Annotated in this window: 57 protein-coding genes and 5 pseudogenes; 44 read left to right on the top strand and 18 right to left on the bottom strand. The window is 45.6% G+C overall.

Going from position 1 to position 57182, the window contains the following annotated elements:
* The first annotated feature begins 461 nt into the window (after nucleotides 1-461).
* From H3001_RS08945 to H3001_RS08825, 25 genes and pseudogenes are all read left to right on the top strand, one after another.
* Nucleotides 462-1055: a putative polyvalent protein kinase domain-containing protein gene (locus H3001_RS08945; protein ID WP_117672350.1), complete on the top strand. Its 594-nt coding sequence runs from the start codon at nucleotides 462-464 to the stop codon at nucleotides 1053-1055.
* A 165-nt stretch (nucleotides 1056-1220) separates the two neighbouring features.
* Nucleotides 1221-1397: pseudogene (locus H3001_RS08940) on the top strand (GGGtGRT protein); the annotation flags it as partial.
* Between the two features lie 368 nt (nucleotides 1398-1765).
* Complete coding sequence (locus H3001_RS08935; protein WP_181214724.1) at nucleotides 1766-2083, top strand: Arm DNA-binding domain-containing protein; 318 nt, start codon at nucleotides 1766-1768, stop codon at nucleotides 2081-2083.
* 201 nt (nucleotides 2084-2284) lie between these two features.
* A complete protein-coding gene (locus tag H3001_RS08930; protein ID WP_005812876.1) occupies nucleotides 2285-2851 on the top strand; it encodes a hypothetical protein in 567 nt (188 codons plus the stop codon).
* Nucleotides 2848-4095, top strand: coding sequence for a site-specific integrase (locus H3001_RS08925; protein WP_181214723.1), 1248 nt, complete (start codon nucleotides 2848-2850; stop codon nucleotides 4093-4095). The genes H3001_RS08930 and H3001_RS08925 overlap by 4 nt, the downstream gene beginning before the upstream one ends.
* Nucleotides 4096-4505: 410 nt before the next feature.
* Nucleotides 4506-5060: a hypothetical protein gene (locus H3001_RS08920; protein WP_021935591.1), complete on the top strand. Its 555-nt coding sequence runs from the start codon at nucleotides 4506-4508 to the stop codon at nucleotides 5058-5060.
* A 133-nt stretch (nucleotides 5061-5193) separates the two neighbouring features.
* Nucleotides 5194-5562, top strand: a complete 369-nt coding sequence (locus H3001_RS08915) for a helix-turn-helix domain-containing protein (protein ID WP_004320284.1) — start codon at nucleotides 5194-5196, stop codon at nucleotides 5560-5562.
* A 43-nt stretch (nucleotides 5563-5605) separates the two neighbouring features.
* Nucleotides 5606-5947 carry a helix-turn-helix transcriptional regulator gene (locus H3001_RS08910; protein WP_005812869.1) on the top strand — a complete coding sequence of 114 codons (342 nt, stop codon included), beginning with the start codon at nucleotides 5606-5608 and terminating at the stop codon, nucleotides 5945-5947.
* A 2-nt stretch (nucleotides 5948-5949) separates the two neighbouring features.
* The gene (locus H3001_RS08905; protein ID WP_005812867.1) at nucleotides 5950-7056 is read left to right on the top strand and encodes an AAA family ATPase; all 1107 of its coding nucleotides are present in this window, start codon (nucleotides 5950-5952) and stop codon (nucleotides 7054-7056) included.
* Nucleotides 7057-7256: 200 nt separating this feature from the next.
* Nucleotides 7257-8156: a toprim domain-containing protein gene (locus H3001_RS08900; protein ID WP_005812865.1), complete on the top strand. Its 900-nt coding sequence runs from the start codon at nucleotides 7257-7259 to the stop codon at nucleotides 8154-8156.
* Between the two features lie 156 nt (nucleotides 8157-8312).
* Complete coding sequence (locus tag H3001_RS08895; protein WP_005812863.1) at nucleotides 8313-9284, top strand: hypothetical protein; 972 nt, start codon at nucleotides 8313-8315, stop codon at nucleotides 9282-9284.
* Nucleotides 9272-10051 carry a hypothetical protein gene (locus H3001_RS08890; protein ID WP_005812861.1) on the top strand — a complete coding sequence of 260 codons (780 nt, stop codon included), beginning with the start codon at nucleotides 9272-9274 and terminating at the stop codon, nucleotides 10049-10051. Before H3001_RS08895 ends, H3001_RS08890 begins: the two co-directional genes overlap by 13 nt.
* Nucleotides 10048-10818 (top strand): metallophosphoesterase, encoded by a 771-nt coding sequence (locus tag H3001_RS08885; protein WP_007837351.1) that lies wholly within the window; start codon nucleotides 10048-10050, stop codon nucleotides 10816-10818. Before H3001_RS08890 ends, H3001_RS08885 begins: the two co-directional genes overlap by 4 nt.
* Before the next feature lie 221 nt (nucleotides 10819-11039).
* Nucleotides 11040-11492: a hypothetical protein gene (locus H3001_RS08880; protein ID WP_005812857.1), complete on the top strand. Its 453-nt coding sequence runs from the start codon at nucleotides 11040-11042 to the stop codon at nucleotides 11490-11492.
* Nucleotides 11489-11821: a DUF4134 domain-containing protein gene (locus H3001_RS08875; RefSeq protein ID WP_005812854.1), complete on the top strand. Its 333-nt coding sequence runs from the start codon at nucleotides 11489-11491 to the stop codon at nucleotides 11819-11821. Before H3001_RS08880 ends, H3001_RS08875 begins: the two co-directional genes overlap by 4 nt.
* Before the next feature lie 58 nt (nucleotides 11822-11879).
* Nucleotides 11880-12245 carry a DUF4134 domain-containing protein gene (locus H3001_RS08870; RefSeq protein WP_007837354.1) on the top strand — a complete coding sequence of 122 codons (366 nt, stop codon included), beginning with the start codon at nucleotides 11880-11882 and terminating at the stop codon, nucleotides 12243-12245.
* Nucleotides 12246-12293: 48 nt separating this feature from the next.
* The gene (locus H3001_RS08865; RefSeq protein ID WP_005816074.1) at nucleotides 12294-12593 is read left to right on the top strand and encodes a DUF4133 domain-containing protein; all 300 of its coding nucleotides are present in this window, start codon (nucleotides 12294-12296) and stop codon (nucleotides 12591-12593) included.
* 122 nt (nucleotides 12594-12715) lie between these two features.
* Nucleotides 12716-15421 carry a TraG family conjugative transposon ATPase gene (locus H3001_RS08860; RefSeq protein WP_008021336.1) on the top strand — a complete coding sequence of 902 codons (2706 nt, stop codon included), beginning with the start codon at nucleotides 12716-12718 and terminating at the stop codon, nucleotides 15419-15421.
* Between the two features lie 220 nt (nucleotides 15422-15641).
* Nucleotides 15642-18182, top strand: coding sequence for a hypothetical protein (locus tag H3001_RS08855; protein ID WP_005816117.1), 2541 nt, complete (start codon nucleotides 15642-15644; stop codon nucleotides 18180-18182).
* Between the two features lie 14 nt (nucleotides 18183-18196).
* The gene (locus tag H3001_RS08850; RefSeq protein WP_005816118.1) at nucleotides 18197-18922 is read left to right on the top strand and encodes a hypothetical protein; all 726 of its coding nucleotides are present in this window, start codon (nucleotides 18197-18199) and stop codon (nucleotides 18920-18922) included.
* Between the two features lie 27 nt (nucleotides 18923-18949).
* On the top strand, nucleotides 18950-19714 hold the full coding sequence (locus H3001_RS08845) for a DUF5045 domain-containing protein (protein WP_005816119.1): 765 nt from the start codon (nucleotides 18950-18952) through the stop codon (nucleotides 19712-19714).
* Nucleotides 19715-19757: 43 nt separating this feature from the next.
* Nucleotides 19758-20588: a phage antirepressor gene (locus tag H3001_RS08840; RefSeq protein WP_005816120.1), complete on the top strand. Its 831-nt coding sequence runs from the start codon at nucleotides 19758-19760 to the stop codon at nucleotides 20586-20588.
* Between the two features lie 15 nt (nucleotides 20589-20603).
* The gene (locus tag H3001_RS08835; protein ID WP_005816121.1) at nucleotides 20604-21005 is read left to right on the top strand and encodes a hypothetical protein; all 402 of its coding nucleotides are present in this window, start codon (nucleotides 20604-20606) and stop codon (nucleotides 21003-21005) included.
* Nucleotides 21005-21691 (top strand): annotated as a pseudogene (locus tag H3001_RS08830) (hypothetical protein); the annotation flags it as partial. The gene H3001_RS08835 and the pseudogene H3001_RS08830, both read left to right, overlap by 1 nt.
* A gap of 320 nt (nucleotides 21692-22011) precedes the next feature.
* Nucleotides 22012-22917, top strand: a complete 906-nt coding sequence (locus H3001_RS08825) for an Abi family protein (protein ID WP_146348583.1) — start codon at nucleotides 22012-22014, stop codon at nucleotides 22915-22917.
* Nucleotides 22918-23028: 111 nt separating this feature from the next.
* Here the strand turns inward: H3001_RS08825 and H3001_RS08820 are convergent, their stop codons facing one another.
* From H3001_RS08820 to H3001_RS08770, 11 genes are all read right to left on the bottom strand, one after another.
* The gene (locus tag H3001_RS08820; RefSeq protein WP_181214722.1) at nucleotides 23029-23559 is read right to left on the bottom strand and encodes a DUF4948 family protein; all 531 of its coding nucleotides are present in this window, start codon (nucleotides 23557-23559) and stop codon (nucleotides 23029-23031) included.
* Nucleotides 23541-24311: a polymorphic toxin type 44 domain-containing protein gene (locus H3001_RS08815; RefSeq protein WP_181214721.1), complete on the bottom strand. Its 771-nt coding sequence runs from the start codon at nucleotides 24309-24311 to the stop codon at nucleotides 23541-23543. Before H3001_RS08815 ends, H3001_RS08820 begins: the two co-directional genes overlap by 19 nt.
* A gap of 34 nt (nucleotides 24312-24345) precedes the next feature.
* Complete coding sequence (locus H3001_RS08810; protein WP_246368536.1) at nucleotides 24346-24597, bottom strand: hypothetical protein; 252 nt, start codon at nucleotides 24595-24597, stop codon at nucleotides 24346-24348.
* 537 nt (nucleotides 24598-25134) lie between these two features.
* The gene (gene tssD / locus H3001_RS08805; protein WP_181214719.1) at nucleotides 25135-26547 is read right to left on the bottom strand and encodes a type VI secretion system tube protein TssD; all 1413 of its coding nucleotides are present in this window, start codon (nucleotides 26545-26547) and stop codon (nucleotides 25135-25137) included.
* A 317-nt stretch (nucleotides 26548-26864) separates the two neighbouring features.
* Nucleotides 26865-27626 (bottom strand): hypothetical protein, encoded by a 762-nt coding sequence (locus H3001_RS08800; RefSeq protein WP_181214718.1) that lies wholly within the window; start codon nucleotides 27624-27626, stop codon nucleotides 26865-26867.
* The gene (locus H3001_RS08795) at nucleotides 27623-28678 is read right to left on the bottom strand and encodes a relaxase/mobilization nuclease domain-containing protein (protein WP_146348578.1); all 1056 of its coding nucleotides are present in this window, start codon (nucleotides 28676-28678) and stop codon (nucleotides 27623-27625) included. The genes H3001_RS08800 and H3001_RS08795 overlap by 4 nt, the downstream gene beginning before the upstream one ends.
* Nucleotides 28675-29025, bottom strand: coding sequence for a plasmid mobilization protein (locus H3001_RS08790; protein WP_029428670.1), 351 nt, complete (start codon nucleotides 29023-29025; stop codon nucleotides 28675-28677). Before H3001_RS08790 ends, H3001_RS08795 begins: the two co-directional genes overlap by 4 nt.
* Nucleotides 29026-29197: 172 nt before the next feature.
* A complete protein-coding gene (locus H3001_RS08785) occupies nucleotides 29198-29884 on the bottom strand; it encodes a hypothetical protein (protein ID WP_181214717.1) in 687 nt (228 codons plus the stop codon).
* Nucleotides 29885-29917: 33 nt separating this feature from the next.
* Nucleotides 29918-30229, bottom strand: coding sequence for a helix-turn-helix domain-containing protein (locus H3001_RS08780; protein WP_029428668.1), 312 nt, complete (start codon nucleotides 30227-30229; stop codon nucleotides 29918-29920).
* A 173-nt stretch (nucleotides 30230-30402) separates the two neighbouring features.
* Complete coding sequence (locus tag H3001_RS08775) at nucleotides 30403-31557, bottom strand: hypothetical protein (RefSeq protein ID WP_181214716.1); 1155 nt, start codon at nucleotides 31555-31557, stop codon at nucleotides 30403-30405.
* Between the two features lie 10 nt (nucleotides 31558-31567).
* On the bottom strand, nucleotides 31568-32938 hold the full coding sequence (locus H3001_RS08770) for a site-specific integrase (protein ID WP_029428666.1): 1371 nt from the start codon (nucleotides 32936-32938) through the stop codon (nucleotides 31568-31570).
* A gap of 191 nt (nucleotides 32939-33129) precedes the next feature.
* Between H3001_RS08770 and H3001_RS19770 the strand changes: the two are divergent.
* From H3001_RS19770 to mobV, 5 genes and pseudogenes are all read left to right on the top strand, one after another.
* Nucleotides 33130-33321, top strand: a pseudogene (locus tag H3001_RS19770) (hypothetical protein); the annotation flags it as partial.
* Nucleotides 33322-33834: 513 nt separating this feature from the next.
* Nucleotides 33835-34164 (top strand): helix-turn-helix domain-containing protein, encoded by a 330-nt coding sequence (locus H3001_RS08765; protein WP_055203696.1) that lies wholly within the window; start codon nucleotides 33835-33837, stop codon nucleotides 34162-34164.
* 8 nt (nucleotides 34165-34172) lie between these two features.
* Complete coding sequence (locus H3001_RS08760) at nucleotides 34173-34469, top strand: hypothetical protein (protein ID WP_153151756.1); 297 nt, start codon at nucleotides 34173-34175, stop codon at nucleotides 34467-34469.
* A 309-nt stretch (nucleotides 34470-34778) separates the two neighbouring features.
* Nucleotides 34779-35501, top strand: coding sequence for a hypothetical protein (locus H3001_RS08755; protein WP_181214715.1), 723 nt, complete (start codon nucleotides 34779-34781; stop codon nucleotides 35499-35501).
* Nucleotides 35502-35774: 273 nt separating this feature from the next.
* Entirely contained in the window at nucleotides 35775-37241 is a 1467-nt protein-coding gene (mobV, locus tag H3001_RS08750) for a MobV family relaxase (protein ID WP_181214714.1), read from the top strand.
* On the opposite strand, the gene H3001_RS08745 is transcribed toward mobV, so the two are convergent.
* The 6 genes from H3001_RS08745 to H3001_RS08715 form a co-directional block, all read right to left on the bottom strand.
* A complete protein-coding gene (locus tag H3001_RS08745; RefSeq protein ID WP_153151746.1) occupies nucleotides 37219-38160 on the bottom strand; it encodes a hypothetical protein in 942 nt (313 codons plus the stop codon). The two genes, mobV and H3001_RS08745, sit on opposite strands and share 23 nt — an antisense overlap.
* Nucleotides 38161-38660: 500 nt before the next feature.
* On the bottom strand, nucleotides 38661-39200 hold the full coding sequence (locus H3001_RS08740) for a dihydrofolate reductase family protein (RefSeq protein ID WP_042519993.1): 540 nt from the start codon (nucleotides 39198-39200) through the stop codon (nucleotides 38661-38663).
* Nucleotides 39201-39277: 77 nt separating this feature from the next.
* Nucleotides 39278-40060: an aminoglycoside nucleotidyltransferase ANT(9) gene (gene ant(9) / locus H3001_RS08735; protein WP_197065809.1), complete on the bottom strand. Its 783-nt coding sequence runs from the start codon at nucleotides 40058-40060 to the stop codon at nucleotides 39278-39280.
* Between the two features lie 27 nt (nucleotides 40061-40087).
* Nucleotides 40088-41866 (bottom strand): phosphorylase family protein, encoded by a 1779-nt coding sequence (locus H3001_RS19430; protein WP_246368535.1) that lies wholly within the window; start codon nucleotides 41864-41866, stop codon nucleotides 40088-40090.
* Between the two features lie 204 nt (nucleotides 41867-42070).
* The gene (locus tag H3001_RS08720) at nucleotides 42071-43216 is read right to left on the bottom strand and encodes a site-specific integrase (protein WP_181214713.1); all 1146 of its coding nucleotides are present in this window, start codon (nucleotides 43214-43216) and stop codon (nucleotides 42071-42073) included.
* Nucleotides 43185-44405, bottom strand: a complete 1221-nt coding sequence (locus tag H3001_RS08715) for a site-specific integrase (RefSeq protein ID WP_117795745.1) — start codon at nucleotides 44403-44405, stop codon at nucleotides 43185-43187. The genes H3001_RS08720 and H3001_RS08715 overlap by 32 nt, the downstream gene beginning before the upstream one ends.
* Nucleotides 44406-44640: 235 nt before the next feature.
* Here H3001_RS08715 and H3001_RS08710 point away from each other — a divergent pair.
* From H3001_RS08710 to H3001_RS08645, 14 genes and pseudogenes are all read left to right on the top strand, one after another.
* Nucleotides 44641-44952: pseudogene (locus tag H3001_RS08710) on the top strand (hypothetical protein); the annotation flags it as partial.
* 65 nt (nucleotides 44953-45017) lie between these two features.
* Nucleotides 45018-45419, top strand: a complete 402-nt coding sequence (locus H3001_RS08705) for a hypothetical protein (RefSeq protein WP_005816123.1) — start codon at nucleotides 45018-45020, stop codon at nucleotides 45417-45419.
* A gap of 3 nt (nucleotides 45420-45422) precedes the next feature.
* The gene (gene traK / locus H3001_RS08700; RefSeq protein ID WP_005816126.1) at nucleotides 45423-46037 is read left to right on the top strand and encodes a conjugative transposon protein TraK; all 615 of its coding nucleotides are present in this window, start codon (nucleotides 45423-45425) and stop codon (nucleotides 46035-46037) included.
* Between the two features lie 12 nt (nucleotides 46038-46049).
* Nucleotides 46050-46469, top strand: coding sequence for a hypothetical protein (locus H3001_RS08695; RefSeq protein WP_005816127.1), 420 nt, complete (start codon nucleotides 46050-46052; stop codon nucleotides 46467-46469).
* Entirely contained in the window at nucleotides 46453-47595 is a 1143-nt protein-coding gene (gene traM, locus H3001_RS08690) for a conjugative transposon protein TraM (protein ID WP_005816128.1), read from the top strand. The genes H3001_RS08695 and traM overlap by 17 nt, the downstream gene beginning before the upstream one ends.
* A 69-nt stretch (nucleotides 47596-47664) precedes the next feature.
* A complete protein-coding gene (traN, locus tag H3001_RS08685; protein WP_005816133.1) occupies nucleotides 47665-48510 on the top strand; it encodes a conjugative transposon protein TraN in 846 nt (281 codons plus the stop codon).
* A gap of 71 nt (nucleotides 48511-48581) precedes the next feature.
* Complete coding sequence (locus tag H3001_RS08680; protein ID WP_425285375.1) at nucleotides 48582-49055, top strand: hypothetical protein; 474 nt, start codon at nucleotides 48582-48584, stop codon at nucleotides 49053-49055.
* 8 nt (nucleotides 49056-49063) lie between these two features.
* Nucleotides 49064-49717, top strand: a complete 654-nt coding sequence (locus H3001_RS08675; RefSeq protein ID WP_005816136.1) for a hypothetical protein — start codon at nucleotides 49064-49066, stop codon at nucleotides 49715-49717.
* Between the two features lie 66 nt (nucleotides 49718-49783).
* Complete coding sequence (locus H3001_RS08670) at nucleotides 49784-50692, top strand: fimbrillin family protein (protein ID WP_005816138.1); 909 nt, start codon at nucleotides 49784-49786, stop codon at nucleotides 50690-50692.
* An 80-nt stretch (nucleotides 50693-50772) separates the two neighbouring features.
* Nucleotides 50773-52962, top strand: a complete 2190-nt coding sequence (locus H3001_RS08665) for a type IV secretory system conjugative DNA transfer family protein (protein WP_005816140.1) — start codon at nucleotides 50773-50775, stop codon at nucleotides 52960-52962.
* A 53-nt stretch (nucleotides 52963-53015) separates the two neighbouring features.
* A complete protein-coding gene (locus tag H3001_RS08660) occupies nucleotides 53016-53513 on the top strand; it encodes a lysozyme family protein (RefSeq protein ID WP_005816141.1) in 498 nt (165 codons plus the stop codon).
* Between the two features lie 88 nt (nucleotides 53514-53601).
* The gene (locus H3001_RS08655; protein ID WP_005816149.1) at nucleotides 53602-54810 is read left to right on the top strand and encodes a putative resistance-associated DNA invertase; all 1209 of its coding nucleotides are present in this window, start codon (nucleotides 53602-53604) and stop codon (nucleotides 54808-54810) included.
* Nucleotides 54811-55315: 505 nt separating this feature from the next.
* On the top strand, nucleotides 55316-55888 hold the full coding sequence (locus tag H3001_RS08650) for a UpxY family transcription antiterminator (RefSeq protein WP_008021340.1): 573 nt from the start codon (nucleotides 55316-55318) through the stop codon (nucleotides 55886-55888).
* Between the two features lie 97 nt (nucleotides 55889-55985).
* Nucleotides 55986-56642, top strand: a pseudogene (locus tag H3001_RS08645) (MraY family glycosyltransferase); the annotation flags it as partial.
* A 169-nt stretch (nucleotides 56643-56811) separates the two neighbouring features.
* Here H3001_RS08645 and H3001_RS08640 read toward each other — a convergent pair.
* Nucleotides 56812-57182, bottom strand: a 371-nt coding sequence (locus H3001_RS08640) for a transposase (RefSeq protein WP_181214712.1), incomplete at its 5' end; no start/stop codon positions are given.

The following is a 57182-nucleotide window of genomic DNA, read 5'->3' as shown; positions in this document are numbered from 1 at the left end:
GTTTCAGAACTATTTTGAATCGATTTGATACAACGCTCAGAAACTGGGAATCATGGAACTACATCGCTTTTTCCGTTATGCTATTGAGAAAATGTGCAAGGAAAAGAAAAGTTTAAATCACTTCATTATTATAATGTGCTGTTTCAAAGATTAATATTGAATATATTATTTGTTTATAAGTTTTTTCTCATGCCAATTTCACTAAAAAGAGTGCAAAAAATACCCTATTAGAATAAAAAGCCTTATAAAGAAATCTTCATCGAATAAATAGCATTTGAGCCTAAAAACTCTTATGCTGTTTTTCTTTTATAGAGCTACTACATTTTAAGGAAATATCCAGATTATAAGCCCCAAGAAATAAAATGTCGTACCAATCATGGAAGTTAAAAAAGGAATAACTATCTTTGTTTTGAACTCATAAACATAAGATTTATGGAATATATAAATGAATTTCACAAAGAATGGATAGAACGCACTCGCCAATCAATAGCATCTTGGAGCAAGCAGCCTATATCGCTAGAAGAAAAAAGGAAACAGCAGGAACGCTTGAACCAACAGAGAGCTATAAGAGAGGGCAAACAAAAGAGCTGATTGACTTCGCCAAATCCAACAATTTATGGATTTCTCTTTCTGAACTAAATGTTGAATTTCTTAGTAAAGGTGGAGAAAACGAAGTCTATACAGGAAATAAAGATAATATCGTTATTAAACTGAATAATTTTGAATACGCAGGTGATGATTTGGAGAATTTCTTCATCCGCATAAATGCACACAACAAATTATTTGGTAACGTACCTTATCAGATGATAGGTTTCGCCTATAATAGCCAACAAGAATTCTGTGCAGTTCTTATACAACCTTACATTTTGGCTGAACGAGAAGCTACAGAAGATGAAATAGCTACCTATATGAAAGCATTAGGCTTTGAAATGGACTATTACGACGAATATCATAATTCAGAATATGAAGTGTTTGATGTAGTTCCTAACAATGTACTTTATGGCATTGACGGTGATTTATACTTTATCGACACTCAAATCAGAACACGGTCTTAATCCAAATATGGATTTCTCTTACAAACGGAATTGCATTGGGAATTTGACCATAATGCAGCCCATTTTTATAATTAGTTCTTTTATTTATTTACACGGAGTTTATCTATTGCCACTATAGATTTGATTTATAGTTAATTAAGCTGGTTACAGGGATGCTCGGTCGCTGCTTCTTACGGTATGACAGATACTATGGGTCGTATGCACTCAGATGCTCAGTTCGCTGGTTCTTCATCAGTTCCTGCTCACGTAGAAATGATGGGATTCCTGGGTATCGGTAACAACCCGATGGTAGGTTGTACAGTAGCTTGCGCAGTTGACGTTGCTACTGCTTTGAATAAGTAATCCATACTTAATCAAGATAATAAATCCCTGTAGCTCTATGAGTTATGGGGATTTTATTTTATCCCTACCTAATGGATAGACGATAATTCCCTATGACCTTTTGCTTGCTTTTCCTTCTTGTAAATAGTTGTAGACAGATACTGAAATTGAGACTGAATATCCCTGTATTCAGACTGATTTTTCTGAGGTGAAGAAGTGGCTGATTTCCCTTGAAAACGGGCTGAAAAGAGGATATTTTGTGACCAGTTTGTGACCATTTTCTTATTTTTTGACAAGTGGTCACAAAAACAGTCTTATCTATCTAATATACAGAAAGATATATCATATTTAAAAGGACTTCCCAATGTCTAATTTAAAATGATTAAACTATGGTAAGAAGTTCATTTTCTATTCTCTTTTTCATAAGAGAAAGTAAAGCGAGAAAAAGTGGTAAAGCACCTATTGAGTTAATGATTACAGTAAATGGGGAAAGATGTCCTCTATCAACTGGTAAACAAGTTCCTATCGACAAATGGGATAAAACCAAGCAACAAGTAAAAGGAAAAGACGAAAAAGCTCAAAGTCTCAACAATTATCTGAAAGCAATCAAAGCTAGACTCTATCAAAAAGAAGCAGAATTATTAGACAGAGGTTTTATCATCACAGCAGAGTTGTTACGGGATGCGTATTTTGAGGAAGTGAAATAAGCACATAGAGAAATAAGAATACAATATCAAATGGAAAGCGTGTAGCTCAATGAGTTACACGCTTTTCTTGTTTTTGGCCGTACACAATAATATTGCTATCTTTGCGTTATTATTATAAACATCTGTACCTTATTTGTACCTGTAAGAAAAAGTAGATATGATGAGAAGAATAGATATTAAGAACTACAAAATGAATGAATTATGGCAGTAGCAAAGTATAAGATAGTACGGAAATGTCCTGTGTGCGGAGAAGAGTTCTTCGCAAGGACTTTGGAGTCCTGGTATTGTTCACCCAAATGCTCCAAGGTGGCGTGGAAGCGTAAGCATGATGAAGAAAAACGCCAACTTGAACTGGACAAGATTGTAAGCAATATGCCCAAGTCTAAAGAGTATATCAGCATAACGGAAGCGTATGCTATGTTTGGTGCAAGCCGCTCAACCATTTATAGGCTCATCTACATGAAAAAGATTTCCTTCATTGAGCCAGAGAAAGGAATACGACTTGTATGCAAAGGAGAACTAATGAATCTGTTTCCGTTAAGACAGTCTCCGCTTGACACCAAGCCAAGGAAACCAGTTACCATGTACCGCATGGAACCAGAGGATTGCTATACAATAGGTGAGATTTCCAAGAAATTTCATCTGGATGACAGCACCGTGTATGCTCATATACGAAAATACTCAATACCGACCCGGCAAATCGGTAATTATGTGTATGCTCACAAGGAATCAATAGACAAACTTTATAAAGATATAAAACCATTATGAAAAGATTAGATTATACTAAAGTCTCCGTCAAATTAAAGAAAAGTGAGTGGAGAGATGAGTGGTTCATCTATCTTGAAGCTTATCCTGTTTATGAGACGGGAAATGACAAACCCAAACGAGTGCGTGAATATCTCAGGAGGTCTATTACTACCCCTATATGGGATAAACGACGAAGCGAGCGAGCCGTTGCTGGTAGAATAAAGTACAAGCCCAAGCGAGATGACAATGGCGTTATTCAGTGTAAATCCAAGCAAGATATGGAAACTTGCCTTTATGCGGATGGCGTTCGAGTCCTGCGTCAAAAAGAGTACGACAACATGGCTCTCTTTACTGACCAGCAAATGGAAATGGCAGAACAAAGCGAACGCTCAAAATGCAATGTTCTGGAGTATATTGAGAAGTTAATCAAAGAAAGAGAGGAAACTGCGTCAGAATCGATAGTTGTCAACTGGCGCAGATTGCACACACTGTTGTCAATGTTTGCCAAGTGTGACTACATACAGTTCTCGCAGATTGACATGAAGTATATTGAGGCATTCCGTTCCTTCTTGATAAAGGCACCGCAGGGTGGTTCTAAGAAAGGAACTATTTCAAGGAATACGGCATCGACGTACTTCTCTATCTTCAAGGCGGCACTCAAACAAGCTTTCGTGGATGGCTATCTGAATTGTGATATTGCTGCCAAGGCTAAAAATATCATGTTTCAGAGTGCTCGAAGAGAGTATCTGTCACTGGAAGAACTTAATATATTGGCAAAGACTCCGTGTGATGATATACTAAAACGGGCAGCCTTGTTCTCTGCACTGACAGGAATGCGACATAGCGATATTCAAAAGCTTAAATGGTCAGAGGTTGAAGAATACAATGGTGGGTACCGTCTCAATTTCACTCAGCAGAAGACTAAGGGCGTTGAATACATGCCTATATCGCCACAGGCATACAAGCTTTGCGGTGAGCGCAAGAAAGACGGAGAACTGTTGGTGTTTGCCGGACTGCCTGACCCTTCATGGATATCTAGGCCTTTGGAACGGTGGGTAAAAGCATCAGGGATTACCAAGCACATCACCTTTCATTGCTTCCGCCACACCTATGCAACGTTACAATTGGCTAACTGTACAGACATATATACCGTAAGCAAAATGTTAGGGCATACCAATGTAAAAACCACGCAAATCTACGCAAAAGTAATTGACAAGAAGAAAGATGAAGCTACAGAAGCTTTTAAGTTGGACATAGATGAATAGTGATTATCATTTGTAAGCACTTAGTATAGAAGACCACTTGTATCAATAAGTCCTTTATTGTACAGGTGGTTTTTAGTGCCTTTCATTTTCAACATTCTATGTAATGATGCTATTGTTTTGGCACTTTAACCTTTCGTGGAAACCAAACATTTATAACAATAAACAGATAAAAATGAAAAAAGACAGCCTTTTTTGGCTTCTCTCTTTTTGAAGAGAGCAAGCGTGTCCACAAACATGTGGAGTGTACAGAAGACTTCTACAGAGAACTGTATGAGTTGTTTGAGATCGCAAGAAGTTGGTATCTTCAAGCTGAAAAGAATCATATGAAGACAGAGTACTTCATAGAACTATTTGAGCGCAGTCACCAATATATTGACTGTGATTGTGCACGTTGTAAGAACTCGCGACAGATGGCAATTGGCATTATTGGTACTTTGTTTAGAGACTCTAAGTGTGTGTCAATAATCAAGAAAAAAGAAGATTATTCCAAGCAGGAACTTATTGAGTTGTTTCTTCAACATGTGGGTACTGGTCTGCCAATCCTTACCCGAAAGAAATCGTCCATCCTCACTTTGGGATGCCAATTGTCAGACAGACAGATGGATTTGTTGGTAGAACTTGTCCAAAGTCACGACATATTTGATTTTGCCGACAACAGTGATGTGCGTAGCGAGTTGTGTCGCCTATTCAAGTGCGACTTGGACGCATCTATCCGTGTAAAGAATGTACGTAATGTAGCCGTACTGTTTGACGCTATGGCTCAATACCATTTGATAAACAATAATTGGCAATATGTCATGGGAGAAGGTCGCTTCTTAACCAGTATCAAAAAGGATGGAACAGAGAAATTCATAACTTCAAGTTGTCTTTCCTCTTCTCTTTCAAGGATAAGAAGAAACGTTTCCATGACAGCAAGTCAATATGCCATCTGCAAATCCATCGAACAGATATTAAGAGAGGAATAAATCACAATAATTCTGCTAAATGAAAGTAAAAACGTGATAGTTTGGTTGATACTGCCTTACTATCACGTTACTTTTTCTATTTAGTGACAGTCTCCCCATAACTTTGCATCAAAAATCATAAAAAATAATTAGCATGGAAGAAAATAGTATAAGATTTGAAGATATTCCCAACGCTATAACGGGGGTACTGAAAAAGCTGTCATCATTAGAAGACAAGATTGATGGTATATATGAACTTGTTCAATCAGAAAAAGAAGAAACATGGTTTACGGTTGCTGAATTATGTGCTTATCTCCCAACACATCCGGTAGAGCATACCATATATTGCTGGACAAGCAATCGGGAAATACCGTTTCACAAGAGAGGCAAACGCATCATGTTCCTCAAATCTGAGATAGATGAATGGCTTCAAGGAACCAAGGGCAAATCGAAGAACGAGATTCAAAGAGAAGCAGAGGAATATGTACTATCTACACAAAGAAAGAATAGACGGCTAATATAACCGTGCTACTGTCTGTAAACAATTTAATTAAGGTACGTGACACATGAATGAAAGACATTTTAGACTCTATGAGCGAATTGTCGCAATAGAAGACAGTTTGGAGGCTTTGGGACCTATTGACAAACTAATAGAGCGAATCGAGGAATTGGAGAAGATGGTCAAGCAGACCAAAACCGTCTTGGGGTTTGACGAAGCATGTAAGTATATTGGTGTTTCTGAAAGCCTGCTATACAAACTTACAGCCGCAAAAGAAGTTCCACACTATAAGCCAAGGGGAAAAATGCTGTATTTTAATAGAGAAGAAATCGACAAGTGGCTGCTCCAAAACAAACAAGAGGTCATTGGAATGGTAACGAAAATAGAAATTGATAATCCGAAAGAATGAAAATGGAAGAAAATAACAAACATGTACAGCCTAACTCAAAAGAGGAAGGAGTACAGCGTCTCAATCGCATATTGAGCGAATCGTTGATAAAGGCAACAGATACTTATAAAACACCTCCTCAGATTATATGGGTTGATAATTCCAGCATAGCCACATTGGGCAACTTCAGTGCTTCTACTGGTAAGGCAAAGGCGAAAAAGACCTTCAACGTGTCTGCCTTGGTAGCCGCTTCCCTCGCCAACGGCAAGGTACTGAACTATCGCGCCAGTCTGCCAGAGGGGAAACGCAAGATACTGTATGTAGATACGGAGCAGAGCCGCTATCACTGCCATAATGTGCTGGAGCGCATCCTGAAGCTCGCTGGTCTACCTACAAGCATCGACAACGAGAACCTTGACTTTATCTGTCTGAGAGAGTACACGCCCTCCGTCAGGATAGAGGTCATAGACTATGCGCTTGCCCAAGACCAAAGCTATGGACTGGTCATCATCGACGGAATCAGAGACCTGCTTCTCGACATCAACAATGCGGGAGAATCGGTCGAGGTCATCAACAAGATGATGGAATGGTCATCAAAGTATGACCTGCACATCCATTGCGTATTGCATCAGAACAAGGGCGACAATAACGTGCGCGGGCATATCGGTACGGAGATGAACAACAAGGCAGAGACGGTGCTTGTCATCACCAAGAGCACCACCAATCCCGACATCAGCGAGGTGAAGGCGATGCACATCCGTGAGAAGGAGTTCAAGCCGTTTGCCTTTACAGTCAATGAGGAAGGGTTGCCAGAGATTGTCGAGCACACGCCGGAGAAGGAAGAAGGTGACAAGCAACCGTCAAGGTTTACTTACCAAGACTTGACATCCGAACAGCATAACGAGGCGCTGACGGCTGCATTCAAGGAGAAACCTATCAAAGGATTCGATCGCATGGTGGAGGAATTAACGCAAGCCTATGCAGACATTGGCTTTAAGCGTGGCAGAAGCGTCATCATCAAAATGCTGAAATACCTGATTAACGAGCAAAAGCTCATAGTGAAGCGGGATAATCATTACTATTTCGGATATACACCTGCCGAGATTGACCTGTTCCATGAAGAGGAATAAAAACAGTTCAGAAACCAGTTTAGTTTACGTCCGTACCTATATATAAGAAATAAGGCCAAAGTAAACCGAAATCGGAGGCTGAATTGGGAAGCGGAAAAGTAGTTTAGCAAATGGTTTAGTTTACGGGTGTGCCTATATAGGAGAAAGGGTAAAGTAAACTGTTTCCATGGACAAAGTAAAACCGAACAAATGAAAGTACAATGAATATTGAACAATCGAAGAAACTGAGCATTATAGACTTCTTAGACAAGGAGAATGTAACGCTGAAAAAGAAGAAGGGCAATGCCTACTGGTATCTGTCACCCTTCAGGGACGAGAAGACCGCATCGTTCAAGGTCAGCAAGAAGGAGAACCTGTGGTACGACTACGCCATTAAGGAGGGCGGTGACCTTGTGGAGCTGGTAAAGCGTATGTATAACAAACAATCCGTTTCCGATGCCCTTGCCTACCTTGCGTCCAAGAGTATTGCCACTGTGGATAAGGCAATCGAGACCGCTATCGCAGCCAAGGAATACACGACAACCAAGATGAACGATGTGAAGCTGCTCCCACTGAGCAACCATTCTCTGCTGTCCTATTTCAGTAGCCGACGGATAGACATCACCATTGGCAGGATGTATTGCAGGGAGATACACTACAAGGTTGAGCAAAAACATTACTATGGCATTGCCTTTGGCAATCTGAGTGAAGGACATGAGGTGCGCAATCCCTATTTCAAGGGCTGCATCGGGCATAAGGACATCACCCTGCTTGCCCATACGTTCAACGAGTGGCAAAACGGTTGTCTGGTCTTTGAGGGCTTCATGGACTTCCTTGCTTATATGACCCTCGTTAAACAGCAAGACCGATGGTTTGTCGTTGAAAGCCCTTGCGACTATATGATACTGAACTCAGTCGCCAACCTCAAACAGGCATTGCATTACCTTGACCGTTACACCCACATCCATTGCTTCCTCGACAACGACCAGGCAGGACGCAAGACGGTTGAGAGCATCAGCAATGTATTCGAGTACAGGGTGACGGACGAGTCCTTCAGATATGCCGACTACAAGGATGTCAACGACTATCTGATGAGGAAGAAACGAACGGCATCTGAATGACATTATAAAGACGAAAACACCATCATTTGATGCAAAAATGGCTCAAATGCATTGAAATTACATATCAAATCTGCACTTTTTCGCCCAAACATGCTTGATTCTCAATTATTATCCTTATTTTTGCATCGTTTTAATATATTATTAAAATGTAGCAGAATGGAATTGAAAAAAGAAATAAGGATATTGGGCAGACGCTTTGAGGTGGAACCTCGTGCCAAGGAAAGCCTGAAAGGCATCACGGTTGGCGAGAAACTCTCATACCGTTTCTATGATGGCACATACCAAGGCACGCCCCTGCTGTTCGTTGAGCCCAAGAAGGGCAATCCCTCTCCACGGACTTGCGCCATCACGGGCAAGCGGTTGACCGAAGCCCTGGGACTGCCTGCGGTGTTTATCCTTGCGCCCGGACCCACCTACGAGCGACACAGACTGGCAGACAAAGGAGTCTTCTTTGTCATGTCCGAGGAATATGCCCATCTGCCAGGCATCATAGCATTGGAGAAGACAAGCAACAGGAAGATTGCCGAAGTATTGACCCCTGTGGCGCAATACATACTACTCTATCACCTACAGGTGGGCAGTATTGAAGGAATGTCGCCAAGGGATATTGCACCGTTGCTTCCATATTCTTACGAAAGCGTCACGTTGGGTGTCACCTGTCTTGAAGATGTAGGACTGTGTCAAAAGATTCAGAACGGACAGCGCAGCAAGGTGGTACACTTCGAGTTGAAGGGCAAGGAACTGTGGGACAAGGCTCAGAACGTCTTGCTGTCACCTGTGGAGAACCGCATCTTTTGCGATGACATACGCTTGGATGCGGAATACCCCGTATGCGGCATCAATGCCCTGGCACATTATTCCATGCTTAATCGTGACCGGGAAGAGATGATAATGATGACAAGCAAGGAATATCGTGCCGTCAAGTCGGCTGATGTCATGGAGAATCCCAACATCTATGACGGCAACTATATCATAGAGGTATGGAAATACCCTGTTGTCAGCAAAATGGGCGACAAAAGCCAGTGGGTTGATCGCCTTTCCCTTGTCCTTTCGTTGAGAGATGATGATGATCCGAGAGTAGAAAAAGAAGTAGAACGAATAATCAGTGAACAGAAATGGAAGGATTAGTCAAGTTCCGTGAAGCATTTGCGGAATACTCAGAAAACTATGTGGTGATAGGCGGAGCAGCCTGTGACATCACCATGACCAATACCGTGGTGCGTCCACGCGCCACACACGACATCGACATGATAGTCATCGTAGAGAACATGACCGAGGCTTTCGCCAATCGCTTCTGGCAGTTTGTGCGGGAGGCTGGCTATCGACCTGAAAAGAGGAAACAGGAGGCTGGTGAGCCACCAAGGTATGAAATGTATCGTTTCCTTGATGGTAAAGACGGCTATCCCGAGATGATAGAACTGCTGTCACGCCACCCCGACGTGCTTGGAGAGCCAAAGGGATTTGTCATAGAACCTATCCCGACCGATGAAGATGTGTCGAGTCTTAGTGCCATCATCATGGACGATGATTACTATCACTTTACTATCGCACACAGCCAACTGACTGATGGCATACGCCATGCCAATTCCGCTGCCTTGATAGCACTGAAGGCAAGAGCCTACCTAAATCTCATGGCAGACAAGCGGGACGGCAAGCATGTGAACACCAAAGACATCAAGAAGCACCGTTCGGACATCCTGAAAAATGTGGTCATAATGACTGAGGACAACATTGAGGCTCCTGCTTCAATAGTGGCATGTATAAGGGAGTTTGTCGCCTCCATCAGAGCCGACTGGTCAACTCTCGCAGAACCATTGTCAAAGTCACTCGGTCAAGACGAGGCATTTGTGACCGGACTGTTAGATCAACTGGATGAATTGTTTATAGAAGCATGACCAATATGAAGATACAATACGCATCCGACCTGCATCTGGAGTTTGCCGACAATTGGCGGTATCTGAAAGCCCACCCCTTGGAGGTGACGGGCGACATACTGCTGCTTGCCGGCGACATCGGCTATCTCGGCGATGACAACTACTCCAAGCATCCCTTTTGGGACTGGGCATCGGAGAACTACAAGGAGGTGCATTGCTGCATGGGCAACCATGAGTTCTACAAATATTATGATGTGGCGACACTGCCCGACGGCTATCTCTTGGAGGTACGTCCCAATGTATTCAGCCACTACAACGGTATTGCGAGGATTGGCGACACCGACATCATCCTCTCCACCCTTTGGTCGAGGATTCCTTTGGAGGACGCTTACTTCACCGAGCAAGTGATAAGCGACTTCCGCCGTATATTATATAAAGGTGAGCTGATGACCCATGCCCAATTCAATGCTGAGCATGAACGTTGCCTCACCTTTATCAAGGATGCAGTGGCATATTCGCAAGCAGCCCATAAGATTGTTGTCACCCATCATGTACCATCGTTCCGTATGCTCCACCCAAAGTTTCAAGGCAGCAAGGCAAACGTGGCGTTCACCGTAGAGTTGGAGGACTATATCACCGATAGCGGCATAGACTATTGGATATACGGACATTCGCACACCAACATCGATGCCAGGATAGGCAACACCCAATGCTTGTCCAACCAGTTGGGCTATGTTTTCTCTAACGAACATCAGGACTTCTCCCATGGCAAGTACCTGACCATATAGCCATCCACATTTTTTTCATCCACCCTCTTTACAAGCTCTTCCCTATCGGAAGGGCTTTTTTTGTGCCTTTCGAGTTTGATTTTTGAGTATGATTGCGAGTGTAATCAAAATTAGAGTTAAGATTTGGCTCCACGGAAAGTCATTTCGGTTTAAGATTGAAGAAAAGGTAGTTCCTTTGCATCGGCAATAAGCCAAACCATAGTAAAATCAAACTTGAAAATATGAAGTCATTTGTAATATTCGCCATTGTCGTGACCATAATCTATGTCATCTACTATACGGTCATCATCGTGCAGGATCTGTACGGAAAGCCCAAGGACGAGAAGTCACAGGGCGAGTCGTTTGATGTCAGTGACATGACCGACGAGGAAGAGTCGATAGCGGTCAGCGAGAGCGACGGTGGTTTCAGCGTAGGCGACAACCAATATGAGACAGCCTACGAGGAGAAGCAGCTTGCAGAGCCTACAGAGGAGGCAGCCGCCACTGCGGAAGAGAGCAAGCCTCATGTGCTTGAAAAGATACAAAGCGCAATCGAGAAGAAGATGGAGGAAGTGAATACCACCTATTCCGACCCCATGTATTCGGAAGAATTGAACAACACCATCATCGCCCGCGGTCTTCGTCACAATGGACGTGACATGGTCAAGGTGGAATCACTCAATAATGAGATATGATGTCAAAAACAAGAAGTGCATTTCTATCATTATATGCCGCTTTAACCCCAGCTCTGGCCAGTGCTAAGTGTGGCAACGTGGACTACAGCTGGGGAGCGGACGCACTTGCGAGTGCCCATGACTATGCCGTGACGATGATGCTCTATATCGTTTATCTGTGCTATGCAGTGGCGGGCATCGTGGTCATAGTCAGCGCCTTGCAGATATATATAAAGATGAATACGGGCGAAGAAGGAGTGAAGAAGAACATCATGATGCTGGTGGGAGCCTGCCTGTTCCTCATAGGAGCGACCATCGTCTTCCCCGCTTTCTTCGGTTATCAGATTTGAGATACAGGTGATACGAGATAAGATAACTCAAAGTGTAACAAATTAAAAGGTAAAAAGAATGTTTGAAAGGATTAACAAGAAGGTGAAGGGATTCTTCTCTTCACAGCGCATGAAAACGCTCGCCCTGATGTTGCTTGTCGGCACCACCGCAGCAATGGCACAGAACGCAGCCGGCGACTACTCGGCAGGAACGACCGCGCTTACCACAGTGACGGAGGAGATTGCCAAGTATGTACCTATCGTGGTGAAGCTCTGCTATGCCATTGCAGGTGTCGTTGCAATTGTCGGAGCCATAAGCGTTTACATCGCCATGAACAACGAGGAACAGGACGTGAAAAAGAAGATCATGATGGTCGTCGGCGCATGTATTTTCCTCATTGCAGCAGCCCAGGCACTGCCTCTGTTCTTCGGCATTGGAGGTTAAACGCAGCGTGAGATTGTGAGTATGTAGAACGTTAAAACACTGACAGTTATGGCAGATACAAAGCAAGAGCGTTTTCCGGATTATCCCATTTTCAAGGGACTGCAACGTCCATTGGAGTTCTTCGGGTTGCAGGGACGCTACATCTACTGGGCGGCAGCCACCGCAGGAGGAGCCGTTGCGGGTTTCATCCTCGGCTACTGCATCTTCGGTTTCGTGGCAGGACTCGTGCTGCTAGTCCTCGCCGTAGCTGTCGGTGGCGTTCTCATCGTCATGAAGCAGCGCAAGGGCTTGCACAGCAAGAAGAGTGACAACGGCATATTCATCTATGCCTATTCAAAGAAAGTGTAAAACAAAAAAGAGAATCCATTATGTCCAAGTGGAAAGCTATCAATGATTGTAAGTGAATGGAGGTGGGGGCATCACGCATGAGGGTGCGCCCGCCTTTTTGCGATTAAAAAAGAAAAAGAACAATGACCCTATACATCATACTCATATTCTCAGCCATCTGCGTGGGCATGGCCATCAGTGTCAAGGCATTCGGCACGGGAGGGAAGCGCAAGCGCATCTTCCAGGACATCTACTTCTCCATCGAGGAAGTGGATGGCATCGGCGTGCTCTATACCAAGACGGGCGAATACTCCGCTGTTCTGAAGATGGAGAACCCTGTGCAGAAGTATTCCGCCAACATCGAGGCCTACTATGAGTTCACCCACCTCTTCGCCGCCCTTGCCCAGACCTTGGGCGAAGGCTATGCGCTGCACAAGCAGGACGTGTTTGTGAGGAAGGCATTCAAGGAAGAGAACGGTGGAAATCATGAGTTCCTGAGCGAGAGTTACTTCCGCTATTTCAACGGCAGACCCTTTACCGACAGCGTCTGCTACCTCACCATCACACAGGAGAACAAGAAGAGCCGTCTGATGTCGTTCGACAACAAGAAATGGCGTGACTTCTTGGTGAAGATACGCAAGGTGCACGACCAGCTGAGGGATGCCGGCGTGAAGTCCCGATTCCTCGGCAAAACGGAAGCCTGCGAGTATGTGGACCGTTTCTTCTCCATGAACTTCCGTGACAAGGTGGTGTCGATGACCAACTTCAAGGTCGATGACGAGACCATCGGCATGGGGGACCGTAGCTGCAAGGTGTATAGCCTTGTGGATGTGGATTATGCCAACTTGCCGTCGGTCATCCGTCCCTACGCAAATATCGAGGTGAACAACACCAGTATGCCCGTTGATCTCGTGAGCATCGTCGATAGCGTGCCCGGAGCCGACTGCGTGGTGTTCAACCAGATGGTGTTCGTGCCCAACCAGAAGCGTGAGCTTGCCCTACTCGACAAGAAGAAAAACCGCCATGCCTCCATGCCCAACCCCAGCAACCTGATGGCTGTAGAGGACATCAAGCGTGTGCAGGAGGTGATAGCCCGTGAGAGCAAGCAGCTCGTCTATACCCACTACAACCTCGTGGTGGCAGTGAGCGGCGACACCGACATACAGAAATGCACCAACCATCTCGAAAACTCCTTCTCGCGCATGGGCATCCACATCAGCAAGCGGGCCTACAACCAGTTGGAGCTGTTCGTCAACTCTTTCCCCGGCAACTGCTATGGCATGAATGCCGACTACGACCGATTCCTCACCCTCGGCGATGCCGCCACCTGTCTGATGTACAAGGAGCGCATCGTGCATAATGAGGACACCCCGCTGAAGATATACTATACCGACCGCCAAGGTGTGCCCGTAGCCATCGACATCACAGGAAAGGAGGGAAAGGAGAAGCTGACCGACAACTCGAACTTTTTTTGTTTGGGTCCTTCGGGCAGCGGCAAGTCGTTCCACATGAACAGCGTGGTGCGTCAGTTGTGGGAGCAGAACACCGACATCGTCATGGTCGATACGGGTAACTCGTATGAGGGACTCTGCGAGTATGTGGGCGGCAAGTACATCGCCTATACGGAGGACAAGCCCATCACCATGAACCCCTTCAACATCAGCAAGCGGGAGCTGAACATTGAGAAGATAGACTTCCTGAAGAACCTGATACTGCTGATATGGAAAGGCTCGGAGACGCAGATACCCGAACTGGAGTTCCGTGTCGTGGAGCAGTTGGTGACGGAGTATTACGATTTCTATTTCAACGGTGTGCAGCCCTATCCTTCCTCACAGAAGGAGACACTGAGAAAAAACCTCTCCACCATGGAGAAGCGGCGCGGCACGGAGCTGACGCAGATACACGACAAGGTGGAGAAACTCATCAAGGGACTGGAGGAACGGCGCATGGCATTGAGCGTGAAGACCCTCTCCTTCGACTCATTCTATGAGTTCGCCTGTGAGCGTCTCGACCAGATCTGCATCGAGAACAACATCACCACCATCGACTGCGACAACTTCGCCTATATGCTCCAAAACTTCTACCGTGGCGGCAAGTACGACAAGATTCTCAACGAGAACGTGGATAGCACCTTGTTCGACGAGACCTTCATCGTCTTCGAGGTGGATGCCATCAAGGAGAACAAGCAGCTCTTCCCCATCGTGACGCTCATCATCATGGACGTGTTCCTGCAGAAGATGCGCCTGAAGAAGAACCGCAAGTGCCTTGTCATCGAGGAGGCATGGAAAGCCATCGCCTCGCCGCTGATGGCCGAGTACATCAAGTACCTATACAAGACAGCCCGAAAGTTCTGGGCGAGCGTGGGCGTAGTGACACAGGAGATACAGGACATCATCGGCAGTCCCATCGTGAAGGAAGCCATCATCAACAACTCCGACGTGGTGATGCTGCTCGACCAAAGCAAATTTCGTGAGCGATTCGACGAGATCAAGGCGATATTAGGATTGACGGATGTGGATTGCAAGAAGATATTCACTGTCAACCGCTTGGATAACAAGGAGGGAAGAAGTTTCTTCCGTGAGGTGTTTATCCGACGTGGATCGACGAGCGGAGTGTATGGTGTGGAGGAGCCGCACGAGTGCTATATGACCTACACCACCGAGCGAGCTGAGAAGGAGGCATTGAAACTCTATAAGCATGAACTGAAGTGCAGACATCAGGAGGCTATCGAGCGGTATTGCAGAGATTGGGATGCCAGTGGCATCGGGAAGTCGTTGGCATTTGCGCAGAAGGTCAATGAGGCGGGGCATGTGCTCAATTTGACGGACGATGGAGCCACTCGCCGCTGACACGGCGAGCACGGGGGCTGATTGATGGAAACAGAAATCCCGGAATAGACGTAAAGCCCAGATGCCCGAAAGCAAAACTTTCGGGAACGGTGGCTGGGTAGTATTTACGATTAGTAGTAAATACGATTAGTAGTGAATACTACCAATAGTAAATACTACAAGTAGTAAAGTAGTGGAATAGTAGAAACTGAAAGTAGTAAAAACGTAAAGTAGTGAAGCAATGAGACGTTTATACCTTATTATAATATATATGTGTCTTACACTTGTCGTGGGAAGGGTTCATGCGCAGTATTACAGCGTGAACTACGACAAGCAGATCGTTGCCGCCATGGCTGCCGCATTCGGTGCTGGAGCTATGGCAGAGAGCTATTATAACGAGCAGGTGGGCGAAATCTTGAAGCACTACAATGCCGCAGAGGTTGCCACTGCCGGCATCTTCGCTGCCAAGTTCTTGGAGCGCAAGGCATTCACCGACCTCGGCATTTGGAGCAGTAGCACGGAGAACTACTATTACCGCCGCATCCACAATATGGTGGCGAACAAGATTATGCCCAAGATATGGACGGTGGCAGGAATGATGCTGAAAAGTCCGCAGACCGCCCTCTACTGGGGCAGTTACCTGATGAAGATATGCGCCGACACAAAGTCGCTGTGTATGCAGTTTGAGAGTGTCGTGACCAACAGTAGCTTGACCTTTGCCGACATTCAGTTCTTGGAAATCAACCAAGAGATAGCCGCCATCCTCAAACTCTCGGAGATAGGCAATGTAGATTGGCAGCAGCTGTTGGATGACATCGCCAGTGTGCCCGGCAACTTCACCGTGGAGAACCTCACCGCCGACATCGAGACGCTTTACAATATGGGAGCATCGTTGGCGACGGCAGGTATCAACGGGGCATCAGGCGCACTCTTGCAGCAGAGTGCCTTCAACGACCTTTTCAATGGCAAGGTGAGTAAAATCATCGACATCTATGACAACTACCATGACCTCTATGAACAGGCAGAGAACGGCATCGGCAGCACACTCCTTAGTCTGGTGGGTGGCGAGGACAACGTGGCAGCCCTCTTCGACCTCTCCAACTACAACATCACCTCGTGGATGACAGACTATCTGAGCGAGACGCAGGGCAACTACTATACACAGCGTTGGTACATTGCCCGACGAGACCAAGGCAGCGTAAGCCTCTGTGACTACTATCCGCCGACCGATGACAACAGTATTCTGAACGGTGACCATTGGTATCGTATCAACACCTCCGACCCCAACTTCTACCCTAACAGCACGCAGCGAGAGCAGATACTGGCCAACTCGGAGAACCATGCCGGATGGAGCCGCAGCCGTGTGCAGCAGCTCAACGCCCAGAGCGACGGCTTCACCTATACGATGAACTATTGGATGTCGTCGTACATCATCAGCCGTGGCGGCAAGCAGACCAAGAAGGCCTACGCCTACGAGATACACGTTACCAAGAGCTGGAACAACGTGGAAGAGGTGTATGAGGATGTCTTCGACTCCTACAGCATGGACTTGAATACCTTCAAGCGTCAGTTGCAGGCACGTCTCTCGGAGTATAACGACAACGAGGAGGGCTATGTCTATTACATCGGCAGTGACGCACGCCGTTACTATCAAGCCACCGATGCCGCCAAACTGAAGGGCGTGGAGAGCGTGACCATCAGCGTCACCTGTTCGGACGGTGTCACCCTCGGACAGGGCAGCACGCAGTACAAGTGCCGTGAGTGCGGCGGTTCGCTCAATGCCCACAGCAAGGAATGCGCCATGAGGACAAGCGTATCAGAAAATAATCTCGACCTATCGGAACTGGACGAGAAGGAACGTGAGGCGAATAGCAAGATAGCCCTGTTGGAGGCGCAGATAAGCCAGTTGGAGACAGAGAACAGGAACCTGCTCACGCAGATAGCCAATGCCTCTGTGGAGGAAGCCCCTGCCTTGCGGCAGCAACATAATGTCAACAAGACGAAGATAGACAACCTGAAGAAGGAATTGGCGACATGGCAGCAGCAGTTGGCAGACATACAGAATGCCAAGAGCGAGGCGGCTAACGACAATGCCACCTCCACCGATGACTACTACCGCATCCCTGCCATCATGCAGGATGTGAAGTCAGCCTACAATCTCACGTGGCAAGGTGCCGGTTCGTGGAACGGCTACACCTACGTCCGAACTGCCACCATGCCCAACATCAACGGCATTATCACCTTCAAGGCGACACTGTCCATTGCAAGGAAGCCCAAGTACTTCCTTGGCATCAAGATACACCGTGCGATACTGCAAATATCGTGGGAGCTGACCTCGGAATACACCGACACACAGGTGGTGGATGTGCTGACCCTTGACCCGAATGCCTCTGACGAGGAGAAGACGAGGCAGGTGAACAGCCGTATCTCGGAGATAGCCCAGGAGTTCCCGTCGTGCAGCATCACCACAGAATATGCCAAGAGCGAGGCAACCCAGACCGCCGACAATGACGATGTAATACACCTGCTCTGGTCGAGCGACCGTCTGGAGATAGCCCGTGAAGTAGATAGCCGTATCACCAAGATTTACGCCGACTTGGTATCATTAGAAAAAATGATGCACTACAAGCGCAGCATCATTGACGTGCTGAAGGACATTCTTCCTTCAATCGACGCAGACCAAGGTCGCAGAAGGACACTCATTGAAGAGTGCTACGAGCGATGGAGAGAGAATGCAGACCCTAACAGAGGGAATGGTGAAGATAACGAGAACGAAAACTGAGGGAGGAACGGAGAATGAGACATACCATCATCATAGCTCTCCTGCTGATTACCCTCTTCCCCAATACAGCCTTGGCGCAATGGGGATTCGATGCGGTATCGGTGGAAGCATACATCAACGACCACAAGAAGCAGCGCAGCCTCTTGCTGGCACGCAGCACTTTGGAGTACAGCAATCAACTGCTGCATGAATACAGCAGTGAAGAGGTGGGCAAATACAAGGAACTGAATGTGGATTTGGACAAATACACCCGGGCCTTCGACATCATCGATGTGATGTACCAGTCGTTGCGCACGGTGCTGAACGTGAAGAGCACCTACCAGACGGTGAGCGACCGCATCAGTGACTACAAGAACCTGTTGGAGGACTTCAATGATAAGGTCATCAAGCGGAAACACATCGAACTGGCTGACACGATGCTCATCAGCATCAACAAGAAAGCCATCGACAACATATACAACGAAGGAAGCCAACTCTACCATAGCGTCAACGACCTCGTGTTGTATGCCACAGGAGCGGCAGCCTGTTCAACTTCCGACCTGCTGATGGTGTTGGACAATATCAACAATTCGTTGGACCTGATAGAAAAACATCTGAACCAAGCCTACTTCCAGACATGGCGGTATGTGCAGCTGCGCATGGGCTATTGGAAGGAGAAGGTGTATCGGACGAGGACGAAGGAAGAGATACTGGAAGATGCCTTCAGCCGATGGAAAGTGGCAGGAAAACTTGACTATTGACGGATTGTAAACAAAAGAAGAACGGACATGAAGAAGACAATGATACTCATCATGGCGGTAGCAACCACCATCAAAGCCACAGCCCAGAGCGTGACCTACAACCACGACTCCTCCAAGCAGAACCAGATAACGGTGATGGAGACAGGTGGCGGTTCTCTCACCCCTGAGTTCTATTATTGGCTGTTACATAACAACTATAAGAAGACAGCGGCAGAGAAGAACAAGTTAGGTTTCCGCACTCTTGCCGGCATCAACCTCTACAACCAAGTAGATGATGCGGAGAAGATAGACTCTGCCCTCACCAAGCGTGCTGAGGTGGAAGCCTTGAACGTAGCCGACCGACAGATAGACCTCGCCTGGCTTGCCGAAAGCAGCAAGATCAACGGTCAGTTGGACAAGATGAAGGCGAACATAGACCATATCATCCCTACAGGAGGCACCATCAACGACAAGCGTCGGTGGGAGGAACTGTACAATATGTACCAGTGTGCCGTGAAAGCCACCAAGGATGCCTATATGCCCAATGCACAGAGAAAGCGGCAGTATCTTAGCATCTATGCCGACCTGACGACACAGAACGAGACACTACTGAAATACCTTGTGCAGCTCAACACCCAAAGCCAGACTACCGCCCTCTTGGCAGCCACCAACGACCGTGTAGTACATAAAGGCAGCATCATCAGCGATGCCAAGAGCCGTTGGCAGGAAAACATGAAGGGCGTGAGGAGCTCGACAGGCACTGACGGCGATGATGCCAACAGCGGTGAGGGTGAAGAAAGTGTGAACAGATAGAAATAAGGGAAGAGAAGAAATAATCACAAAACAGCATAGAGATATGAACGATATTCAGATTTTCAACAACGAGGAATTTGGAGCAGTCCGAACCACAGGAACACCAGAGCAACCCTTGTTCTGTTTGGCTGATGTGGCAAGAGTTCTTGGACTAAAAACCAGCAAGTTGGTACAACGACTTTCGGATGATGTACTTTCAAAGTACCCCATCTCGGATAGTCTTGGAAGAGAACAGGTTACAAACTTTATCAATGAAGACGGACTGTATGATGTCATCCTTGACAGTCGCAAACCCGAAGCCAAACGTTTCCGCAAGTGGGTGACATCGGAGGTGCTCCCCTCTATCCGCAAGCATGGTGCCTATATGACACAGCAGACCATCGAGAAGGCATTGGCAGAGCCAGACTTCCTGATACGGTTAGCAGTCAATCTGAAGGAAGAACGACAAAAGCGTCTGCTTGTCGAACAGGAGTGTGAACACCAAAGGACACGCATCGTTGAGTTGGGATCCAAGGTGGATGACCTGCAACAGGAGGTGACGGAGATGAAGGACAAGGTGAGTTACCTTGACATCATCCTTGCCACGAAGAGCAGTGTCCTGGTCACACAGATAGCACAGGACTATGGCGAGTCGTCCATCCGCTTCAACCGACGTCTGAAGGAGATGAACATCCAGTATCAGCGTGGCAAGCAGTGGATTCTGTATGCCGACTACAAGGACTGCGGTTATGTGACCAGCGAGACCTACCTCATTAAACACAAGGACGGTACGGAGGATGTGCGCATGAACACCAAATGGACACAGAAAGGTCGCCGCTTCCTCTATGAGAAACTGAAGAGCGTGGGAGTCATTCCTGTTATCGAAAGAACATAAAATAAAGAAATAGCTATGGAATCAATATCAAAAATACAGTTACGTCTCTATGCCGCCAAGAGGAAAAACGGCAAGTGGCAGTTGGAGATGTCAAGGATGCCGAAGCGAATCAGCGTTATCGGCAGGACACCCATCGTTGATGAGCATTATATGCCATCTGATTTAGAGGTAGTTTCAATGTCAAAGCTTCACAAATATGTCGGAAGTTACTACGGCAAGATTGTGAAGACCCTCAAAGAGGAAGGCATCATCACCAAGGAATATGGAATGTGGAAACTGCGTGAAGACCTTCAGGACAAGGGCATTGCGGTATATGTCACAGGCAGGATGCGCTGCTTCTACCACTTCTATCTGTCATGGACACCGAAAGGCATAGAGTTTATCAAAGAGATTATCAACAATAGAACCAGGCACTGATGGCAGACAACATACTCAGCGATTTCGGCATCAACATCCTCGAAGAGGAGATTGACGATGTGATATTCCAGACCAACGAGTTCCTGACCGATGCCACCTTCACAGGCTCACAAGGGCCGTTCTGGTGGATCCTCCAAATGTGTATGGCATTGGCGGCACTGTTCTCTATCATCGTGGCGGCAAGCATGGCCTACAAGATGATGGTGAAGAACGAACCGTTGGACGTGATGAAACTGTTCAAGCCCTTGGTGGTGAGCATCATCCTCTGTTGGTGGTACCCACCTGCTGACACAGGCATGACCAACAGCGGCAGCAGCTGGTGCGTATTGGATTTTCTATCCTATATTCCCAATTGCATCGGCAGTTACACCCACGACCTCTATGAGGCAGAGGCGACCCAAATTTCCGACAAGTTTGAGGAGGTGCAGCAGTTGGTATATGTCAGGGACTCGATGTACACTGACCTCCAGGCACAGGCAGACGTGGCGCATAAGGGCACATCAGACCCCAACCTGATAGAGGCGACGATGGAGCAGACGGGCGTGGACGAAGTGACCAACATGGAGAAGGATGCCAGCAAACTGTGGTTCACCTCACTGACGGCAGGGGCCGTGGTGGGCATCGACAAGATAGTGATGCTGATAGCCCTGATCGTGTTCCGCATCGGTTGGTGGGCCACAATGTATTTGTTTTTATAATAATTTGAATAATAGCTATTTATAAATGTATGAAAGGATAATTTTATAATTTAGTACCACTTTGGTATCACTATATGATCTGTGTGATAATCGAGTTAGAATCCCGGCTTATGCTTCGTCAAATACTGGATTTTATTACAAAGTTACAGCCCTGCAAACCAATTTTTCTCTCGTTCTTTGCAGATAATCAAAAAATATAATACAGATAATTTGGCTATTCCAAATTAATTTACTACTTTTGCACTATTAGAACCTGCCAAGCCTCTTTACAATGCTCAAATCGGCGGGTCGTTTTTTATTATATATACATGAAAACGAGTTTCACCAAACCATATTCTTCTCCGGAACAAATAGTTCAAATACTAAAATCAAGGGGGATGCTTATAAAAGATGAGCATAAGGTGGAAAATTATTTGCTAAACATTGGCTATCATCGTTTGTCTGCATATATCTACCCATTCTATAAAGGTCCCAAGAGTGATTTGGCACTAAAAGAGGGAACAACTTTTGAGCAAGTCTTAACTCTCTACCGTTTTGATAAGAAATTGCGTATTCTTCTTTTCAATGAAATAGAGAAAATAGAGGTTGCAATTCGCAGTGTATTGGCGAATATCGGATGCCAAGAATTGGAAGATAAGTTTTGGATAACAAAACCGGAATATTTTGCCAATGCAGGTAAGTTTAACCAAACATTGGTCTTCATAGAAAAGGAACTGGCTTCGAACAAGGAAGATTACATTGAGGATTTTCGACAAAATTTCATTGAAACATATCCTCCTGCATGGATGATAACGGAAGTATTGTCTTTCGGGAATTTGAACTATATTTATTCCAATATATCCAGCAATCATCTGATGAAGCATATTGCCGGTTATTTCGGTCTGAAGCCACAGGTTTTCACATCATGGTTGACCGTACTTGCCAACTTACGCAATATGTGCTGCCATCATGCAAGAATTTGGAACAGGGATTTTATGCTCAATCCGGCAGAGCCACGAAAAACTTCAAACGTATGGATTGACACTTCAAAAGTGGATAAGAAGAGGATTTACTATCGCTTATGCATGCTCCGCTATTTTCTTTCCTCGGTTTCTCCCAACAATAATTTCAACGAAAAACTTTCAGGCTTGTTGGCTGATTTTCCATCAATAGATATTACAGCGATGGGCTTTCCTGTAGATTGGAAAGATGAGGATTTATGGCATCTTCTCTAATCTCTGTATGGTATATTTAAGTGTTTAACTTCTGTGTTTGGTGGCAATTTATCTGCAAGTAGTATTTGCATTCGGTCTCATGTTTTTGCATTTTCCTGAATAGTTTATTCCTTAATTGTCATATATAAGTCTGATGAACCAATTTCCATTTATTGATTTGTAAAGTATGGTATCATTATATTGTTCTTGGTAGATGTTGTTTAGCTCCCTGTTCTCTATTACTTCAAATTGCTTTCCCACTGTAGTTGAATATACAAACTCCTTTGTCGTTCCGCCAACCGAATAACCGGAAACAAAATATTGTAGGCATAGTTCCACTTCGGGCATTTCTTTCTCATATTCTTGCCTTCCTGTTTTTACAGCGTAAAATATGCGTTTACACTTTATTTCTCTAAGAAGAGAATCAAGTGCCTGTTGTGTAGGAATTGATATTCCTGCTAAACAGGTTGTGTCATTCGGATGATAGGGGGGATAGTAGGAGCTGTTAGGACGCATAGAGACCAACTCCTTTATCTGATTAAATGCAGATTCATGTGCGTAGAAATGTTGAATCATTTCATCATCTGTTGGAGGGCTTACCGATCTCCCACAACTAACAAAAAGACCGGTAATACATAATATGGTTATCTGTGATATTCGCATTTTGCTACATGTATTGGTTTGTCATTATAGTAAAATGACAGGATTTCGTTTATTATGTCTTGAGAGGTTAAAGCAAACGCTGCTTTACCAAACTTATTGTAAAGACTGAATCCAACCTTTATGGCTTGGGTGTCTTCCGCATCATCAAAACCGCCCAATATGTCTGCATCACCTATATCGACAAAACGATTGACAACATACGCAGTTGTCCATTTCCATAAGGGCTTTTTGTTATCACATATTTGTGCATATCCTGCACCATTGATTAGTTCAAATTCAGTAAAACCTACAAATCTCCCTACAAAACCATAGTGTATATTAGACCAAATATCATACATAAATTTCAGCCCTGTAGTGCTGTCACACGCCCATTTTTGTGAGTTTTGCAGCTGGATAATTGCTGATTTATGATCCCAAATCATGTTACCTGCAACAAGAGCTTTCCACTTGTTGTATGCTTGGATGCGCCCATCCACTTTATCAAAAACTTTACCTGCGAGAGGACTGTATGACGAACCCGATAATACGAGAGCACGACCTAATGGTGTCATTTTGTCAAGAGCTTGCTTTTGACTTGTTTGTATTTTACTATATTTTGATGTCAGAAAAATCAGTTCATCTGCAAACGATGATTTTACATTCTTTTTTATTTCCTCGCAAATGTAGTTTGCTGTATCCATAACCGGAGGGTATGGATGATCAAATGGAGATTGTAACGACTTGTTTATTTTTTTATGTTCAGGATTCATCATAATATTGTATTTTTTAATAATGAAAAATTTTCATCTACCACGGATATATTCCTAAAAATTTTCTTGTACTATGGCTTTTGTATTTTCCTTGGGCATCTAAGAAAATGTCAAGTCTCCAGAAATCAATATCTTCTTTTTTAAGAACATTACCATAATTTTTCATAAAAATTGCGATTTCATCATCTTCGTTCCAATTATATGTGCATGGAATTTTATATGTAGTAATGTAATCGTCTATATATAATTTGTCTTGTTCTCCACTATATGTACATACAATTTTTCCCAAATATTCATATTTATTAGGACTATGAAAAATAATGGCAGAATGAAGTATGTTATAGAAATACAATAACAGTGTTATACTTAATATAATACTCCATTTGACTATAGCAGACTTATTTACTTTACCAAACATACGTGTTTCAATTTACTTTAAGTCATTATTGAATCGTCGAGAGTTATCGAGCTTTCTTATTTCCATTACGTATTATTATTTTTAAAGCTATATAATAAATCATGCAAACCATCCAATTTAGTACAATAAGAAAAAAGGAACGATATGGAAATATATCATAATATGATAACCAATATAACATCGGAATGAAAAATGGTAGTAGCGCAATGTATTTCCTTTTTTCTATATATAATTTAATTATCATCTGTAATAACATTGTTAATAATAATAATATGATACTATATAGAAATGTTATTTCCATTCCGATATCCCATTTGGCTATAGGCATATATTTCTCTAATATTTCTATGCCACCAACATAAAATATGCACAATAACAAACTTGCGATAATACAATATAAAATGTTCATTAAAGAGGATTTTTTAAAAGCGTTGGTGAATAATTTGTAGTCTTTATTATAGATGTTCTATTCCATTTGTCAGTTCCAACTATAACATATCGATATTTGGCCCATTGAATGGCCCGTTTTATCATTTCATTATCATAGCTATTCGAAGAATCTGCCTCACCAAATAAATTGCCATCACCAAACTTTATTCCGATACGAAGAGTTTCTTTTTCAGCTAAATCATATCTACCAAAAGTCTTCAAACAATTTCTAAATTGGTTTAAGGTAAATGGAATCTGACCTATTGCGTCTGTCCAATATGGCATACTTCCAACTGTTACCAATAAATAACCATCCCCAGGTTTACCTTTCGCTTTCCAATCTCCAGCACCTGATGTTCTATATGAAAGCATTGGACGGTCTTTTTCAGCAAAAACTATGATATCATCCCATGAAAAATGTTTTAATTCATTGTATGAAAATATTTTAGATGACATCACAACCATTTTCAAAAAATTATCTGCTGAAGGACTAAACCATTGAATTCCTTTGGCATATAACTCGTGTGCTGTGATTCTTTGAACTTTATGTTTTTCATTAGGCTGTAGGCTAAAAAGATATTTACCCGATTTTGTATAAACATCAATAAGCCCCCTTATACTTGTCTTTAAGCAGACATTTTCATCTGGGGTTTTAAGATAAGGCATAACTACTAATTCCTTATTTACCCATTCCTCTTTTATGGTAAGATTTATAGTTTCACCTTTAACATTTAATGTTTCTCTTTTGCCGTCAATTTCAATATCCCATTTGACACGCTTTCTGTCGCTATTGCTTACATTGGGTAAGTTGTATGATGTTACTTTGTATTCAATAATTTCATTTGGCAAAGCCTCAGTTTCTCCATTAACGGTTCTTACCAACAATATAGGAGGTGTATAAGGTGTTACAGGAGTAGGCTTTGGCTTTTCTTCAACTTTTTGCACCCACCCAAGATTAATACCGGTATCTTGCCGTTTCACCATCATCACCCGCTTGTTGACTTCCATTTTCATGGGGGATATGACAAGAAATGTGCTCATTGATTTTGGCCCAATTGAACTCATTCTTTCCCCGTAGAAAACTACATATGCTTCTTGGAATGATAATTCCCTGAATATCTCATTTTCCTTGATAAACTGTATTTTCCCGGATACGGCAGCAGGAACAGTAAAAGTCTTTCTTGTACCATTAATTTCTTTAATCACCTCTTTTTCTGCCATAAGCATCTCCAAAAAATACGTGTCGCCATCGGATGTCATTTCTACGCAGATCTCACCTCCCCATATTGAATCTACAGGTCTGTTATATCGTATCTCCCGGTGAAAACGGTAGTTGTACCTCAATATGTCACGTTTGCGTCCATTGATTTCCAATGTCAGTTCAGATGCCATTGTTTGTTGATTTACGTTAATCTTAAATTCATGCTCTCACGTTGTCGCAGATGGTCTGTAAATTGGCACATTGAAATTATTCCACGAATCCAAACATTATAGCAAGATATGTTTGCCAACCTTACCATGATGTTTTATTGCAGGAAAAGGAAGAGGAAATAAAACATCGGACATGACTAATCGCAAATTTACAAGATTAGTTGGTAAAAACCAACTAAATACGCATTTAATTTCCGCACATTTACAAATAAACGGCAAACTACGAAGTTCAACAATTTATATAGGTGCAATCAGACATCAACTTAATTGATATGGAATCATTTCTTTTTGGGGGGTCTTATTTTTTTCATTTGCCTTTGAAATACAGTCAAAGTGGAATCCACTCCAACAGCATCCACCAGTTCCTCGTATGCCCCGACGGTTACGGCCAGTTCGGGGTACAATTCTTTGAGCATAACTGAAGTAATCTCGTGTTTGGCGGCAACCGTTTTCAGCAGCCTGTTTTCGTCACGGTACTCGTGCCACTTCATCCAACTGGCGGCAAACAGGGCTGTGTACACAAGCAAGGAAACAATGCCGGTCCATATATAGGGATTCTTATACCGGCCATTGGGGATTTTATTCCATATCCGTTTGATTATCTTCATAGCCTTATTCGGACGGATTATCTGCCAAAAGCCATGCTTTTGTTGTGCAATTCCTACGGATGTTTTTTGATTGTCGGCAAGTGTTGTCTGCATTTCCAATATTTTGTGGAGCATCTCACTGACAGTCAGCATTCCATGCTCACGCATATTCTTTTCGTTGGCATCGGTATATGCCTGCATACCCACAATCATTTCGCTGCTCAATGATTTTTTATAGTTCTCAATGGATGCCCTGCTTCCGAAAATTTCACTGATATTTTTCGGCGTGCTGCTTCCAAAGAAACGTATAACAGGCTCCAGTTTTACCGACAGCCTTTTCACCGCCTCGTCCTTGTCCGAAGTATCCTTTGCTTCCAGCTTTTTCTTGATTTCCTCGATGTCCTCCGCCAATGCCCCGATAAGGTCGGCTATGTTCTGCATATTGTCTTTCATTTTCTCCTCCTTCTTGGTTTAAGTTTGTCCTTTTCGTTCTCATTCTCGCCCCAGCCATTCTCGTTTCCTCCACCACCTCCACCGGATGAAACCTTGGCTTGGTACGGCTGTACGCACAACTCCATGAGTGTGCCGATGGTCACTTGGATTATGTTTGAGCCGGATTCAACAGGATTACCGCCGTTGCTGTCCGTTTCCGCTCCGATTGGTGACGGTTGGGATATAACAGGATTTGTTACACTGCTATCTGTTGCTGTATCTTGTCGGATAGGTTGTGTTCGTTTATCAAAGCCGTTGGACTGCCATTCCATACCCTCGGCAATACGACTTTCAAAAAGTTTGTCCAGCTTATAAAAGCCCATGCTCCGATCTATCCGTGAGCCGCTGAATGACATTTCATTCTTCGTGAACGACACTCCGACTATTTTGCCATTGCGCCTGTCTAATTTGAAATTCACCCCGATACCCTGTTTGGCCAACCTGTCGCACAAACTCGACCAACTGTCACTATGGGGCAAGGTGGCTTTCACGGCATCATAAATTTGGTATTTTACCTTGTCTTTTCCACGCAGGCGGTCACGCTTTACATTCACTTTGCCTTTGGAGAAGTGCAGTCCGTATTCCCTTGTGAGAGCCTTGCATACAGCCACGTTCCGCACATCATCGTTGCTGTCACTGATGGTGTTCCCGTTGTTATCCACCCTGTTGGCTACAATGTGCAGATGCTGGTGTTCCCTATCGGTATGGCGGCACACAATGTATTGGGTGTTCTTTATCCCCATGCGCCGCATATACTCACGGGCAATTTCAGCCATCAGATTGTCTGTCAGCTTGGGCGTGTCCTCGTGGGCGAAGTCCAAAGAGATGTGGTACACGGGATTCTTCAATTTACGCCCCGGCTTGTCATCCGCCTGTCCCTGCATACTGTTTGCGATGGTGGCGTTATTGTCAAGCCTCACGTCCTTGCTGTCAATGAGCCTTGCCTTTTTCGGGTTGTTCACGTAGTTCACCAGTCTGGCGAAGCTCGCCCGTTTCTTCAAATCGCCCATCATATCCTCTCTATGATTTTGTTGAACTCGTCCAACAAACCCATGATTTTAGTTTTCGCAAAAGCGAAACCCTGTTGGTGTGCCAGCTTCGCCAACTGGTTCAGATTGTTACATCCTCCCTCCAGCATCCTTATCTGCTGCCTGTCCTCCTGTGTCCTTGCCGCCTCGACCTTGCCGTGCAGCAACAGTTCACGCAGGAAGTGGGACGGCTTCTTGCCTGCATCGCTTATCCGTTTCATGACCGTTTTCCATTCGGCAAGCGTGAGCCTTGTGGATATGGTCTTTGTCCGGGCCTTGCCCTTTACAGCTTTGGGGCGACCACCCTTGTTTTTGGTCTCTTGATTTGTCATATTCATTTCTATTGTCGGTTCAACTACTCTGTTTTTAGGGCTACAATCAGGGCTTGCCGCTTCCGTGCGGTAGTATCGCCATTGGTGGCGTAGTTTTCGTGGACGAAAACATTAACTTGCCAGCCCTAAAAACTATCCCTCTTAAATGCTATCGCTCGCCACTCCTGCCACTTCATTCCTGTGCAGGTTTCCATTCTTGTGAATCAAACAAGGTATCGCCGTCTGCTAAAACAGGTATATTGTCGGCTTCAATAGAAGTATCTTCTGCTTTGTTTCCGCTATCCATAGATACTGCGTTGGCGGTTTCTGTTACAAGAGGATTGAAAACAATCGGTTTGATGGGCATCAGACTATCCGCTTCATCCACCGATTTTTCTGTTTTCTTTCTTGGCGAACTGCGGCGCAATGTCTCTAATTTTTGACCGTTAAAAAGGAATAGCCTTACTCCTTCGTAAGCCTTGACCGTTTGGCAGTATATTGGATTCTCTATAAGTTTTCCTGCTATCATCCACGACTTCACGCACACCATCTCCAAAATGGATGTCATGGGATTGGAATCAACCTTGATAAGCCCACGTTCCGAGAAATCCTCCAACAGACGGCATACTGCTTTGCGACCGATGTCCCATACCTTAGCCAGTACCAGCATGGAACAGTCCGCCTGTCCTGGATGGATGGCATAGCTCAATCCTCGTTTGGTATTCTGTACTTCTTCGACAGTCATTCTCGATAAAAGGGAAAGAAAAAAGGTAAGATTACACACGCCGTCTGTGCTGCCGTGCAGGAAGTACCACGCTTCCACACTCATTGCTATTTCTACTTTATAGCACGGCAAAACAAGCTGCTTCAAATTCTTCATAAGTACGAATGATTTTGTTGTCCGTTATATCTGTTACCTATTGGAGTTTTTATCTGCGTCCCTGTTGGTGGCTTTCAAACTCTTTATGCGGTCTATCTGTTCTTTGGGAAACAGGACACGCCGCCCGATGCGCTGCCCCTTTATGTGTCCCAGTTTCTCATGCCGCCAGATGGTCGCTATGCTCACGCCCCATTTCTCCGCCAGTTGCTTAATGGTGTAATACTCCGATGCGTCCTGTAGTGTTTGTGCCTGTTGGTATTCTTCAAGCGCACACCTCACGCTTGCGCCGATAAGCTGTTGCAACTCATCGCGTGATACCAGTACCATTTCCGTTTTATCTGCCATAAACCATTGATTTTAAGTTTGTGCTTGCAAAGGTATGGCTGAAACAAATGCCGTGAATTTGTGGTATTATATGAAATGACATCGTATAAAAAAAGCCGCCAAACGATTGATGTTTAACGGCTTGTGAAAGATTATGAATTGTGGTGAGTTGTAACCACTTGTGGATTATGTCATTATTTTATCATGGGAAGCAGCTCTTTGAGCTTTTCTATAAAGGGTTTCTCTACGTTGTATTTGGCAAGGCTTTCGGGTGTCAGCCCCATAGAACAGGCTGCTGTCGCTCTGTATCCTTTCCAGTCCTTAAAATAGGCTTTGGATAGCAAGATAACGACGCAACGCATCTTGCCTTTCACGCAGTTGGCATATACCATAGAATAGTCCGCACGCATCACGGCATAAAGAAAATCCTTGTCGGAAACAGCGTTGCCGTCCAGTAACGGCTTTCCCTTGTCGGCCCCGCTTTGAACGGTAAAAGTGGTAAGGAAACGATACAGGCGTAAAACCGGGACTTGTACCGTTGTACTGAACGCCTTTCCCTGCATCATGTCTGTGGCAATAAAATCGGAGGCTGTCTCTGCTATACAAGAGGGTGCTGTCTTGGTTGTGCTCTCACGCAGCACGTTTCTTTTGATATATCCCATCGTCAAGGCGATATGGAACATCTTTATTCCTGCCGACTGTGCTTTGACATCGGACTTTTGGGGCAGCAGGGAGAGATGGACGGCTTCTGCAAAATATTCCGTAAAAAGTTGCGCCAAATCCTTGTCGTTGGCATTGACGATATATTCCTTGACGGACTGGATTTTCGCTTTATCCATACCGAAGAGCAGGGTATACATTTCTTGCCCTCTGTTCCCGTCTGGATTCTCCGCACATTTCCGTATGGCAGCACGGATGGTGTCGATGTAATCGGTAGCTTCCGTGCGTGTCATAGGATTGGGCAGGATTTCTGCCGTCACTTTTTGCGCTTCCGTTTCGGGAAAGAAGTATTGCCCTATGACCTCCATGCTCATATAAGCCATACCTGTACGGAAAGCCGCTTTGTTTAAGTCTGTATGCTTTGAACAAAGCTCGTGAAGCCTCTTTGTGTCAGCGTATAGCTCGACAAATTTTCGTGCCAGTTCCCTGTCCTCGTGTTCGGCGATATATTCTCTGATGCTGTCCAAAAGAAAAGGCATGGTCTTCAGGCTGTATTTGATGTTCCTGCAAATCTCTATTTTATTGCCAGAGCCATTGTCGGCAAGCGATTCCATGCGTTTTAAGCTGTCGCCGACCATGTGTGACAACTTGAACAAGTCACTGATTATATCAAACCTTGATTTTTCCATAACTTCCTCCTTATACTTCTATGACACCCTTAAAATCCCTTAACGCAATGACGGCTTTTTCTTCCGCATCCAATTTCAGGTAGCGGCGTAACTGCGCTTCGCTGCTGTGTCCTGTGATGGCTTGGATGGAAGATAGTGGCACTCCTGCCTTGTACGCATTGGTGGCGAAACTCCTTCGGGCGGTATGCGAAAGAAGCATATCGCAGAACCGCCGTCCACGTTTGGGGTTGAGCCGTTTCTCGTCAAAACCACAATCGTGAGTCCAGCCTAATAACAGCCCAAGCGTTTTTGCCAGTTTGTTCATTTCATTGGGGCAGACATGGGGTAACGCTCCGTCATATTTGGCAAGGATGGCTCTCACACGCCTGTCAACGGGAATATAGACTTTCTTTTCCGTTTTCTGCTGGGTAATGAGAATGAACTCCGTACCGCCAATTTCGGTTATCATGTCCTCGCATATTCTTGAATAGTCGGAAACACGCTGTCCGGTCAGACAGCCGACAATGAAAACATCCCTTACGTGTTCCAATGTTCTGATATGGGTAATGCGGCATTTGGATAGCTGCAATAGTTTTTCTTCTTCGTCTATGTTCAAAGATTGCAATCTTTCTTTAACGGCTTCTTTGGTGGAAAGGTCAAGGTCAAGCATTTCCTGTATCTGCTCTGGCGTGAGGTAGATATTATCCACATCTTCCTTTTTCGGGACAAAGTCAGAATGGCAGAAGTCATCGCATTTGGTCAGCTTGTCCTCGTAAGCCGCCTTTGCCACCGTGCGGACATCGGTCATATACGAATTGATGGCGTTGGGCATTAGCCCACGCTCTTTCCAGTAACCGACAAGACTGTTGCGGGTTTCCATCGTCATATCGTCCAATCCGAGTTTGCGGTGCATTTCCTTTTGGTAATTGCGGATCTGTCCCAAGATAATACGCAAACCTTTTATGTAAGCCGGAGAAACTTTCACGGTACGACCTTTCTTGGTGCGCCGTCCGAGTTCCATATCTTCTATATAAGAGGTAAGATAATCCTCGAACAGCATCCTGCCCTTCGGTTTTACCTCCACAATCTGCATCATTCCGTTAAGTACATCGTGTTTCACGCTTTCAATGATACTCTTGGCTTCTTTGGGATTGAAGCCGTCAGCCTCAAATGCCGTTTTTATCCTTGCGAGGACTTGGGCGAACTGTCCGTACTTTATTCCGATGCTTGACATCAGGGCAGACGAGGAGTATTGCAGGGAACGGTATTTTTCCCATTCAAGCTGCTTGATGGTGAAGCCTGTTACGACTTTCAGATTTGCCTTGCCTGTACGCACACGAGCATAGATGGAACCGAAGTCCTCTTTTCCTTTCTTGGACGATTTGATGAAGATGAAATCCATATGCGATATATCTTGATTATGGTGCTACAAAGGTACAAAATATATCCCGAAATATGGTATCAAATAGTACCAATATTTTCTAAAACCGTGAAAATTCGTGAGTATTCAAAGCAAATGAAAATATATGCAAATAACTGATATACAAATAATATATCTAAAATTGAATTTCACTAAATATAAATATTGAATCGTGGGCGACGATATACTGTCAGCAGATATTGCTCGGAATGCTCACTATATTCGGTCCAATACAATGGGCATTTTCGTTGCTGCCCAAGTGGGAAGGAGCGTGGGCGAAGTGGCTAACCCGTTATTTGACAGTTCATTTCTACGGAGCCATGCTCTACTTCGTAGGTTATTTTTATAACTTAACTCATTCTGTATCAGTCAGATTATACTCCAATATACAGCACCTGCAACAAACCTGCACCAAAATAGCAATAAAAAAATCAAATGAAGGTGGTGCGAGGGCATATTGGCAGGTCGGAATTGAAAAAATGAATGTTTTCCTTTTTCGTTTGTCCTCTCATCTTTCTCTTGTTTGGAGTTGCTTTCTCTCTAATTTTTGTCCTCGGATTTCATCAGATTTCGGTCTCGTCATCTGGCACGAAGTTGCGATGTTTGATATATTTTCAAATCGAAGATAAAATCATTCTTTGGCATTTTTAAGTATGATTATTGGCTTATAATCATACTCAAATGATAATTACAATTAAATTCAGTCTTCTATTCGATATAAGATTGCATTGCGCTGATATAACCATAGTAACTTTGCTTTTGCCGGACTGATGTTCTTGGGCAGATGTGGACAGTTGTTCCTTATCGGAGTGGCTTATACACCTCCAGACATCATCAAGGTACATAGACATATATATATTCACTAAAAATAATTGCGTATGACACAACAAGTACAAAGTAACAAGGAGGCAAACCTCAGCAAGCAGGTTGCCGAACTCCAGGGGCGAGTCCAGTCCTTGGAGCAGCTTCTCCATCAGGGGAAGGATGTGCTGACCTTGGAAGAGGCTGCCAAGTTCATGGGCATTGCCCGCAGTTCTCTCTACAAGATGACCCACGAGCAGACCATCCCGTTCTACAAGCCGAATGGCAAGATGATCTTCTTCGAGAAGTCAGACCTCTTGGCATGGGTACGGAAGAACCGTGTGTCCTCTGAGGCGGAGATTTCCGAGGAGGCAGAACGAATCATTCAGCGTCTCGCCACCAAATAGACTGGAGTATGGCAGAATACGAGGACAAGCAGAAACTGGCAGTAGAGCTGGCTGTCCACTGGGCAAAGACTGGGCTAAGGCAATTCTCCATGCGTGATGCAGTCAATGATTATATGAAGGAGGTAGGTGCGAACAAAGCCATAACGGATGAGAGCATCATTGACAGGAGAAGAATCTGTGCGCAGCAGCTCACCATCAGGAGTATCGCTTTCCTAAGCAAGGATGAATTGCATAAGGTGGAACAGGAATTAAAGAGGATAGCTGAGGACGATGCGCCCAAGCAACAATTGGGCTGGCATAGATGACATTTCCCTTTCTTCCCTCTGTTTGGAACAACAACATTTATCGATTTCAAAGGTTGAAAGGTTAATAACCTTAATGCCGAAAGAATAATAATCCTAACGCTGCAAGGTTAATCACCCTATCAGGTATAAAGCCGTATTACTACGAAAGAACAGCAAAATGAAATGTTCCATCTTTCCACTTCTCTAAGCCAGTTAGTTCCAACGGCACAGCAATCATTCTGCCTTTTGTACGCAGATACTGTACCAGTCTTGTAAATGTGGATTGCCCACGGAATTTATCAATTAACCAAATGTCAAACCCGGGACGGCATGGCAGGAACACCATGCGCTGGAAGCAAGGCACATCTGTCTGCCGTTCCATTTTTCTTTTTACTGAATATGCAAAGCAACAACAACGAGGCAGCAATTCTGCCTATTGACTCCTTTCTGGAGAAGTCATTTCCCTTTACAGACATCACGCTTCATCTTTCAGCGGATGCAATTACATTCCTTATGGGGACAACAAAAGGACGGCTTAACCTCATGTACTATCTGTACATCCTCCACACTATGACCATCGGTGACAAGTCGCAAATGGTGCGAGGTATCCGTGTCGATACAGGCACCTGCCAATGTTCGCTCTCGGTATCTTCCCTTGAAGAAGTATGGGGTATCAAGCGCAAGCAGGGGCGTAACCTGCTCGACAAGATGGAACAGCTCGGACTTATCAGCCGCTCGTCTGATTTCGTCACCTCCATTGTAGATGTCGTGAGTGTGCAGGATGGTCATGCCATGGGACAGGTGTTCACAAATCCCAACCGTCTTCTCCTTGCTGAGAGGAATCAGACTTCTCCAGTTTTATCACCACCAGTCCAATCCGTACAAGGTGCAGATACGGCCACTGTCATCATGGAGACACCAGAAAAGCCTCAGACGGCTATTATAACCTCTTCCGAGGTAACTATACCCTCCAAGGCTGTAAAGATGCCTCAGAGCCTCTTTGATTTCGCTGACGAAGACGGAACTGTTGTTCCTTATGGGCAGCATGAGTAGGATGGTCGGGCGCGCAGAGCTTGCTCCACGGCCCAACTGATTAAGTGGGGGCATAACACAATATGCCCGTTCACCTCTGCGAGGTTCTGGGCGGCACAGCAACGGTCTCATGCCCCACATGTTCCCGTGCCTGCCATGCCAGCCTATCGCCTAGGACATGGATGAATGCCCCACTACCCCTAAACAATACAAGAAAAGGAATGTCTCACGATCCATAGGCATGGAACGTGAGGACATCCCCAATGTAGAACTATAACGTAACAGAACAGAAATATGAGTAATGAACCAAAAGGTGCGATGCACTTTGAGGGCAGAAAGTCCATCGGAGCGATGGAGGCAGCCGAGAACCAGCGCAGGTGGGACGAGAAGCACTATCAGACAGTGAACAAGAAACCGCTGCATTGGTACGACATCACCCGTGCACATCTCAATTTTGAGGTCGCCAAGGGTGGCATTATCCAAAAGATAGGAACATCAAAACCTGTTGAGGAACGTTTCAAGGAGAGGTTGGAGGAACTGGGCGTGAAGCCTAACCCGGAGGTAAAGAAGAACAACCCAGCAGCTGCGAAGATGTCCAACCAGATTGTGGAGTTCGTTTTCAGCGGTGACCACGAAGTAATGAACATGATGGCATTCGGCAATCAGGCTGTCGATTTCGAGCGTGACGGAACAGCGGACAACAGCCACATCCAGCGAATGAATGAAATCGAGCAATGGGCTATCGACCTCTATGACTGGATGGCAAAGAAGTATGGTGAAGAGAACATCATCGGATTTGATGTGCATCTTGACGAGACTACGGCACATTGCCATGCGACCATCATTCCTGTTGTGATGAGAACAGAAAAGAAGACTGGCAGGGAACGACCTGTGGTTTCATACAAAGGGCTGTTCGGCAAGGACAAGGCAACAGGACAGGAGATTATGAAGCAGCTGCACACGGAACTCTACGAACAGGTGAACAGCCAATATGGATTGATGCGTGGCGACCCTGTGGAGATTTCGGGCGCACAGCATAAAGACAAAGTGCAGATGTACTATCAGTTGAAGCGGGAGTTGCCGGAGTTGGAAAACCGAGCCATTGAGCTTAGAATCTTTATCAGCAAGTTGGAACTGCAATACAATGGACTTAGCCATCAGATTGAATCCTTGAAGCAGGACTTGGAGAACAAGAAAATCACTCTGGATGAATATGAGGAACGAACATCAGAACTGATGAAGCAGAAGATTGCCTTGGGTGACAAAATCCGTGACCGCAAGAGCCGACTCATGCAATGTGAGAACCAGATTGCATCGCTTCGCCAGCGGCAGGCTAATGCTGAGGTAGCGGTGAGACAAGCGGCAAATAATGTGGAAAGGATGAAGGAGGCACAACTGGGCAATTCAGTCATGATGGTCAAAGGGGCAATCTTCGATGAACTGCTTTCTGGCTTGCGAACATTCCTGGAGAATATGCCGAAGCCAACTGCCTATGCTTTGCAGAGTGTGCAGGGAACTATCGTTGAAGACCTGTTTGACGGCTCTCTTGGTGATGTCATTTCCAGTGCCGCAGGGATGGTGGCAGCCGCCATCGGTGATGCTACCACTCCCATGTATTCAGGTGGTGGTGGCGGTTCGTCGTCTGATGACAAACCAAAGAAAGATGAAGATGAGGACTGGTGGAGGTTTGCCCATCGTGCCGCCAGATATGCCAGCAGGAACAAACCTTCCAAGTCTGCTACTCGGGGCCCGAGAAGATAGGGATCAACCGCTTCCAATGCTCTATGCAGGGGAAAGGGTCGTACAGGGTAAACAGCCCTCGGAAGTACGAGACCTTTTCCCCTTTTCTTATAGCTTCCGTTGCCATCTCTTTCACTCCCTGCTGTTCTGCAAGTGCGGTCAGTTGCCGTTCCATCCGTTCACGTCTCTTAGAGAAATGGTCTATGGAATAAAGGCGCAAGGCTTCAAACGCATCGTTCTTGCCATTGTTGCGATACAGTTCCAACAGGTCATCGTAGGCATCAGGTTCCCACGGATGATGACCGATAAGGAACAGATAGTATTGTTCCGCTACCACAAATCCTTGCTTCTTCTCAACATCCCTACAATATGCGAGTGTGTCTGCCAGCCTGTTCAGGTAATCACTGATTTCCATGTCCGCATCAGCAGGGATTTTGTCTTCGTTATCACCCTCATAAAAGTCAAATGGAGGAAGACTGGCACAATACTCATCATAGCGTTCTCCGAGAGTCGGGTGCTTGATATTCGTTGGAAACGTGAGAACGAAAGGTTTCTTTTGCTGTTCCTTTTTCTCGCCTTTGGGCAAATCTGCTGTTTTCGGGTTGGATGGACAAATCTTTAGCTCTTTCGGATTTTGCTGTTCCTTCACACCTCCTGTTCCCATCACCATTCCTATGGTAACACCAGGGTATGCCTTTCCATTACTGGCCGTAAACTTCTTCTCATTTGGATTGGAAGTGAGAACAACTTGTGTCTGATGGTACTTGCCTCCGATAACAAGCACAGGCATCTTCTTATCCACGTATTTGGCAAGACTAGCTGGCTCGTCATGCATGAGCGTGGGCAGAACAGGAGAGGATTTTCTTTTCCCCTGTTCCTTGTGCTGCTCATCAGCTTCGTATTTCTTCTTGTTGCCAAATAACTTGCTTAAAATGCCCATACTCAATATACAATGTGTTTTTTATTTGCAAAGTTACAACCTTTATTCCACATATAGTGATTCTTCTCAGACATCAGCTATAATCAACGTTAAATCAAACATTATTTAGGCTTATTTTCACCTTCCTGATAGGTGGTGGTAGCCTATAATGAAGGTCAACCATAATTTTTATTTTAGATTTTTATCGGTTTGACTTAACCGATTGAAGAATAAACTTTTAGCGAATTATTTGAGAAATAGAGGTAACGATTTAGCAACTGTGCGAATTTCAGCGTTTTGCGTTGCTATGCTGTCAAATAACTCTCTTATGTGCAAAGATACGAATTTTCTCAAAAATAGAAAATGTGTATGAATGTTTTTCTTGTTTATATAGTCTCTAATTTATAATGTTAGTATTTACAACTGATTATTAATCAATAATTTACGAGCAGTAAATCGGAAATATGGTCGTAATCTTTAATCGTGTATTCTAAAGGGAGAAGATTTTAAAACAGTAAACATCAAATCTTCCTGCGACTATATACCACCTCTATTATGCCGTTGTATTTCTTGGTACGAATCATTTCCAAGTCAATTTTCTTATCGGTAGCACCAAACAGCCTTGTGCCGTTACCGAGAAGAACCGGTATAATCGCCAGATGATAAATGTCTATTTGATTGTTTGCGATGAGTTGTTGCGCCACTTCTGCACCTCCGCAAATCCACACATCTTTACCCGATTCCTGTTTCAACTCCTCTACCAGTTGGCATACATCCATATTCCTGAAACGGATATTTTCTGTGCCCTCTTCTTCACTGTGATGAGTCAATACATAGGTCATCGCTTCCCCGTAGGGCCATTGGTCGGGAGAAAGTTCGGTCACAATTTGGTCGTAGGTTCTCTTTCCCATAATGACCGTGTCCACACCACTGAAGAATGGAGTAAAGGTGTCTTCCATCTCCACGTTTTTATCTTGTCCGCTTATCCATTCAACGGAACCTTCGCTGTCAGCGATATAGCCATCCAGACTGACGGCAATATAAAGGATTACTTTTCTCATAGGTGTATTATTGTAAAAGAGGCAGCACCATTTCAAACGGTTTATTTATTGTAGGGATATTCTTGCTTTTGCTTGCTTTACCCTTTGGCTTTAAGCAATTCTTCAATCCGACCTTTCATAAACCCGGTAAGCGCGAGCGTTTCATTTTCCATTGTTTCCCATTCGTCAGACAGGTTTCCCAAATAGGCTTCCTTTGCCGTTTTCAACAGGGAAGAAAAGGTTTCCGGCAATTGGGGAATCACCCACTCCGCAGCAACATCTTTCGTTGTCACGTCTTCGGTTTCTAATGTAAACCACATGCGGGATAGCGTCAATAGCACATTTCTTTCATCTCCCTTAACATTGGAAATCAAACCGGGTAGAGAAAATTGAATAGCCTTTTGTATTTCGCGGAACGGAATCGGGAGAATAAGTTGTTTGCAATCTGCGCCCTTCAGCGTCATACTACTTTTTCTCGCCTGCCATAATAGAATCGCTATATCAGGGTCGAAACACGCCTGCGGAATCATTCCGGCTTCCATCTCTTTCCGAAGCCACTCCCCATACATATACTCGCATTTGGGCGGAAACTGCCACGGAATAATGTCTTTTTGATGGATGACAGTTATCTCCAATGGTCTTTTTTCGGCGCAACCTACGAAGCCGGAAATTTCCAATAATTGCTTGGTCAACTCCTTTTTCGTTGACAGATTCAATTCTTGTCTGGTTATTATCAATATATCTATGTCACTGTCCGGACGCAATTTATTCATTGTCGCAGAGCCATATAAATACATTCCCAATATCTGCCCCTGCAATAGGGTTTCTGCTATGGAAACGACTTGCTTCACTTGTTGTGGGATTTCATTCCGATTGTTCATTGTATTTTCCATATAGATTTGTTTCCTTTATTCTTTGATTAATACAACAGCGTCAAATGCCAGTTCCAAGGCGGTGGATACACTTGCTTTTCCCCACTTCCGTTCTTGGTATTTATGAGGATTCGAGAGCGTGTCGGCTGTAAAAAGCAACATAGCCCATATTACTTCTCTAAATTCTGCACATGCAGCCAGTGCAGAACATTCCATTTCCACTACTTGACAGCCTTCCTCTTTGCGGTATTGCACCATTTCCAGTGTTTCTCGATAAAAACCGTCTGTTGTCCATGTCTTGACTTCCAAATATGGGATTTTCTTTTGATTTAAAGCAAATTTGATTGCACTTATTCCTGCTGTTGAAATCTTTATGTCTCTGGATGGCGGAAGATAATGGTAAGAAGTTCCCTCATCTCTCAATGCAGAAACGGGTATTAAGAATCTGTTCTCCGGAATATCTTCCAATACACCGCAGGAACCGACAGAAATAATTTCTGTCACACCTCCTGCTATTAAATACTCTAAAATCTGGACAGCAGCAGCACTCCCAACCGGAGCCGGACATAAACATATCCTTTCCTGATTATGAAAGCATTCATAGATGGGATATAATTTTGTTGCACTCTCAAATTCATCTATCTGTATTCCACTGTGGGCATGTGCATACTTTTCCACTTCATCCCCCAAAAATGCAAATACGGCTTTTTTAGGGAAGTGCTTTTTCCCATTTCCCGGCTGAAAGATTGCTTTTGATGCGGTATCGTATTCCAAAATAGGATAATCGTGCTTTACTAATGCCATACTATCATCTCCAATAAAAATTTTCTTTCTCACATTTTCTGCATCTATTTTTTGCAAAGTTACTTTTTTCATTTGGCTATACATCAATAAACTCTTAGTATTTTGAGTATATTTTTTCGTGAAGCTATCTTTTATCTTCCTTGCAATCTCCTTGTGGAGCCAAAGTGGTTCAAGCACTTCCATGTCCTCTCCGTTCCATAGTATCTCTTGTTGGAAATCAAATGTAGGACGAAGGCGATATTCGAAAATGCTGTATTCCTCTGCTCTTTCAGTCTCTTGTTGTGACTCATGCAGAGGCAGGTCGCGCAGATAGTTAGCCTGTCCACTACCCACTTTTAGTCTGACCTTCTGAATATCGCAGTCTTTATCGGCTATGATTCCGAAACAACCGGCAAAGTATTCCTGTGGGATGAAGTCCTTGGGATATTCAAAGGAATGACTCGATAGACGGAAATCACGGATGCGGTCGAGGCAGTAGATTGAATCATTTCCAGATGGCCACTGGCGGCCAACCACATACCAGCGTTGACGGAAGAGTTTTACGCACAATGGCATAATGTAATGTTCGCGCAAGTCCTCTCGCCAATAGTTATAATAGGCAATGTGAATGAAGCGGTTTTTCTTCATGGCTTCAAGAATCGGATCCAAATATTCCCGTCCGCTCGGCACATCCTCCAATAGAATCCTGTCCTTGATGGATTTATTCTCTGCGAGAGAATTACTGACGGAATAGGTGCTGAGAAGCCAGCTCTCGATGCTACCTCTTCTCATGTCATCTACGTTGTCAATGTAATATCGGTAAGGTGCTGCCTTTTCGCATTCAATCATCAGACCGAATGTGTCGAATATGTTCCACTTCCATTTGTGGAACGTGCGCTTCAGCAGTTCCTCACCGCCACTCAGGTCAATGTTGTCCATCCATTGACGGTTGAGGTCCTCAAATGTTATCTTTCGAGCCTTGTAGATGGTTTCCACTATCCACACCAGCTTGTTGGTTTGATTCAGTGCCATATATAATCCATTTTATATACTAATACGAATTTGATGCAAAATTATTGTGTAGGTGTGCCATTTTTGTTCACACCAAGCCGAAAAAAGTACTTTTTCTAATAAATTGAAGATAATTCACTTCAAAATTGATTCAACAAGAGGGAAAAGAAGTGTTCGAAGCACGAACCCTTATTGTGGCTCGCACATCGAACACTTCTTGTTAAATCAGAAGATGCCGTTAAGCATATTAACCGCATCAACTTTCTTTTCCATCACCACATCAGCATAGATTTCCGTGGTGTGGATGTTGGTATGCCCCAACATCTCACTTGTGGTGTAGATGTCACTTCCGGCTGTCAGGATGAGGGTGGCGAAAGTGTGACGGCTGCAATGGAAGGAAATGGATTTGTCTATTCCTGCTTTAGCTGTCATACGCTTCAAGGCACGGTCAGCATTGCAGAGAAGGGGGATGTGTGTGAACACCCTGTCATCAAGTGAGGCTGTGCCCCGTTCCGGCATCCATTCCAAAGCCTGCTTGCCCAAAGGAATTACCGCAGATTTCTTCGTTTTCTGCATGGATTGGACATACACTTGTAGCCCATCCTCTGTCTCTCGGATGTCTCGCCAATACAATTGTAGCAAGTCGCTATGGCGCAAACCAGTAAAGCAGCAGAACATAAATGTCTGCTTCGTAACTGGACTGCCAGTTTCGACTTCCGATATGCGTTTCAACTCTTCTACGGTAAGATAGTCCCTGTCGCTCGGTGTCTTCGCAAAGGTCTCTCGCTTTTCCAGCTCATAGAACGGATGCTTCTGTAACACACCTTGCTCCACCGCATATTTCAGCATAGAGTTGACATTGGTCTGTATCAGCAGCATTGTTTTGGGTGACAATGGCTTCGGGAGGTCGGGAGACTTCATGTTTCGGTACACATCTTTGATATATGTGAGGAAGTTCTTGTAGAAGGACTTGTCCACCTTGTCCACCATGAGACTGGGACGGTTGATGTGAGCCAGATACGACTTGACGATGTTGACGGTGCTCCTCATATGCTTCTGATACGCAAGCGAGTATCTGTCTCCCTTTTGAAGGTGGAGTAGGTATTCGTCCATCCATTTTGAAAACTCAGTAGCAGGTGCAGACACACCCTTTTCCTCAGATTTGCTGCCAATCCCCAGTATTCTCTCGGACTTTATCTTCAATGCCTTTTTCAGCGTGGCTTCGTTTACCCTGCGGTCGTTGTCTGTCTTCTCGGGAATAAGGTAGAGGTTCAGCGATTCATACTGACGCTTTCCTCCCTTTTCATAGAACTCCAGATATAGGGTCGTGTTGCCACTCTTATGCTTGCGGCTGCGTAGTTCTATCTTCATAGTTTTCGGTATTATCATCCTTTGTAAATAGGTCGTTGACGAGGTTCATTGCATCCACTTTCTTCTTGTCCACGATTTTGGCATAGATGGCTGTTGTAGTCACATTGGCATGACCAAGCAGCTTGCTCGTCGTGTATATGTCCACTCCGAGAGTAAGCATCATGGTGGCGAAGGTGTGGCGGCTGCAATGGAAAGAGACTTTCTTCTCTATCCCTGCTGCCTTTACCAATTTCTTAACGTGATAGTTGATGGTCGCATCACTGGCTGGTAAGGTAAATATAGGCTCATCCAAATCATCCTTCGCCTGCAAGCAGTTCAGTGCCTCCTGCGACAAGGGGATATTGTTCGGCTTCTGAGTCTTCTGCATGAACACATGGATGTAGAGGGTCTTGCCATCAGGAGTCTTATAGACCTTGCGCCATGTCAGTGTGCGTGCATCACTCAATCGCAAGCCTGTGAAGCAGGAGAAGACAAACGCTTTCTTCACCTGCTCATTGGAACACGGCAAAGCCATCAAGGAGCGCAGTTCCTCAATGGTCAGAAACTCCCTGTCCTCTGGTGAAGGCTGGAACTTCTCTTTACGGTCAAGGCTCTTCATCGGATTTGCCGTCAACAACCCTTCTCGCACAGCCTTGTTCAATGCTCCATTAAAGACGGCTTGATGATGGTGGGCACATCCTGGAGATATTTTCCTCTCATTGATTGTACAAACGCTGTTCTTTGCTGTTGCAAGGAATCGGAGGAAGCCACGACAGAAGTCTGCATCCACCTCGCTCATGGAAATATAAGGTGTCTTTTGCTGTTCCAGATACTCCTCAACTTTCTTCCGCATATCGACACGACCTTTCAAAGTCGATGGACGGAATCCGAAATTCTCCTGTTCGTACTTGCGCAGCCAGTCGAGCAAAGACTTATTCGACTGCTTAATCTTCTCGTACTGTTTGATGCCTCGTTCCTGCAATGCAATGATACGGTCTGCCTTGATTTTCTCCGCCACCTGTCGGGTGTGGATATTCATTTGCTTGTCCAGTGGGGTCTTCTCTGGGATGAGATACAGCCCTAAGGATTCATACTTGCGCGTACCCTTTACATAGATGTCGAGATAGAGCCCAAGGTTGCCGTTAGCAAGCTTGCGCTCCCTGAGCCTTATCGGCTCTTTTACTTTTAATGCTTTCTTGGGTCTTCCCATATTTGTCTGTTTTTATTTGTTTTGATTTGCTTTCGGCGGTGCCTCAAGCATCTGATTTTGATGCAAAGTTATACCAAATTTCTGAGAATACGCAACAAATCTGCAACAAATTTGCACCTAAAACATCAAATATAAGGAAATCAAAGAATAAGAAAGAAATAAGCGTAATACGTTATATATCAGTTATATTACTTCACTTTTGTTTCTTTTTATTAGATTTGTTATCATTCGTTTTTGCCTATACTTCGTCGGTTTCTACGTCCTGTTGCTGTTTGATATTGTGCTCTGCATACAGGTAGAGAACCTGACGGCCATCACCGCCAGTGAGCAGACGATGGCAGCCTATCTGCAAAACTCGTTCTTCTCGGCAGGCTATCTGATGGCAGCGAGCATCGTGGCGTTGAAATGCCTGAACCTCGTGCCCGACCTTGCGGCATGGATGATACCAGAGGGCGACACCGCCTTCTCAACCCGAAACTTCGGCGAGGGCGTGGCACAACAAGCCAAGATGACGGCTACGGGAACCATGGCGACCGTGATGAGATAACATGTGAGTGTGCGGTGAGTCACCGCACCTCCTATTGAAACAAATAAAAGTAACCATCAAGAAAAATGAAAGCAAAAAATGAAATTGAGCGTTGGCTCAAAGATGAGAAATTCATGGCGTTTGCCAACAAGCGTGCAAAGGAAGAGTTTTTCAATTCCGAAAACAACTACATCGACCCACAGTATGAGGAGATGGCAGAAGGCTTTGAGGATAACGACGAGTATGTAGTGCCTATGGTAGATTACCTGAGTTATCGCTTGCATCGTGCCAAAATCTACAGAAATCGACGGAGACGTGAACGTGACATCTGGTGGGTGTGGATCCAACTGAAATACGAAGGCATCTACGTAGAGGCTTGCATCAAGTATTACGCCAAACTGGTGGAAGAAGTTGAGAAGGACATATACACCATCCTGCACCGTGAATATGTGAGAATGAAGAGAAATCAGACCTCAAACAAGCAGTAACGTATGGTAATCAAGAACTTAGAAAACAAAATCAAGCTGGTGGGCATCATCTGCTCTGCGTTCCTCATGGGCTGCATCATCATCTCGGTGTCGAGCATCTGGACGGCGCGCTGCATGGTGACGGACGCGCAGCAAAAGGTGTATGTATTGGACGGCAACGTGCCCATACTGGTGAACCGCACCACGATGGAGGAAACGCTGGATGTGGAGGCAAAGAGCCATATCGAGATGTTCCACCATTACTTCTTTACGCTTGCTCCCGATGACAAGTACATCCGCTATTCGATGGAGAAGGCGATGTATTTGGTCGATGAAACTGGTTTGGCGCAGTACAATACGCTGAAGGAAAAGGGCTTTTACAACAATATCATGGGTACGAGTGCCGTGTTCAGCATCTTTTGCGACAGCATCAAGTTCAACAAGGAGAAGATGGAGTTCACCTACTACGGTAGGCAAAGGATAGAGCGAAGGAGCAATATTCTGATGCGTGAATTGGTGACGGCGGGACAGGTGAAGCGCGTGCCGAGGACGGAGAACAATCCTCATGGACTGCTCATCACGAACTGGAGAACCTTGCTCAACAAGGATATTGAGCAGAAGTCGAAGTCAAACTTCTAATATCCTAGCGGTATGAGTGTAAAAGGAATCAGACGGATGCTTGTGGGCGAGGATATGCCCGACAAGAACGACCCCAAGTACAAGAAGCGGTATGAGAAGGAGGTGGCGGCAGGGCGCAAGTTTGCCAAGACCGCGAGGATAGACCGTGCGGCGGCTAAGGTGCAAGGCTTTGCCAATGCCCACAAGACGCTGTTTCTCGTCATCGTCTTCGGCTTTGTCGCCACGTGCTTCGGCATCAACATCTACAGGATGGTGCGGTATTACGGTCATCGGACGGAGGCTGCAAGTGCCATCGAGCGGCAGGAAGGGCGCATGAAGCAGATGATGAATGCAGCCCATTGCATCACTCCTCCCGTGACGCATCGAACCAACGAGGAGAATCGAGACAAGTCAGTAACATCAAAATCAGACAGCGATGAGAATAACAGATAAGATAAACTTCCGTCAGCCGAAGTACATGCTGCCAGCCATCGTGTACATCCCGTTGATTGCCACAGGCTATTTTGTCTTTGACATGTTCAATACGGAGGTGGCGGAAACGCAGGACAAGAACCTGCAGACCACCGAGTTTCTGAACCCCAACCTGCCCGGAGCGCAGATTAAGAATGGTGACGGCATCGGTGGCAAGTATGAGAACATGGCGAAGTCGTATGGTCGCATAGCAGACTATTCGGCTGTTGATAACATTGAGCGTGACAACGAAGAAGAGAAAGAAGCGTATGAATCCAAGTACACAGAAGAAGACCTTGCGGAACTCGTCCGTCAGGCAGAAGAGAAGGACGATGCAGCCGAAGTGGCCGATGCCAAGGCGCGAGAAGCGGAAGCACTCGAAGCACTCAACAAGGCACTCGCCGAAGCGAGGCTGAGAGGACAGGCGGCAGTTGCCCCCGTGGCCCAGGATACCACACAGGCTGGGCCTCCCAAGGAGCAGATTGAGGTGAAAGGTCAGATTGCCGAGGACAGCAAGGCGGTGAAGGCACTGGACGAGGAGGACAAGGCACAGGAGGTGGTGAAGAAGGTGAAGGTGACTTCGGACTATTTCAACACCCTGACGCAGAACGAGCATGAGCCAAAGCTCATCAAGGCCATCATTGACGAGGACGTGAAGGCTACGGACGGGTCGAGGGTGCGGCTGAGACTGTTGGACGATATTGAGATTGGTGAGACCGTGGTGAAGAAAGGGTCGTACCTCTATGCCACCATGAGCGGTTTCGGTTCGCAGCGAGTGAAGGGTAGCATCAACTCCATCCTTGTGGATGACGAGCTGATAAAGGTTTCGCTTTCGCTTTATGACACGGACGGACTGGAGGGACTGTATGTCCCCGGCAGCCAGTTCCGTGAGACCACGAAAGATGTGGCGAGCGGTGCTATGCAGAGCAACATGAACATCGACCAGAGTGGAGCGAACAACAGTTTCTCGCAATGGGGAATGCAAGCCGTGACCAATGCCTACCAGAAGACAAGCAATGCCATCAGCAAGGCTATCAAGAAGAACAAAGTGAAGCTGAAGTATGGGACGTTTGTTTACCTTGTAAATGGGAAAGAGAAAAGGAAATAGACACTGCCCGACAACGGAATTGTCGGGAACGGTGGCTCATAGAGTATAAACATCAAAAAATCAACTAATATGAATTGTTTTCAGAAAATGAATGTCTGTGCATTGCTTTCGCTGAGCGTGCTTTCAGCCAAGGCGCAGACCACCTACATGGAGATGGAGCAGCTGACGGTCAACGACCAAGTGACCACCGTCATCACCGCCTCCGAACCCATCCGCTTTGTCGATATATCCACAGACAAGGTGGTGGGCGACCAACCCATCAACAACACCATCCGCCTGAAGCCGAAGGACAACGTGTATGCCGACGGTGAGGTGTTGGCGATAGTGACAATCGTGACGGAACGCTACCGCACGCAGTATGCACTGCTCTATACCACGAGGATGCAGGAGGCAGTAACCGATAAGGAAATAGAATGCTCGGAGCGCAATGCCTACAACAATCCCGCTGTAAGCCTGTCCACTGCCGACATGACCAAGTATGCACGTCAGATATGGTCATCGTCTGCCAAATACCGCAACGTGGCGACGAAGATGCACCGCATGGTAATGCGCCTGAACAACATCTACAGCGTGGGCGAATATTTCTTCATCGACTTCTCCGTGGAGAACAAGACCAACATCCGCTTCGACATCGACGAGATGCGCATCAAACTATCGGACAAGAAGCAGAGCAAGGCTACCAATGCGCAGATAGTGGAACTGACCCCATCTCTTGTGTTGGACGATGCGAAGACCTTCAAGTATGGCTATCGCAACGTGATTGTGGTGAAGAAGATGACCTTCCCCAACGACAAGGTGCTGACCATCGAGCTGTCGGAAAAACAGATAAGTGGACGCACCATCTCGCTCAGCATCGACTATGAGGATGTGCTGTCTGCCGATTCGTTTAACCATATACTGTTGGAGGAGGAATAATGAGAATTAGGAATGAGGAATTAGGAGTGAGGAATTGGCTTGTGCATACCTTACTCGTTGTCATCTGTTTTATGGCAAGCATGACTCCGGCAATGGCGCAGCAGAATAGCGACCGCATATCCTTGGGGTTCGGATGCCTGTATGAGCGAGGACTGGACGTGACGCTGTCCTACGAGTATGAGACGAAGTACCACAATGCGTGGGAGTATTTTGCAAACGGATATATCAAGTGGAACGAGTGCGCATCGTGCGGTCATGTCTGTCCTGAGAGTTTTTGGAACAACTACCGCAGTTATGGTTTCGGCTTTGCCTATAAGCCCTGTGTGGCAAGAGGACGCAACCACCATGGCAACATGCGCATAGGAGCATCGGCAGGTAGCGATACTGACAGGTTCTTGGGTGGCATCCACCTCGGCTATGAGCAAAACTATACACTCAGACACGGCTGGAAGCTCTTCTGGCAGGTGAAGACCGATGTGATGATCAAGGGTGAAGACCTGTTCAGAACGGGTATTGTCCTGGGTGTGAAACTTCCTGTAAAATGACTATGCGTATGAAGAAACTGTTTTCAATCTTGGCAGTTGCGGCAACGGTGTTGCTGACTGCCTGTGACGAGCATCAGGACTTTCCCGACACAGCCATGAAGGTCACCCATATCTTGACCACTGACGGCAAGGTGATGCCCTACGAAACCTACGAGCAATCGTGCAAGCAAGCCATTGCAGTGGTGTTCAACGTCAATCAGAGGGAAGAAATGGAGGGAAACGGATATGCCGTCTATCTGTGGGACATCGCTCCCGAAGCCTTTGCTGACAGTATCGGTGTGGAACAGGACACATCCTGTGACCTCACCGCCTACGACGGCAACAAGAACACTTTTGCCCTTTATGGCACGACCGATGTGAAGTCGCCTTTGGCTGAGCGTGTCTTCGACATGTGGCGTTACGGGCAAAGTGCCTATATCCCCAGTGTGGCACAGATGCGTCTGCTCTATCATGCCAAGGACATCATCAACCCATACATCCTGAAATGCGGCGGCACACCTATCCCCGATGAGGATGATGACTGTTGGTATTGGACTTCAACGGAGGTAGAAGGACAAGCGACCGCCAAGGCATGGCTTTACTCACTGGGAAGCGGTGCCATACAGGAGACTCCCAAGTGGCAGCCGCATAAGGCGAGACCCATCATCACGATTATGGATTAGCCCATATACAGACATCGAGTATCACCCGTATCATCATCAAAGTACAACAATTAAAAAAGAAAAAGCATGAAAAAGAATTTGTTTCTAATGTTGGGACTTGGAGCCATGCTCCTCACGTCCTGTGACCAAGACATCGTCAATGAGATTTACCTGCCCGGTGGCGGAGGTTCTGTGGTCGTGACCGACAGCACATCAACCAAGCAGCTTCAGGTATTCACCAATCTGGAGATGCTGCAACCTGCCGTTTCCACACGAGCCGTTGACAACCAGTGGGAACTCAATGATATGATTGGCATCTCTTCCACAGGGATGATCAACAATATGAAGTTCACCCGAAGCGGCGGCACGAATCAGTTTGTGTCAGCCAACAAGGTGTTTTTCACGGACACAGACACTCACACCTTCAATGCCTACTATCCCTATACGGCAAATCCTACCAACGACCTCATAGAGTTCCAAGTGCCGGAGGCAGCTGTACAGAGTGAGCAGAAGGTCAATGATTTTCTGTTTGCCAGTGGAGCGGCATCATACGCCAATCCGAGCCTTACATTGAACTTCACCCATCAGATGGTGCGTGTCATCATCAAGGTCTATACCTCACCAGAATACGGTTTCACCACCAATGATTTTGCAGGAAGCCTACTCACGTTCGTCGGTTATTTTGACAGCGGTACTTTCAACATCAAGACCGGAAAGGTAGAATGCAGTGACGAGTCGGTGACGACCTATTATTTCGGCGACCCACAAAGTGACCACATGGAATATACGCTTTATGTTCCTGCACAGGTTATGCCAGACATGACATTGCAACTCAGCAATGGGGAGAACTTCGTATTCCTCACAAACGACACGTGGAAAGCGGGTCATTCCTACAGCTATTCATTGAAGCCTGTACGCAACACCTTGGAGGTCATATCTGCAACTATTTCTCCGTGGACAGTAGAGTCTGAGAAGACCATCAACGGCTACGAATAAAACTCATAAGAGGATTGGAGGGTGTCCACCGTGGCATCCTTCATCTTTTCTCATTATCACCCAACATCATCGTAAAGTAAATGGAAGAAAGCAAAGAGTTACAGGGTTTTTACAAGATATTCAGGGCGGTGATTTATGTCTCCATCCTGATGGAGTTCTTCGCCTACGCACTGGAGCCGGAGCAGTTGGACTTCTTGGGCGGCGTAGTGACGGATATCCACACTCGCATCAAGCGGTGGATGATTTACCATGACGGCAACCTCGTGTATAGCAAGGTGGCTACGTTCCTGCTGATATGTATCACCTGTGTGGGAACGCGCAACAAGAAGCATCTGGAGTTTGACGCTCGCAGGCAGGTGCTCTATCCGCTGCTGTCGGGAGTGCTGCTGATTGTGCAGTCCGTATGGCTGTTCGGTCATTCGATAATGCCCTGTTTCTATACCCTCCGTTTGAACACTTGGCTCTATATGCTCACTTCCATCGTCGGTGTCGTATTGGTGCATATCGCCCTCGACAATATCTCTAAGTTCCTGAAGGAAGGGCTGCTGAAAGACCGCTTCAACTTCGAGAATGAGAGCTTTGAGCAATGCAGGGAGTTGCAGGAGAACAAGTACAGCGTGAACATCCCTATGCGCTATTATTACAAGGGCAAGTTCCGCAAGGGATGGGTGAACATCGTCAATCCGTTCCGTGGCACATGGGTTGTGGGTACTCCTGGTTCTGGTAAGACCTTCTCCATCATCGAGCCGTTTATCAGGCAGCACAGCGAGAAGGGCTTTGCCATGGTGGTGTACGACTATAAGTTTCCCACTCTCGCCACCAAACTCTACTATCATTACTTGAAGAACAAGAATGCCAAGGACAGCAAGATGCCCCATGGCATGAAGTTCAACATCATCAACTTTGTGGATGTGGAGTATTCGCGCCGTGTGAACCCCATCCAGTTGAAGTACATCAACAACCTTGCCGCAGCGAGCGAGACCGCCGAGACCCTGCTTGAATCCCTGCAAAAAGGCAAGAAGGAAGGCGGCGGTGGCAGCGACCAGTTCTTCCAGACCTCTGCCGTCAACTTCCTTGCCGCCTGCATCTATTTCTTCTGCAACTACGGCAAGGAGCCCTACGACAAGGACGGAAAGATGCTGATTGCCGAGCGGCGTGAAGACCCAAAGACGAAAAGGCTGATACCCACAGGACGGGTGTTCGACCATTCGGGCGCGGAGGTGCAGCCCGCTTATTGGTTGGGCAAGTACAGCGACATGCCACATATCCTATCGTTCCTCAATGAGAGTTATCAGACCATCTTCGAGGTACTTCAGACCGACAACGAGGTAGCCCCCTTGCTTGGCCCGTTCCAGACTGCCTTTGCCAACAAAGCCATGGAGCAGTTGGAAGGTATGATTGGCACGCTACGTGTCTATACCTCCCGTCTCGCCACCAAGGAATCTTACTGGATATTCCACAAGGACGGCGATGACTTCGACCTGAAGGTCAGTGACCCGAAGAATCCAAGTTATCTGCTCATTGCCAACGACCCCGAGATGGAGAGCATCATCGGTGCACTGAATGCCTTGATTCTCAACCGCCTTGTAACGAGGGTGAATACAGGACAGGGCAAGAACGTTCCTGTCAGCATCATCGTCGATGAGTTGCCGACCTTGTATTTCCACAAGATAGACCGACTGATAGGCACAGCCCGAAGCAACAAGGTGAGCGTGGCACTTGGCTTTCAGGAACTTCCGCAGTTGGAAGCCGATTATGGCAAGGTGGGTATGCAGAAAATCATCACCACCGTGGGCAATGTGGTGAGCGGTTCGGCAAGAGCCAAGGAAACCCTCGAATGGCTGTCGAGTGACATCTTCGGTAAAGTAGTGCAACTCAAAAAGGGCGTGACCATCGACCGTGACAAGACCTCCATCAACCTCAATGAGAATATGGACAGCCTGGTGCCTGCAAGCAAAATCTCCGATATGCCCACAGGTTGGATATGTGGACAGACCGCCCGTGACTTCGTAGTCACCAAGACCGGGATGAACGGAAGCATGAACATCCAGGAGAGCGAGGAGTTCAAGACATCCAAGTTCTACTGCAAGACCGACTTCGATATGACGGAAATAAAGAAGGAGGAATCGGAGTATGTCCCTCTCCCTAAGTTCTATAAGTTCAAGTCGAAAGAAGAGCGAGAGCGCATCCTCTACAAGAACTTCGTTCAGGTTGGGGAGGACGTGAAAGCCATGATTAAAGAGATTCAGCAGTTCCGCACTATGATGTAGTGATATTGATTAGAGTGCGGTGAGACATCGCACCTCCTATATAAAATAATGTAATGAGAAGATACATCATCGTACTATTGAGCATGTTGGCCATCTGTAGCGTGCCCTGTCAAAGCCAAACCATTGACAGGGCACTGTTTGAACGGATGGTAGCCATTACCAAACACTTCGAGGGTTGGCACGACCCAAAGACCACACCGGGCTATGTGGGCTATGGTCACCAGCTACAGAAGGGAGAGCGTTTCCCGAAAACACTGACACGTCAGCGTGCAGATTTGCTGTTACGGACAGACCTCCTCCGGCACCTGCGCCTATATGCCCGTTATGGCAGGGATGCTTATCTGCTTGCCACCCTCTCGTACCAGATTGGACCAGCCAAGTTGTTAGGCAATGGACGATACCCGAAAGCGTCCCTGCTCACCCGATTGGAACGTGGCGACAGGGACATCCTGCCACTCTATCTGAGCTATTGCAAATGGAGGGGAAAAGCAGTGGCATCCATTAGGAAACGGAGGTGGGTGGAATATCAGCTGTTGTATGCCGAGCGGTGAGGCACCATCCCTCCTATACCTGTTTGTCTGTCACTTATATTATATATAAAGGTAATAATTGCAATTTCAATGTTAAAGTCAGAGCATTATGGCATCCATCAAATTAAAGTTCAGAACATCATCTGTTCAAGAGAAAGAGGGTCGCCTGTATTATCAGGTGATACACAATCGTGTGGCACGTCAGATCCATACAGAGTACAGAATCTATTCCTCAGAGTGGGATGCGGACCATTCAAACATCATTTTGCCAACTTCCGTCACTCCACAACGTCAAGCCTATCTTCTTTCCTTGAAAGATACATTGGATGCTGACAGGAAGAAACTGCTGTTGGTCATTGCACGGTTGGACAAGGAAGGGCAGTCATATACAGCAGACACCGTCGTTGACAACTTCCATGAGGGAAAAGAATTACATGGCATTATCGGCTATACGCTGGAGTTGAACGAAAAACTGAGACGCATCGGCAAGAAGCGGATGGTAGCAAGGTACAAAACCACCCTCAACAGCCTCCAGCGTTACCTGAAAGGAGGCGATGTGCCATTGGAGGAAGTCGATGGGACAACGATACAAGGCTATGAACAGTGGCTGAAAGACAGCGGACTGTGCCGCAACACCACCTCTTTCTACATCCGCAACCTGCGCACCATCTACAATCATGCCGTAGATGACGGACTGGTCATCTCTTCCTCACCGTTCAAGCATGTATATACCGGCATCGACAAGACCGTCAAGCGGGCACTCCCCTTGGAAATCATCAAGCAACTGAAAGAGCTGGACTTGAGTCTGAACCCCCGTTTGGAGCTTGCAAGGGATATGTTCCTGTTCAGTTTCTATACCCGTGGGATGTCGTTCATCGATATGGCACAACTTACACCAAGCAATCTGCATGGCAGTACGCTCATTTACCGCCGTCAGAAGACCTCACAACAGTTGCACATCAAATGGGAACCTGCCATGCAGGAGATAGTGGCGAAGTACAAAACAGATGATTCTCCCTACCTGCTCCCTATAGCAAAAGGAGAGGGAGCCATATTCTGGAGACAGTACAAGAATGCCTATAGCCGTATCACCAAGCAGTTGAAGAAAATCGGAGAAATGATAGGCCTGTCCGTACCCCTGACCACCTACGTAGCCCGCCACTCCTGGGCAAGCATAGCCAAGAGCAAGAACGTGCCCGTATCTACTATCAGCGAGGCATTGGGGCATGACTCCGAGAAAACCACACAGATATACCTCTCCTCATTGGACACCTCTGTCGTTGACAACGCCAACAATCTCATCATCAATTCTCTTTAGGAGGTGCAGCGTCTCACTGCACCTTTATTTCAATATTTATAACTATTGTATTGCGGTGTGATACCGCAACTATAATAAAAAAGTCGGGGATTGTTGAGCAAAAAGGTGTTTCTCTCTTTAAGAGAAACTCTTCGGGATGCAAAAATATGAAAATAACTCCAATTCACCAAATTATATAGCGACTTTTTTACAAAAATGCTAAAATTTGTTGATTTCCGTCAAGCAATTGTTGAGCAAATATGTCTTTTACGATAAAATGATACCTCAATATCAACTGTTTAGCAAAACGATATTTCTCTTAAAGAGAGAAACATCTTTTGCATACCTTTTCCGACCGAATTTTTATGTCGTAAAGAGGGGCTTTGCAGGGGGTGGACTCAGAAAGATGAGAATAGATGACTATTGTAGTTGAAACACATAGAAAGTTGCTGATATACAGACCGATACGCATATCGGGATGAACCATGAGTACGTTCTTTTCTCAAAAAACACATGTCAAAACAGTATGGTGAATGTATTGGACAAGGATAAGATACTGTGGTATGTCATGCGGGCCTACAAGAACGAGAATACTGCCGAAGATCGGCTCTCTAATGAAACGTATGGCTTAGAGTATTTCATACCCAAGCAGAAAGTCCTTCGCACTGTCAAGGGCAAGAAAGTCTTTTTCATGGTACCCGTCATCCATAGTCTGGTGTTTGTGCATGCAAGTCATCAGAAGATTGTTGATTTCAAACACAATTATTATTACGACCTACAGTTTGTCACATGGAAAAGTGGCGGAGAACTTGTCTATCTGACTGTACCTGATGAAGACATGACCAACTTCATCAAGGTGTGCAAGCAGGCAGATGAAGAGGTACACTTCTACAAAATCAGCGAAATCAACAAGGAAAAAGATAAAATCAACATTGAAAAAGGTAAAAGAGTAAGGGTACATGGCGGACCGTTCGACCAGGTGGAGGGCTACTTCATAAAAGTGGCAAAAAAGAGAGGTCGGCAGCTTGTCGTCATTATTCCCGACCTACTGGCGGTTTCAGCTGAGGTGAAGCCGGAATATATTCAAATCATAGACTGAGATTATGGAAACACGAATTACCCCCCCGAATTGATTGATACAGAGGGATTAGTACAGGACAGACCGACACAAACGGCCTATTAAAGTTAGATAGAGAATGAGTTTAATTTGGATTGTCAACATCCTGTCGGTATTCTTCCTGTGCGTGTTTTTCGCAGGAATCGTGATACCGCAGATTCTGCTCATCGCCTTCCGCAGGCGACTGTTCGACGAGCCGGACGAGCGGAAGATACATCAGTGTGTAGTGCCTCGCCTTGGCGGTATGGCCTTCAAGCCCGTAGTGTTCTTCTCCTTTGTCCTGCTTTTGGCGGTCAATGTCTCAACCGGACATGATGAGCTGCTTAAGGAAATAGGCGCAGAAGCGTTGCCATTGGCATACGCCTTCTGCGCCATCATCATGTTGTACCTTGTCGGCATTGCCGATGACCTTATCGGTGTGCGCTACCGTGCCAAGTTCTTTATCCAGATAGTCTGCGGCATCATGCTGGTGGCTGGCGGAGTGGAACTGTCCGACCTTCACGGAATGCTGTTCATCCATTCCATGCCGTCGTGGATTAGCATCCCTCTCACCGTTTTCGTTACGGTTTTCATCATCAATGCCATCAACCTCATCGACGGCATCGACGGACTGGCCTCTGGGCTGTGCAGCATTGCCTTCCTGTTCTACGGGATGACCTTCATCTGGTTCCACCAGTATCTCTATGCCATGCTTGCCTTCGCTACTTTGGGCGTACTCATACCATTTTATTATTACCCTAAAATCCGCAAGCAATCTCAATGGCAATCTCAATTGCAGTAAAGAGCTTGAACACTATGCATCATGATAGTATGAGCGTGAATTTTGTCCGATTTGTGCATACCTTCCCCTTACCCCACAATGCGACTTGAGGCAATACGCAGATTAAAACCATAAGGAACGGACTTTATCCGAATCCAGTTTTGAAAGGTCTTGCATAAGCCCGGTTTTCAGTATAGATATTCAGCACGTATTGCCTTGCTGTCATGATCCACTTGGCAGGTACGGAGATGAAGCTGAAGACAAAAGCCTTTATGCGACTCGTTTCCTTGAGCCCGAAAGCCTTGGTGTCAAGCTTGCTAATGATGGTCTTATAGAAATTGTGTATCAATGCCGTAAGCAGAAGGAATACGGTGTTCTCTGACATGAACGACTTGGGGAGCCTGCTCCAACCGAATCCGTTGTTCATGTCGTCAAAGATACGTTCCTTGCCGCCACGCAGATTGTAGAATTCAACAATGTCCCTTGTCGATGACTTGTAATCGTTGGTCAGAATAC

Origin of the sequence: Phocaeicola faecicola (genome assembly GCF_013618865.1) — a bacterium.
Lineage (GTDB): Bacteria > Bacteroidota > Bacteroidia > Bacteroidales > Bacteroidaceae > Phocaeicola > Phocaeicola faecicola.
Note: the sequence above shows the minus strand (reverse complement) of the source record. Positions and strands in the feature narration are given on the sequence as shown.

Excerpts from the sequence above, each read along its gene's own strand:
- H3001_RS08660 (WP_005816141.1), top strand. The coding sequence starts at position 53,016 with ATGAGAAGATACATCATCGTACTATTGAGCATGTTGGCCATCTGTAGC.
- H3001_RS08835 (WP_005816121.1), top strand. The coding sequence starts at position 20,604 with ATGGAATCAATATCAAAAATACAGTTACGTCTCTATGCCGCCAAGAGG.
- H3001_RS08825 (WP_146348583.1), top strand. The coding sequence starts at position 22,012 with ATGAAAACGAGTTTCACCAAACCATATTCTTCTCCGGAACAAATAGTT.
- H3001_RS08765 (WP_055203696.1), top strand. The coding sequence starts at position 33,835 with ATGACACAACAAGTACAAAGTAACAAGGAGGCAAACCTCAGCAAGCAG.
- H3001_RS08925 (WP_181214723.1), top strand. The coding sequence starts at position 2,848 with ATGAAAAGATTAGATTATACTAAAGTCTCCGTCAAATTAAAGAAAAGT.
- H3001_RS08650 (WP_008021340.1), top strand. The coding sequence starts at position 55,316 with ATGGTGAATGTATTGGACAAGGATAAGATACTGTGGTATGTCATGCGG.
- H3001_RS08930 (WP_005812876.1), top strand. The coding sequence starts at position 2,285 with ATGGCAGTAGCAAAGTATAAGATAGTACGGAAATGTCCTGTGTGCGGA.
- H3001_RS08875 (WP_005812854.1), top strand. The coding sequence starts at position 11,489 with ATGATGTCAAAAACAAGAAGTGCATTTCTATCATTATATGCCGCTTTA.
- H3001_RS08670 (WP_005816138.1), top strand. The coding sequence starts at position 49,784 with ATGAAAAAGAATTTGTTTCTAATGTTGGGACTTGGAGCCATGCTCCTC.
- H3001_RS08815 (WP_181214721.1), bottom strand. The coding sequence starts at position 24,311 with ATGATGAATCCTGAACATAAAAAAATAAACAAGTCGTTACAATCTCCA.
- H3001_RS08910 (WP_005812869.1), top strand. The coding sequence starts at position 5,606 with ATGAATGAAAGACATTTTAGACTCTATGAGCGAATTGTCGCAATAGAA.
- H3001_RS08885 (WP_007837351.1), top strand. The coding sequence starts at position 10,048 with ATGACCAATATGAAGATACAATACGCATCCGACCTGCATCTGGAGTTT.
- H3001_RS08905 (WP_005812867.1), top strand. The coding sequence starts at position 5,950 with ATGGAAGAAAATAACAAACATGTACAGCCTAACTCAAAAGAGGAAGGA.
- H3001_RS08770 (WP_029428666.1), bottom strand. The coding sequence starts at position 32,938 with ATGGATTTCATCTTCATCAAATCGTCCAAGAAAGGAAAAGAGGACTTC.
- traK (WP_005816126.1), top strand. The coding sequence starts at position 45,423 with ATGGTAATCAAGAACTTAGAAAACAAAATCAAGCTGGTGGGCATCATC.
- H3001_RS08820 (WP_181214722.1), bottom strand. The coding sequence starts at position 23,559 with ATGCGAATATCACAGATAACCATATTATGTATTACCGGTCTTTTTGTT.
- H3001_RS08785 (WP_181214717.1), bottom strand. The coding sequence starts at position 29,884 with ATGAAGAATTTGAAGCAGCTTGTTTTGCCGTGCTATAAAGTAGAAATA.
- H3001_RS08900 (WP_005812865.1), top strand. The coding sequence starts at position 7,257 with ATGAATATTGAACAATCGAAGAAACTGAGCATTATAGACTTCTTAGAC.
- traN (WP_005816133.1), top strand. The coding sequence starts at position 47,665 with ATGAATTGTTTTCAGAAAATGAATGTCTGTGCATTGCTTTCGCTGAGC.
- H3001_RS08855 (WP_005816117.1), top strand. The coding sequence starts at position 15,642 with ATGAGACGTTTATACCTTATTATAATATATATGTGTCTTACACTTGTC.
- H3001_RS08845 (WP_005816119.1), top strand. The coding sequence starts at position 18,950 with ATGAAGAAGACAATGATACTCATCATGGCGGTAGCAACCACCATCAAA.
- H3001_RS08915 (WP_004320284.1), top strand. The coding sequence starts at position 5,194 with ATGGAAGAAAATAGTATAAGATTTGAAGATATTCCCAACGCTATAACG.
- H3001_RS08760 (WP_153151756.1), top strand. The coding sequence starts at position 34,173 with ATGGCAGAATACGAGGACAAGCAGAAACTGGCAGTAGAGCTGGCTGTC.
- H3001_RS08795 (WP_146348578.1), bottom strand. The coding sequence starts at position 28,678 with ATGATGGGCGATTTGAAGAAACGGGCGAGCTTCGCCAGACTGGTGAAC.
- H3001_RS08680 (WP_425285375.1), top strand. The coding sequence starts at position 48,582 with ATGGCAAGCATGACTCCGGCAATGGCGCAGCAGAATAGCGACCGCATA.
- mobV (WP_181214714.1), top strand. The coding sequence starts at position 35,775 with ATGAGTAATGAACCAAAAGGTGCGATGCACTTTGAGGGCAGAAAGTCC.
- traM (WP_005816128.1), top strand. The coding sequence starts at position 46,453 with ATGAGAATAACAGATAAGATAAACTTCCGTCAGCCGAAGTACATGCTG.
- tssD (WP_181214719.1), bottom strand. The coding sequence starts at position 26,547 with ATGGCATCTGAACTGACATTGGAAATCAATGGACGCAAACGTGACATA.
- H3001_RS08850 (WP_005816118.1), top strand. The coding sequence starts at position 18,197 with ATGAGACATACCATCATCATAGCTCTCCTGCTGATTACCCTCTTCCCC.
- H3001_RS08870 (WP_007837354.1), top strand. The coding sequence starts at position 11,880 with ATGTTTGAAAGGATTAACAAGAAGGTGAAGGGATTCTTCTCTTCACAG.
- H3001_RS08715 (WP_117795745.1), bottom strand. The coding sequence starts at position 44,405 with ATGGGAAGACCCAAGAAAGCATTAAAAGTAAAAGAGCCGATAAGGCTC.
- H3001_RS08705 (WP_005816123.1), top strand. The coding sequence starts at position 45,018 with ATGAAAGCAAAAAATGAAATTGAGCGTTGGCTCAAAGATGAGAAATTC.
- H3001_RS08780 (WP_029428668.1), bottom strand. The coding sequence starts at position 30,229 with ATGGCAGATAAAACGGAAATGGTACTGGTATCACGCGATGAGTTGCAA.
- H3001_RS08800 (WP_181214718.1), bottom strand. The coding sequence starts at position 27,626 with ATGAAAGACAATATGCAGAACATAGCCGACCTTATCGGGGCATTGGCG.
- H3001_RS08890 (WP_005812861.1), top strand. The coding sequence starts at position 9,272 with ATGGAAGGATTAGTCAAGTTCCGTGAAGCATTTGCGGAATACTCAGAA.
- H3001_RS08695 (WP_005816127.1), top strand. The coding sequence starts at position 46,050 with ATGAGTGTAAAAGGAATCAGACGGATGCTTGTGGGCGAGGATATGCCC.
- H3001_RS08675 (WP_005816136.1), top strand. The coding sequence starts at position 49,064 with ATGAAGAAACTGTTTTCAATCTTGGCAGTTGCGGCAACGGTGTTGCTG.
- H3001_RS19430 (WP_246368535.1), bottom strand. The coding sequence starts at position 41,866 with ATGGCACTGAATCAAACCAACAAGCTGGTGTGGATAGTGGAAACCATC.
- H3001_RS08920 (WP_021935591.1), top strand. The coding sequence starts at position 4,506 with ATGGCAATTGGCATTATTGGTACTTTGTTTAGAGACTCTAAGTGTGTG.
- H3001_RS08745 (WP_153151746.1), bottom strand. The coding sequence starts at position 38,160 with ATGGGCATTTTAAGCAAGTTATTTGGCAACAAGAAGAAATACGAAGCT.
- H3001_RS08860 (WP_008021336.1), top strand. The coding sequence starts at position 12,716 with ATGACCCTATACATCATACTCATATTCTCAGCCATCTGCGTGGGCATG.
- H3001_RS08865 (WP_005816074.1), top strand. The coding sequence starts at position 12,294 with ATGGCAGATACAAAGCAAGAGCGTTTTCCGGATTATCCCATTTTCAAG.
- H3001_RS08740 (WP_042519993.1), bottom strand. The coding sequence starts at position 39,200 with ATGAGAAAAGTAATCCTTTATATTGCCGTCAGTCTGGATGGCTATATC.
- H3001_RS08935 (WP_181214724.1), top strand. The coding sequence starts at position 1,766 with ATGGTAAGAAGTTCATTTTCTATTCTCTTTTTCATAAGAGAAAGTAAA.
- H3001_RS08840 (WP_005816120.1), top strand. The coding sequence starts at position 19,758 with ATGAACGATATTCAGATTTTCAACAACGAGGAATTTGGAGCAGTCCGA.
- H3001_RS08775 (WP_181214716.1), bottom strand. The coding sequence starts at position 31,557 with ATGGAAAAATCAAGGTTTGATATAATCAGTGACTTGTTCAAGTTGTCA.
- H3001_RS08895 (WP_005812863.1), top strand. The coding sequence starts at position 8,313 with ATGGAATTGAAAAAAGAAATAAGGATATTGGGCAGACGCTTTGAGGTG.
- H3001_RS08655 (WP_005816149.1), top strand. The coding sequence starts at position 53,602 with ATGGCATCCATCAAATTAAAGTTCAGAACATCATCTGTTCAAGAGAAA.
- H3001_RS08790 (WP_029428670.1), bottom strand. The coding sequence starts at position 29,025 with ATGACAAATCAAGAGACCAAAAACAAGGGTGGTCGCCCCAAAGCTGTA.
- H3001_RS08945 (WP_117672350.1), top strand. The coding sequence starts at position 462 with ATGGATAGAACGCACTCGCCAATCAATAGCATCTTGGAGCAAGCAGCC.
- H3001_RS08665 (WP_005816140.1), top strand. The coding sequence starts at position 50,773 with ATGGAAGAAAGCAAAGAGTTACAGGGTTTTTACAAGATATTCAGGGCG.
- H3001_RS08720 (WP_181214713.1), bottom strand. The coding sequence starts at position 43,216 with ATGAAGATAGAACTACGCAGCCGCAAGCATAAGAGTGGCAACACGACC.
- H3001_RS08755 (WP_181214715.1), top strand. The coding sequence starts at position 34,779 with ATGGCAGGAACACCATGCGCTGGAAGCAAGGCACATCTGTCTGCCGTT.
- H3001_RS08880 (WP_005812857.1), top strand. The coding sequence starts at position 11,040 with ATGAAGTCATTTGTAATATTCGCCATTGTCGTGACCATAATCTATGTC.